This window comes from Nodularia harveyana UHCC-0300, assembly GCF_034931085.1.
Lineage (GTDB): Bacteria > Cyanobacteriota > Cyanobacteriia > Cyanobacteriales > Nostocaceae > Nodularia > Nodularia harveyana.
Map to the genome: position 1 here is coordinate 57,672 of NZ_JAYGHG010000005.1, position 57,671 is coordinate 115,342.

Sequence of the window (57,671 nt, forward strand, 5' to 3'; positions counted from 1 at the left end):
AAAACCACTGATGCAATTAGCACGGACACATTTAAATTTATTTGGTGTGAGGAAGACCGTTTTTTCTGAAATAGTTAAACAACTGGGAAATATTACAGCGCCAACCCTAATTATTTGGGGTAAACAAGATCCTATCCTTCCCGTTTCTCATGCTGAGGTTGCGGCTAAAGGTTTACCTAATAATCAGTTACACATTTTCGATAGCTGTGGTCATTATCCCCATTTGGAATTTCCCGACAAATTTAATTCTCTGGTTTTAAATTTCCTCGCTGAATAATTAATTCTATTTATCCCCTATGATTCCTTTATTATCTCGCAAAACGCCCCTAGCATGGCGACAGTTAATGAAAGAAAAAACTCGGCTATTAATTGCTGTAGCTGGGATTGCATTTGCTGATATGCTAATGTTTATTCAGCTTGGTTTTGAAAGTGCGCTTTTTGATGCAGCTATCCAACCTCATCGCAATTTAGAAGCAGATTTAATTTTAATTAATCCCCAATTTCAAACTCTGTTTTCAGTCAAAAGTTTTTCTAGGGAGAGACTATATCAAACATTGGGTTATGAGGCGGTAAAATCAGTCAATTCTGTTTATATTGGTACTGGACAATGGCGAAATCCTCAAACCCGCTTTGATCGTGCTATTTTAGTTTGGGGTATCGATCCGGTAGAACCTGCATTTAAATTTCCCGAAGTCCAAGAAAATCAGAAATCTTTAAAACAATTACACCAGGTGTTGTTTGATGAAGCGGGTCGTCCAGAATATGGCGCTGTGGGTGATATTTTTCAGGAAACAGGTAAGTTTGAAACGGAATTGAATAATAAAGTCATCCGTGTGAGTGGTGTATTTAGTAATGGTGCTTCTTTTGCGGCTGATGGTAATGTGATTACTAGTGATTCTACTTTTTTGCAGTTGTTTCCTGAACGTCAAAGAGACCGGATTGAGGTAGGATTAATTACATTACATCCGGGTGTAGATGTAGAAAAACTGCGATCGCAATTAACCGCAGACTTACCCAATGATGTCATTGTTTTGACTCCAGAAGGTTTTGCTCAAATAGAAAAAAAATACTGGGCTGAGGGTACTGGGATTGGTTTTATTTTTGGTTTAGGTGTGGTGGTGGGTTTTATTGTCGGGATCGTGATTGTTTACCAGATTCTCTACTCTGATGTTTCTGAACATTTACCAGAATACGCCACCCTGAAAGCAATGGGTTATGGCGATCGCTATTTGTTGGGAGTCTTGTTACAAGAGGCTTTATTTCTAGCCATCTTAGGTTACATCCCCGCATTTTTCCTTTCCTTTGGATTGTATCAGATTACCTACGCTGCCACCATGTTACCCATCACCATGAAGTTAGAACGGGCAATAACTGTATTTATTTTGACAGTGATTATGTGTAGTTTCTCAGGTGCGATCGCCATGCAAAAATTACGCACAGCCGACCCCGCAGATGTTTTTTAATTTTAACTTATAGCAACCGCCAAGGAGGTTAGGACAAAAATAGATCATAAAACCCTTGTAATTCAGGATTTTTAAGCCTGCTCCCCTGCCCTATTTAACAATCCCCACTCCCCATAAAATCCGATGTTAGAAAATTCTGTGACAACACCAGTAATTGCTGTAGAACATCTGAATCATTACTTCGGTGGAGGTAATCTGCGTAAACAAGTTTTATTTGATATTAATTTGCAGATTAAAGCCGGTGAAATTGTGATTATGACTGGTCCCTCCGGTTCGGGAAAAACTACGTTATTAACCCTTATGGGTGGTTTGCGATCCGCTCAAGCAGGTAGCTTAACAATCTTAGGAAAGGAAATTTGTGGAGCCAGCAAAGGACAATTAACTAAACTGCGCCGCCAAATTGGATATATTTTCCAAGCACATAACCTGATGAGTTTTTTGACAGCAAAAGATAATGTCAGGATGTCCATAGAGTTGCATGATGAGTTATTAAAGGAGGATATCAACGCTAAAGCGATCGCCATGCTGGAAACTGTGGGTTTAGGCGATCGCGTAAATTACTATCCAGAGAACCTCTCAGGGGGACAAAAACAAAGAGTTGCGATCGCCCGCGCATTAGTCAGTCACCCCAAAATTGTTTTAGCCGATGAACCCACAGCAGCATTAGACAAAAAATCTGGGCGTGATGTTGTGGAATTAATGCAAAAGTTAGCTAAAGAACAAAGTTGTACAATCTTGCTAGTTACCCACGACAACCGGATTTTAGATATTGCTGATCGGATTATCTATATGGAAGATGGTCAGCTAAAGTTGGGGACTGGGTAAAAACCCTTTTGGGGTTGAAATTTTATTCCTAACTTCCTTAGTGGTTGCATACATCAGCTTCCACTGCGATCGCCCTCACAAACATTAACAACTATTCAGCTAAAATTAGTTTCAGAATATAGAGTTTTAAAAGCGGAATCCTATGACAATTTGGGTAAATGAGCAAATAGATCCTTCAGGGATGATTTATGCCTGTATTGCTTGTTGTAATGAATCACAAGCCAGAGATTGTCATCAATCCTTTCAAGAAAACTTGACCGCTAACCAAAAATCATCCGGTTGGGTAGCAAAATTACGCATAGTCAATTCCTGGGATGAAGTCCCGGTTAATGCTCTGAAACTGAATTAACTAGATCCCAGTTAAGCCTAGCCCCAAAACTTCTCAAACATATAGGTCATACCTTCGAGGTTTTGACCTCTATTTTTTGGAAGCTAGAAGGGAATATTATTTTCACATCCGACTCGTAAAATTAGCTTGAGTTGGAAATAGAGATTAAAAAAATATAAAAATTCGGTTAAAAAATTACAACTTCTGGGAAAAAACTTATAAATAGCTTCACTAATTAGCACAAGTTAATGACTTTTAGGAACTTTTAAGAGTTATCATCATAACAAGACTTAAATGTAAAACTGACACATAGGAAATTAATCTAGTGATTTCCCAAGTTTACACTTCCGAAAAAGCCTGTCCGATTAATTTAGTTGGCAACACAGGACTAGGTGTTGAAATTTCAATTCATTCACCCAGTGACTATATCTGTGCCAACTGCGAACGGATATTACCAGATTGGAAAAATCAAGGTTGTTTTTGGGTCATCATTGTTTTACAGCAATCACGTTATCAACTCGTCAAAAGTACAACCCAAATAGAACAAGAAAAACAACGTCTGCGGGAAAAATTCATGCGGTTTGGTTGTGACCTCGCCTTTCAATTGCGCGATCGCGGTTATGTCACAGACCTGATTGATCCTCGCACTGGCTACCCCTTACTGTCTCATCCCGGAGAAATTCCCCACAATGACACAGCAGTAGTCAAAGCCTTACTTAACTATCCAGTAATGAAAAACAAATGTCGGGTACTGATTCATCCTCTCTGGGGTGCAGCAGTTTATCCCAGTGTTTTAATATCAGTAGCACCGCCAAAAATGATCAAAACTTTCACCAAAGAGATTGCACCCTTACACGGATGGAATTAACAACTACTTTCCCTGAAGCAGTAGACGCTACTAATTCAGGAAATTTAGTATCAGATTTAATAAATAAAATGTAATATTTCAGAATATCTAGGAAACTAGTAATTGACTATTAAAATTAAAGACTTATCAGGAGGCGCGGTCTTGAGCATACCAAATCTCATTGAGCAAGCTACCATCCCCCCAACATCAGATTCTATGACATCTAGCCCTTTTGACGCTGACAGCTTCAATCAAGCCGTAATGTCAACCTATGGCCGGTTTCCCCTAGCTTTAGACCGGGGTGCTGGCTGTCGGGTTTGGGATACCCAAGGACGAGAATATCTGGACTTTGTAGCCGGAATTGCCACTTGTACCCTGGGACACGCCCATCCAGCTATGGTAGAAGCAGTGACACGCCAAATCCAAAAGCTGCATCATGTTTCTAATCTATACTACATTCCCGAACAAGGTGAATTAGCCCAGTGGATAGTGGAAAATTCCTGTGCAGATCGAGTATTTTTCTGCAACTCTGGGGCTGAGGCGAACGAAGCAGCCATTAAACTGGCGCGAAAATATGCCCACACAGTTCTAGATATTGAGAAACCGATTATTTTAACCGCCAATGCTAGTTTTCACGGTCGGACTTTAGCCACAGTTACGGCTACAGCACAACCGAAGTATCAAAAATATTTTGATCCTTTAGTCCCAGGTTTTGAATATGTTCCCTATAACGATATTCATGCTGTAGAAGCAGCCATTAGTGAGTTAGATGAAGGTGATTACCGTGTAGCAGCGATTCTGATTGAACCGTTGCAAGGAGAAGGCGGCGTGCGTCCTGGTGACGTGGCTTATTTCCAACAGCTGCGGAAAGTTTGTGATGAAACTGACGTTTTGTTGATGTTCGACGAAGTGCAAGTTGGGATGGGACGCAGTGGTAAGTTATGGGGTTATGAACATTTGGGTGTAGAACCAGATATCTTTACCAGTGCCAAAGGTTTGGGTGGCGGTGTCCCCATTGGGGCGATGATGAGTAAGAAGTTCTGCGACGTTTTCCAGCCCGGAGAACACGCCAGTACTTTTGGTGGTAATCCCTTTGTTTGTGGTGTGGCGCTGGCTGTTTGTCAGACTTTGGAAAAAGAAAATATTTTGCAGAATGTGGAAGCACGGGGTATACAGCTACGAAATGGCTTAAAGGCGATCGCCGCTAAATATCCCAATTACATTTCTGAAGTTCGCGGTTGGGGTTTAATCAATGGGATGGAGTTACAAACAGATGTTCCCTTCACCGCAGTCGATGTTGTGAAGGCTGCTATCGACCAGGGTTTATTGCTAGTACCAGCAGGTCCCAAGGTTATCCGATTTGTACCACCGTTAATTGTGACTGAGGCGGAAGTCGATTTAGCCTTGCAAATTGTGGAACGGGCGATCGCTTCTCTCGTAGCTTAAGTTTAATCAGCGAGGATGGGTCTTTACGCCTGTCTCTCGCTGTTTTAGTTTTAGAATTTATCTCACGCAGAGGCGCAGAGGCGCAGAGAAGAGGAGGGGGAGAGAAATATAACTGTTAATTTTCTACAGGATGCTGTCCATAATATGGTAAAGCCTCACACCAATCAGGATGTTTACCTTGTTGCCAATCTAAATAAGCCAATTCCAAAATACTGCTGACCGTTGCCGCTAAACCAGATGTGGCTGTAATTAGTTGGTATTCACTCTGCCAATTTGCTAAAGTTTCTTGCCATGCTTCTGGTGTAAATACTGTATCTGGTAATAAGGCTGTAATCTGTAAGTGATCAGCAGATATTTGGTAAATAGCCCCGAAAACTTTTCCCCGTTGTGCGGGCATTTCTACAGCTATCACGGCTGGGTTTGATTGATTTTGACCTTTTTCCGCCCAAGCCACTGCTGCTAAGGTAGAAATGGCAAATATAGGGAGATTTAACTGTTGTCCCAAGGTGCGGGCAATGACTAGACCAATGCGCGTCCCTGTAAAACCACCAGGACCCCTAGCTACGGCAATAAATTCTATATCTGCCCAGGTGTGGGGTTGAATAAATTCTTTTAAATATTTATGTACGTAACTAGATAAATCACGCCCCAAATCCCAAGTATCAGCGCGAGTTTCACCAGCAAAATTACTGATAGCCAACCCCAGTTCGGGTGTTGTGGTGTGTAGGGCGATGGCGTATTTTTGGGCTGCAAGCTGTTGTAGTTTGGGGGTCAAGGTTAATTAAACTGTTAATAATTTGTGGGTGTTTTATTTATTCAATCATATAATCGTTGCTTTATTTAGCTGGATGGATTATCAAACCGCCAAGTCGCCAAGTACGCCAAGGGGAGATTTTCAAAGTGGTATGTACGACTACTACAGGGGGTAGTAGCCGCAATGTGCAACAATCGGTGATCACGTAGGTACTAATTCACCGGGACGCAATTTCGACCATTTACCCATTTCTTGTTGAAAGCTGAGACAACCGACAACGTCCCATTCCATTTCAATCACATCTTCGCTTGTGCGGATGTTGACGTTAATTGAGGGTTCATTGGGGTCAAAGGTGGGATTTTCGGTTAAATGGGGCTGTTGGTGTTGTGCTTCTACGGCGTGGTAGGTTTCACAACTGTCTACGTAGTGGCAGTTCACGCAAATACACATAATCGAACTGACTCCAAAAACCTGTATTTATTGCTAATGTAACTTAAGCCCAAGTTTTATTCACTATTTATTGGGTTGATTTTGATGACAATCTCCGAAACAAATCTGACTCTACTCCTCGAAAATTGCCCTTTTAACTGGGAATTGTTACCACAACCAGCCTATCTTGTCGGTGGCGCTGTGCGGGATGCGCTTTTGGGTAGAAGTCGTGAATACTTGGATCTAGATTTTGTGATCCCATCTGGCGCGGTACAGGTAGCGGAAAACATCGCCCGTGATTATCAGGCTGGTTTTGTGTTACTTGATGCCCAAAGGCAAATCGCCCGTGTAGTTTTTCCCGATGCTACGGTGGATTTTGCCCAACAAGAAGGGGAAAGTATAGAAACTGATTTAGATAGAAGAGATTTTACAATTAATGCGATCGCCTATAATCCCCATACCCAAGAAATTATCGACCCGTTAAATGGAGAGGCTGACCTCAAACAGGGTATCTTGCGAATGATATCAGCAGCTAACCTGAAAGATGACCCTCTGCGATTAATGCGAGCATATCGTCAAGCCGCCCAGCTTAACTTTACCATTGAGTCAAATACTGAGAAAACTATTGGGAATTTGGCATCACAAATCACAGAAGTCGCCGCCGAACGAGTGCGAGTAGAAATCGGTTATTTATTAGCAAATTCTCAAGGTACACATTGGCTAATCAAAGCCTCAGAAAATGGGTTACTTGCGCCTATATTCCCCAATGCTACTGCCCAAAGCTGGGAAAAACTGGCAAAAATTGACACAGTAGCCGCCTTAGTTAGTCAAAATTACCCACAACTGAGTGCAGAATTACAACAGCCCCTGCGCGACACATTAAAAACCACTTGGTTAGGTATCGCTAAACTGGCTTGTTTGGTTAACCCTGAGCCAGAAGTTGCCAAAATAGAACTGCAAGAACGGACTTACAGCCAGGGGGAAATTAAAGCTGTGATTACTGCACTGAAACTATCACCGCAACTTCAATCAGGTAATATGTGCGTGAGGGAACAGTATCTTTTCTTTCAAGCAGCAGGAAACGTATTTGCGGCTACAATCATCCTAGCCTTAGTAGATAATAATTTGGTATCGGCGATGTCTGGCGACCAGTCGCTATGCGTCTATGCACCATTAATCAACCGTTACCTGAACCCTGATGATCTGGTTGCCCATCCCACTAAACTCGTAAGTGGTGACGATGTCATTCTAGCATTAAATATTTTACCTTCGCCAAAATTAGGGGAATTATTAACAGAAATTGCCATTGCTCAAGCTGAGGGTAAAATTTCCAGTCCCCAAGAGGCGATCGCCTGGGCGCAGAGTTTACTATTAGACTAGAGGTATAACATCTTTCAACTATGTAACATACCGCGATTACCCACTGGGTCACAATCTCAAAGCTTGAGGGTAAGGTATTTCTGTAATTTACAGATATCCCGACTACCTGCTAACATATCTACTAAACAATTGAATAGCGTCAGCAACATTGACATCACCATCCCCGTTGGCATCTAAGAAAGAACTCAATACAGAATTTCCGCTAGTTTGGGGATTTTGGGTATTAGCACCAGATTGCAATAAATTTAATACTATCGGCACAATCACAGGTAATAATTGCATAATTGTACCAGCATCTAATCCTGTATGTTGAGAAGCTACCTGTGCAACCTGTTGTTGGATTTGAGGGGAAAATAGGGAACTGACGGCTTGAGGGTTAGAAGAAGTCCCAGCATATTGATTAACTAATCCTTGGGTTGCTTCATTACCTTCTGAGGCTTGCTTCTCTTGTAAAGCAGAACGTACATAATTACCCACTATACCAACAACCGATTGTATTGTTGAAGGATTAGTACCAGTGGCATTACTCAGCTGATTAACAGTGTTAATAATACCACCGAGTTGACCTAAACTAGCTTGTTGATTGGGATTGCTCACAGCACCGATTATTTGATCAAATAGACCCATAATTATCTTTCTCCTAATGTTCTGATTCCTTGACTGTAGAACAGCTGTTGCTATTATGAAACAATTAACACCGCAAAACCAGAAACTTAAGGATGAAAAATCACTCCTCCTCTCTGCGCCTCTGCGTCTCTGCGTGACACCAATCCATATTTAAACCGTCACCCCTTCCAACTCTTCATCACTCAACTCATACAACTGACGCAACTTATCCAACTTATCTGCATCAGCTTGCCAAATACCCCGCCCATGCGCCTCAATCATGCGGCTTAAAATATTGCGAAAAGCTTCAGGATTCGCCTTGCGTAACTTCTCCGCCATCTCTGCATCCAAAGCATAAGTATCAGCCGCTTGGTCATAAACCCAATCATCTTGAAAATCAGCAGTTCCAGCCCAACCAATTAACGCCGTCATCCGTTGGGAAATCTCAAACACACCGCCAGAACCTTGATTAGCCATTGCTTGCGCCCATTTGGGATTGAGTAACTTACTGCGGTACTCCATTCGGAGTAAATCCTCTAAATTGCGGGGTGTGGTGTCCTTCGAGAAACTTTCCACAAAGCTAGTCGTTACCTTCTTACCGCGTTGCTTTTCTGCCGCCTTTTTCAAACCGCCAGTATTAGCGTAATATTCTTGAATATCAGTTAAACCGTACTCTACAGAATCAATTTCTTGAACAATGCGATCGCTAGTTTTTAATAAAGTATTTAAAATCTCCGGTCTAGCTTGACCCTTATCTTTCCTACCATAGCTAAACACATTCCGACCTTGCCAAGTATCACCCAACTCATCCCCAGATTCCCAATTACCATCAACCACCCGGTCATTTACCAAAGAACCGAAATCACCGGCCGGATTAGAAAACAATCGTGCAGAACTATTCTCTACACCTTGCGCCTGTAAAGCCAAAGCGTGCTTTCTGATAAAATTCTGGTCTTCCGGTTCATCAGCATCAGCCGCCCGTTGAAACAAATCATCCAATAATTCAATAATATTTACAAAACTATCTCTAAAAATCCCCGACAAATTACCCAAAATATCAATTCTAGGATGTCCCACCTCAGACAAAGGCTGCAACTCATAACGCACAATGCGCCCAGTCCCCTCCTTCACAGGTTCAGCCCCCACCAACTCCAAAAGAATCCCCAAAGACTCACCCTTAGTCTTAATCGCATCCAAACCCCATAACATCACCGCCACAGTTTCCGGATAACTCCCATGTTCAGCCAAATGCTGGGCGATAACTTTCCGACCAACTTCCCGACCCCGTGCAAAAGCTGCCGGAGAAGGCATTCTATAAGGGTCTAAAGCGTGAATATTCCTCCCCGTAGGAAGCACCCCAGCCCCATCCCGCAACAAATCACCACCGGGCGCAGGTAAAATATACTCACCATTCAAACCCCGCAACAAACTCGCCAACTCATCAGTACACTGCATCAACAAACCAGTAACTAACTCCTCCTCCTCTCTGCGTTCTCTGCGCCTCTGCGGTTCGTTCTCTTCTCCAAAATAAGCATCCAAATACCCAGCCAACTCCTCCTCATTCGGCGCTGACCCCAAAATATGCAAACCCGAAGAAAACAACCGACTCTCCAACACCTGCAAATATTGCGACAACTTCACCAAATAATCATCAAAAGCGCGATCGCTAAACATTTTCACATTTTCAGGACTAAAAGCAATCCCCAAACCTTTAGCATCATCAAAAGGACAATCAGCATCCAAACCAGAATCAACAATCTGCTTGCAAATAACCTCCTTCAACAGATAATTCTTTTGCGGGTCTTCTCGATACTCCGAAATCAAATCCCGCAAAGACAGCAACTGCTTATATAAACCAGCGCGACCATAGGGCGGGACATTGTGAGAAATTAACACCCCATAACCGCGACGCTTCGCCAAAATCGACTCAGAAGGATTATTTGCTGCATATATATATAGATTAGGTAAATCCCCCAATAAAATATCCGACCAAGAATAACCAGTATTACCTAAAGGCGAACCCGGCAACCATTCTACAGTTCCGTGCATCCCAAAGTGAACCACAGCATCAGCCGCAAAATCATTTTGCAACCATTTATAAAAAGCTGCATATTGGGGATGAGGTGTTAAATCTCGTTCAAACATTAACCGCATCGGGTCGCCTTGTATCCCCAAAGGTGGTTGGACACCAATCCAAACATTACCTAACTGGACACCGCCGAGATGTAATTCCTCACCATAGGTTTTAATTCCAGTTCCCGTTAAAGATTTCCATTGTTTGACGATGCGGGAAGTTAGCAGATATCCCAACCATTTTTCTAACTTCCGGAAATGTACACTGGAACCCCCCCTACCTGCGTGAACGAGGGGGGACATGATTTGATTTTTGATGGTGGGTTCTTCATCTGCTGCTTTCACTTGACGAATCAACTCTTCCCCATCTTCAGGAATATCACCAACCTCATATCCTTGGTCTTTGAGGGCGTGGAGGAATTTAATTAGACTCCGGGGAACATTCAATAAAGCCGCAGTCCCTACAGCCCCATATCCTGGGGGAAATCCATATAAAATAATTGCTATTTTGCGTTCTGATGCTGACTTTTGCCGTAAAGTAGTCCAATTTTTGACTCTCCCAATTAAGCGCTGGACTCGTTCGGGAATTAGATAAATCTGTTCACCCACTAAACCGCCGAGGGGAATGGTGTCAATTGCGCCATCGAGTTCTGGTAAAGCATACAATACCACACTTTGCAGTCCGCCTACACCTTGACGTGTCCAGGAGTGAATATCTTGAATTAGCAGGGGTGCAGCCACAATATAAGGTACATTCTTAGCAGCGAGGATGCGTTTTGCTACTTCGACTTGTCGCCCCGCTTCCATTGAACCTGCGGGACCACCCACTAGGGGAAAGCCAATTGTAGAAATAATTGCATCTACTTGGACGGCTTGATCTGAAAGTGAGAGAGTTTCCTTATTCCCTTTTTGGCGTTGCTGGGTTTCGTAGTCGGTGGTCATCCAATCTCGGACTGCGACGTGTCCTTCTACACCGTTGATAAAAATGGGTAGGGGAATTAACCCGGCTTGTTCAAAACTGTGAATCAGTTGGGGAATATATGGTTGTTTGGTAATGACGTGTTTGCGGTAGAGTAGAATCCCGATGATTGGGGAGTGGGGAGTTACTTCGACTCCGCTCAGTAACCGGGGGAGTGGGCTTGCCCTGAGCGCAGTCGTTTGCGTAGCATCCCGCAGGGTAGGGGAGTGGGAAATTTTGCTGATTCTCTGATTTTTATACCACTCTAGATATGCTTTGGGGGATGTAAAAAAGCCTTGATAGTCGGGATGTAGTAAACCCATGTCGGGGGTTTCAATGGGTGGGGGAATATCGCCGACTTTTAATTCTAAGTATTTTTCGGCTAATATCCAGAATAATGCGGCTACGTTTTCGGAACCACCGGCGTTCCAGTATCCATAGATAATTAACCAGTTGCGTAAGTCTTGGACTTTTTGGACGGGGACGAATTTGAGGAGTTTGGGACCGATTTTTAAGAAGCTAATATAACCGGCGAGTTTGTCTTCTTCCCGACCATTGCTGAATTTATCGAGGATGAATTTAACTGGTTTGGGCATTCCTTTGGGTTTGTCGCCAATGGCAAAAATGCCGAGTTTGGTGAAACTCATCAGTTCTAAGGCTGACTCGAAGATGAGACGGATGGGAATTTGGTTAATGCGATCGCGCAACCACAAAACTTGGTCATAATCAAATAGTAAGCTACCGAAAAACACATCAGCACCATCTAGTGCGGCTTCTACTTCGCTACGTTGACTGGTAATATTGCGATAGCCTTGCTCGCCGAAGGCATCGCTAAATACCCGAATATCCAAATCTGGACAGCGTGACTTAGCTAACTCGGCTGCTTTTCTGTACAAGTCAGCGTTAAACGATTCAAATCCAGCAATTAAGACAATGCGTTTCATGGGTCAGCTACTAAAGATCCCGTTACTTATGATCTTAAACATGGATTCGGTGGAATGAACCATTCCTGAAAATGAATACTCAAGAAAAAAAGATTTTGGCAAATTGGCACATTTCCTGATTGCAGGTTTGGTATTGTGAGGCTCATGTATATCTTTGTGCAACAATACGGACTTGCAGAATCCCTCAGTTAGCTGGCTATCTACTGGGGGTCTTTTTTTTAACAACTCATGCTAGTTTAAACAGGACAACTGATAATCATAAATTAGTCATGGAAAACTTTGTTTTTTACAACCCAGTTAAACTTCTGTTTGGTAAAGGTCAAATCGCCAATATTGCTGCCGAAATTCCTACCGATGCTAAGATTTTAATGCTTTATGGCGGCGGTAGCATCAAAAGTAATGGTGTTTATGACCAAGTGAAGTCTGCGTTAGCTGGACGTAATATTACTGAATTTGGCGGAATCGAACCTAATCCTCACCTGGAAACTCTCCTCAAAGCAGTTGAACTGATACGGAAAGAAGGGATTGATTTTTTACTGGCTGTGGGTGGAGGTTCGGTACTTGATGGGACAAAATTTATTGCAGCTGCGGTTCCCTTTGCAGGTGATCCTTGGGATATCCTCGCTAAGGCGGCCCCTGTGACTGCGGCTATGCCCTTTGGTGCAGTTTTAACTTTACCAGCAACCGGTTCAGAAATGAATACCAACTCGGTGGTGACGAAATGGGAAACCCAAGAAAAACTCTTCTTCAGCAGTCCTTTAGTGTTTCCCCGCTTTTCTGTTCTTGACCCCGAAAGCACTTTTTCCCTACCGCCTCGGCAAATTAGCAATGGTATTGTAGATGCATATACCCATGTCATGGAACAATACTTGACCTATGCAGTGAATGCACCTTTGCAAGATCAGATGGCTGAGTCAATTTTGAAAACTTTGATTGCAGAGGGGCCAAAAACCTTAGCTGATCCTCAAGACTACGATGCAAGGGCTAATATTATGTGGTGTGCAACTATGGCATTAAATGGGTTGATTGGGGCTGGAGTACCGCAAGATTGGTCAACCCACATGATTGGACATGAGTTGACAGCACTGCACGGTTTAGATCATGCTCAAACTTTGGCGGTGGTATTACCGAGTAATTTGACGATTAGACGCGATCGCAAATCCCAAAAACTTTTACAATATGCTGAACGAGTCTGGGGTATTATTGAGGGTACAGAAGCAGATCGGATTACGGAGGCGATCGCCAAAACTCGCAACTTCTTCGAGTCCGTTGGTGTCCGCACTCACCTATCTGATTACGGTGTCGGCTTAGATACTATTCCTGTAATTATTGAACGTTTTGAACAGCGCGGGTTTACTGCTTTAGGCGAACACAAAGATGTTAACCCAGAAATTGTTACGAAAATTTTAACTCTCTGTGCCTAAAATCTCATCGATTCAAGATCACACATATAGCAACCGCCAAGGAAGTTAGGACAGAAACAGATCATGAAACCCTGTTCCCTGTTCCCTGTTCCCTATTCCCTGATCAAAGTTTGCGTCTCTGGATAACTGGAGCGCAAAATTTTTCTAGACCATAAATACAGATAAACGCTAATAATTCTGTATGTCACTAGACCAGGAAACCTGATAGTATTCCATCCCTCAAAAAATCATGACTAAATAATATTTTCAGGGGAAACTTTCCGCCAAGAAATAGTTATAAATATTACGAAATAAATATACAAAGATTGCCTTAATGAAGGATTTTTGAATAGCGATGTACAATAAAACTAACTGCCAAGGTTTCACCCTTACTTCTCGCATCACAGGACAGCTTGCACTCAAGTTATGACATTCTGCGATCAACCGATATACATGAGAAGTGAGTCGGTAACAGCATACCTTGAAGACAAAGAAAGATTGCGTAAAACCCGCCAACACAAGAGTTAACAAGCTCCTTAGGGCGTTAGATTTGGGAATCTCTAGAATTACGACAATTTGAGTTTATTTGCGGCTATTAGCCCTTAGCAAAAATCAACAGCCTTTAACTAGGACATTTTGAGCTTTTGTAAATAGGGTCTATATTTATGCCGTGAAAAACTACTTATTGACAATTTACCCAAAAGCGTTGCCAGATTTAAAATCCAAAGGAGTCCATGAGTACCACTAATTTTACCAAACCAGAAAATGTCTACCAACGCCCAGAGGAAGGACCTCATCTACCAAGAAAAAACTCGATAAAACATGGTACAAAACATCAAAATATTCAAAAACGGGAGCCTGTATCTGATAGTTACTTGTTAAAAGAGCAAAATCGTGGTCGAGTAGCAATCTTTATTGATGGAGTCAGTCTATTTCATACAGCCTTACAACTGGGAATTGAAATCGACTATCTGAAATTGCTTTGTCATTTAACCGGGGGTTCACGGTTATTGCGGGCTTTCTTTTACACTGCTGTCGATACCTCAAGGCCAAATTCCCCACGTCCACGCCCCAATGAAAAGCAACAAGGTTTTCTGTTTTGGATGCGTCGCAATGGTTATCGTGTATTTACCAAAGAAGTTCAACTAGCAGACCATACCAAAAAACACAATTTGAATGTAGAAATTGCTGTGGATATGATTACCTTAGCGCCCTATTATGATACGGCAATTTTAGTCAGTGGAGATGGTGATTTATCCTATGCCGTCAATGCTGTCACAGCTACAGGTTCTCGTGTAGAAGTGGTGAGTTTACGGGCGCTGACTAGTGATAGTTTGATTGATGTGGCTGATGAATTTATTGATCTCGACAGGATTAAACAATATATCCAGAAGGATTCTCATGTTGGTTATAGCTATCGGGTGCTGTCTAATTCCAAGGTCTAAATCTCCATATCTCATTGATTGCTGTCTAGCTCCCAATATCAGGTAAAATGGCAAATTAGGGAATAACTCTGCGTATTTTTTTCTCAAATCCCACCGCCAATGGATATTTTAATTGTTGAGGATGAACTAGAAATTTCTCAGTTAATCCAACATTCCTTAGATAAAGAAGGATTTTCCTGTCGGGTCAGCCGCGATGGTATCAACGCCTTGCAGATGTTTCAGGAAAAACCACCAGATTTAATCATCCTCGACTTAATGATTCCGGGGTTGGATGGACTAGAAGTGTGTGCCAGGATTCGCCAACAACCAGGAACCAAAGATCCTTATATTTTAATGCTGACAGCTAGGGGTGAGGAAATTGATCGGGTAATTGGTTTATCAACTGGTGCTGATGACTATATGGTTAAACCCTTTAGTCCCAGAGAGTTAGTGGCGAGGGTGAGGGCTTTATTACGGCGTAGTCTCCGTCAAGGGGGACAGCATCAGGTAAATAAGACTCGACATTTTGTGATTGATTTAGATCAACACACTGCAACTCGGCAGATAGATTCTCAACCGGCAGCAACTTTAGATTTAACTACATTAGAATTTAATCTATTAAATACCTTTGTGAGTAATCCGGGGCGAGTTTGGAACCGGACTCAATTAATTGATAAACTTTGGGGTAATGATTTTTTCGGTGATGAACGGGTTGTGGATACTCATGTCGCCCGATTAAGAAAAAAAGTTGAGCCGGACTCGGCTAATCCTACTTTTATTAAAACTGTGGTCGGAATAGGATATAAGTTTGAAGATACCCTATAGTATCAGGAGAATAGCATGGGCTGGCGTTGGGCAAAGTCTTTGCCTTTAGCATCGCGTCTGTTTTTATCTCACCTGGTAGTGATGATTGTGGGATTAGTTAGTCTTGTGATTATCAGTGGAATCTCCTCTCCTCGCTTTTTTTTCCTGTATTTGGAAAGGTTAGAAAGTCGCGGGATGAGATTAATTAATATTCGCACGGAATTGGTACAGGGATTTGAAACTGCTTGGCGGCGTAGTACGGTTTGGTCTGTGATTGTGGGTGGTACTGCTGCGGGAGGTTTGAGTTATTGGGTATCGAGACGAATTATGCTGCGGTTGACAGAGATGGAACAAATCACTCAAAAGTTTGCTTCTGGTCAATTAGAAGCGCGATTACCTTTATCTGACATTCCCGAATTACATCGCCTGGGGGCGAGTTTTAATCGGATGGCGGCTAGTTTAGAAGGGGTGGAAGCAAGGCGGCGAGAATTGATTGGCGATATGACTCATGAGTTACGGACACCATTAACTGTGGTGCGGGGTTATTTGGAGGAACTCGCTGACGGAGAAATAGAACCATCTCCGGAGATTTATCGGCTGTTGGCGAAGGAAACTAAGCGTTTAGAACGATTGGTCAATGATTTGCAAGAACTTTCTAAGGCTGAGGCTGGTTATCTGCCTATTAATATCCAAGCTGTGAATTTATGGCCTTTATTAGAGTCTTTAGTAGCAAAGTTTAGCGACCAGTTGCTAGAAGATGGCCCGGTTTTAGGCTGGGAATGTCCTGACCCATTACCCCTTGTATTGGCAGATATTGACCGCACAGAACAGGTTTTAGTCAATTTGTTGGGTAATGCTATCCGTCATACTGTCACAGGTGCAATTACTATTCGGGTTTGGGTGGAAGAGTCTCAACTGTGGATTGCTGTAATTGATACGGGTGTGGGGATTTCTGCGGAGGATTTACCCCATGTTTTTGAACGGTTTTGGCGGGCTGACCAATCACGCGATCGCAATTCTGGTGGTACTGGTATTGGTTTGACTATCACCAGGCGGTTAGTGGAACTACAAAATGGTCGAATTTACGTAGACAGCACTCTGGGGGTTGGTAGCACTTTTCGTTTTTTCTTACCCTTGGCTTGAGTGGTGAAGACAACATATTGTCATCAGGTGGTGATACTGGCTTCACATCTAATTGGTAGGTTGAAAACTAAGGGTTTTCTATTTACCATTATGCCAATATTTAACGTACTTTTAGCTACATTCCTAGTAAGTGTATTAACTGTATCCGGGGTGGCGGCGATCGCCTATTTATTTCCTCCCAGTCATTCCCCAGACTAACTTATAATAGCGGCATGAATAATCAGGAGTATTGAACATGAATCAGATGCAATTAACTTTACTGATTACTTATTTACTGATGACCTGCTATTTTTTCACCAATTGGCTCAAGTTTTCTTTAGCTCATCCTACTTCTACACCAGAAGAAAAATTCTTATCTTTCGTGATGTTTCTGATCACAACTATCTTCTGGCCTTTAACTATCATTATGTCTTTGTGGCAAATATGCAATCAACGAAAACTGGAGTTTAATACCATGCTTCCAGTGATTTTTGCCATGTTTGCCTTTAGTGTTTCCTATTATGTAACTTATCTCTATGAGCGCGGTTTTTGCTACAATGAATTATTCTGCTCATTTCCCTCTTAATTTTGCGTAATTTTCGATTTTTACCCTAAAATTTCCCATGTCTCATATATAAGACTTTAATCATACCTGACCACAACTAGAGAATTTATATTCTCTGGAAAAATATCCATCAATATATATGAAATTATTTGCTGATAAATTAGTTTCTTCCTATTACTATAAATCGCTGATAGTAGCGGGTATGAACCTATAAAAACTTTCCCTCACTGGTAATGTTACTACATAGCGGCCATTTTCTACGGTAATCAAGGAGGCGATCGCTATAATTTTTTCTTTTTTACATCTCTCATATATTGAATATAGTAACTAGACACTCGCACTATAAATAATTGTCATTGAGTTATCTTATAATCTACATATCAGAGCTAAAATTGGTAAAAGTGTGCTATACCATCAAGACCATTCATTCTGCTAAAAATTCCAGAATCAATTCTTCACCCTTACATAGACAGCGTAATTGCCATATGTTAGGATAAGCTCAAAATCCTTATCATAGGTGGTATTGAGTTTACATAAACACTAAAAACCATTAAGCCTAGTAATTAAGGGTATAGAGACACTCTTAGATTAATAACAAATGACTAAGCTTTCAGAAGTTTTTGGCATAGCAACATCCATACCAAAATATACTTATGTGGATAGAGCTAAATTAGATACAACATTTGAATACTTGCTCAAGCGTGATCAACATATAGTAATTCATGGTGCATCAAAGCAAGGAAAAACAATTCTTCGTAAAAAGAATTTACCGGAACAAGATTGTCTTACTGTTCAATGTCGGTCTAATTCAACTCTTGAGCAAATATATATTGAAATTTTAAGGTTATTGGGTACTAATATTCCTACAGAATTTACAAGAAGTCATACTTTAGGTGCTGAAGGTAAAAGCAAAGCTTCAGCCGGAATTAAATTTGTAGTGTCAGGAACAGGTGAAATAGAAGGTGGTGGTAGTTTTGAAAAAAGTTCAGAGGCTGTATATGAACCAGTAGGAATGAGTCCAGAGAGCCTGGGATATATTGCTGAACAAATTAAAAAATCAAATAAAAGGGTTGTTGTTGAAGATTTTCACTACTTACCTGACGACGAAAAAAAAAGATTGTCTTTTGACTTAAAAGCATTATGGGATAATGAGGTATTTTTTATAATTATTGGTGTTTGGGCAGACCAAAATAGGCTTATTTATTACAATGGAGATTTAAGTGGCAGGGTTAGTGAAATTGATGTTCAGTGGACTCGACCAGAGCTAGAAGAAGTTTTGAGTAAAGGAGAAAAAGCATTAAGGTTTTCTTTTGTGGACAACCTTAAACAAGGAATTATAAATGATGCAAATCAAAATGTAGGTTTATTACAAAGAATAGCTGAAAAATATTGTTTTGAAGCAAAAATATTAGAATGTTTGCCGCAGCCAAAAGTTATAGGAGACTTAGACTCACTGCATAGATGTCGAATAGCTATTTGTTCTGAAGAATCGGTTCGTTATCGTCAGTTTAGCGAAGCAGTTAGTCATGGTTTTAGAAGTTCAGATTCAAGTGTCACTTTATATCAACATATTGTTCGTGTTTGTATTGAAGCCTCAGACTCCGAACTTATCAGTGGATTACACCATAACGAGTTACTAACTCGTATGAATCAATCAGAGAACAGGGTTAGAGGCTCAGATTTAACAAAGGCTTTAGAGAGGATCGACAGACTACAAGCAGACCGCAACATTTCACCGTTAATTCTCTCTTACAATCGTGATTCTCGGACAGTACAACTGGTAGACCGGGAACTCCTATTTTACCGCAAATACGGCCACCCTATATGGTCATGGCAAGAAGCAGACGAAGAATAAATTTATGATAAATATTCTTTGCAATAGGGTTGTGAAATAAATAAACTAATATTTGACACAACAGGTACTAAATAAAGGAAATTTTTCAAAGTTATAGAGAGTATGCCAAGTTCATTCTGAGGCTAATAAACAGATTTTAACCCCTGATAATTCAAGGGTTTTACACTCATTCCCTACGCCCTATCCACCATTTCAAACTCAAGTTGATGACTGTGGATAAAATTATGGGTAAAATGATCCACCACGTTAGTATCAGCCAGTTCTAAATTATAAAAATCTACAGTTTCATGGTCAAAATATGGCCCGGCGTGCCAAGTACCCTGATTTAATTTGATAAAGCAATTTCCCGGTATGCGGAAAGCAGCCATTTCTGCTAACACTGGTTGATTTAAATCGTTATGAGGCGGACAAACTGCAATTAACCAGTCTTTCCCGGCTAAGGAACCTAAACACTGGGTACATTGCAAATGACGAGTAATTTTATTAAACTTGCGCCCGCGTTGCTCTAGCCTCATAATATAAAATCGTGGTGTGCCATTTTGCAGATTTAATTGGGCATCTTCGAGATCAAAATTCTTACCATCTTCACTAGCAAAAATTACCTGTCCATAAGGGTGAAAATTTTCTGGTGTGATCCATTCGGCGGGTAATTGTTGTACTGTTTTTGATGTATTCATAAATTTAACTTTTTATCTGACTATCGGCATAGTTCTAGGATATTATCTTTTTCTGTCCACTTTGACCGGCATCTGCTCTGAGGTGAATCTATGCCAATGTGTATATACTGGGGTGAGGATGATTTCGCTATGGAAAAGGCTGTTGCAACATTGCGCGATCGCATCCTTGATCCTTTATGGATAAGTTTTAACTATACATCCCTATCGCCAGATCAACCTGATGCGGTAATTACGGCTTTAAATGAAGCTATGACACCAGCTTTTGGCGCAGGTAGCAGGTTAGTTTGGTTAATTAATACTACCCTGTGTCAGCATTGTCCAGAAAATGTGTTAGCGGAACTGACGCGCACTCTCTCCGTCATTCCTGAAAACTCCTGGTTATTACTTACCACCCGTAACAAACCCGATGAACGCCTCAAATCTACCAATTTGTTACCACTATATTTTTTGAGGAGGGTTTCGTAGGGTTTTTGATTGAGTTCTGTGGTGGAGATAAAGGTTTCTAAGTCTTCTTATATAATTAGGGAGTTGCTGACCGTGTTGGCTTTAACTTCTTGATAGTTAAGAATATCCCGAAAGAATGGGATGATAAATTTTTCTTGCAGTTGGGTTTCGCTCATGGTTTTAATGGATAATGGATGTAGTTATGCCCAATTAGGAACATAGGTTTTACGGGTTACGAAAATGACCATCCTAGAAACCATTATACGCGAATTGTCATCAGCACCAGAAGCTTTGCTATTGCAGGTGTTCAATTTAATCCAGTCTGCTAAGGAAGATACTACGTTAGTATCTAATTTATCTAATTCACCACGAATTCCGGGGCTGCATCAAGGGGAAATCTGGATGAGTGATGATTTTAACGATCCTTTACCTGATGAGTTTTGGTTGGGTGAAGATCAATGAGAATTTTGATTGATACTCATGTGTTTATTTGGTGGACTAGCGATTCTCAAAAACTCTCTTTTGCTGTTTACAATCTTCTTACCAATCCCAAGACTCAAGTAATTTTAAGTGTTGTCAGTATTTGGGAAATGCAAATTAAGTTATCTTTGGGTAAGCTTGAGTTGAAAACGGCGTTACCTGAATTGGTTGAGGATGAGGTTAAACAGAATAGAATTGAGTTATTACCCCTTGATTTATCTCATATTTATGCCCTCAGTAATTTGCCTAACCATCATCGAGATCCTTTTGACAGGTTGTTAATAGCTCAAGCTAAGAGTGAAGAATTAGTAATTATCAGTATTGATGAGAAGTTTGATGGTTATGACATAGAAAGATTATGGTGAAAGTTACAATTACACAACTTTAATTTTTCCGGTGAAAACATCGTTAATTAGGGTTTTACGCAGTTCTTTAAGTTTTTCTATTTGGGTGTTGATGGTTTCGATGATTTTATCTATTTGGGTGGTTTTGATGTTGAGGTAATCAGCGATTTCTTTTCCATTCTTTTGTATAGCCAAACAGCACCTTTTTGGCATTGAGTTTTGTAATTACACCTTTAATATCTAAAAATTTCTCTCCGTCTGTTGCATCAACCCCTAACAGGTCTTTTGTTTCGCTGTCAAAGCCCTGTAAATAAGCATCCAAATCATTACCAAAACTTTTATCATTTTTGCAAATATCTTTAAGGGTTTTGCTTTTCTCAAAGATATATTCGTTATAACCTTGACCTTTATCTTGAATTAGGTCGCTTTGGTCTTGTTTATTCATTTCAGCCCAAGATTCTGCGCCGATTTCTGCTCGCTCTTCATCAAGCATTCTTACAAGTCGGCTTTCAATCATCACCAGGGCAAAAAACGGCATCATAAATGATGGCCATTCAGATTCCTTAATTTAACTTTCTATTCTGACTATCGGCATAATTCTAGGATATTATCTTTTTCTGTCCACTTTGACCGGCATCTGCTCTGAGGTGAATCTATGCCAATGTGTATATACTGGGGTGAGGATGATTTCGCTATGGAAAAGGCTGTTGCAACATTGCGCGATCGCATCCTTGATCCTTTATGGATAAGTTTTAACTATACATCCCTATCGCCAGATCAACCTGATGCGGTAATTACGGCTTTAAATGAAGCTATGACACCAGCTTTTGGCGCAGGTAGCAGGTTAGTTTGGTTAATTAATACTACCCTGTGTCAGCATTGTCCAGAAAATGTGTTAGCGGAACTGACGCGCACGCTCTCAGTCATTCCTGAAAACTCCTGGTTATTACTCACCACCCGCAACAAACCCGATGAACGCCTCAAATCTACCAAATTGCTCAAAAAATCCGCCACTGAGTTTCGAGAATTTCCCCTCATCCCACCTTGGAAGACAGAACTACTAGTAAAGTCAGTGAATCAAGTTGCTCAAACTGTGGGAGTAAAACTGACTTCCCGAACTGCGGAAATATTAGCAGAAGCTGTAGGTAATGATACAAGATTGTTGTATAATGAAATGGAAAAACTACGACTTTATACAATAGATAGTGGTAAACCTTTAGACGTAGATAGCATTACACAATTAGTCAGAAATACTACACAAAACAGTTTACAATTGGCAGCAGCAATTAGAATAGGAAACACAGGTAAAGCCTTGACTATTTTAGCCGATCTGATCAATGCTGCTGAACCAGGATTACGAGTAGTTGCTACATTGATCGGTCAATTTCGTACCTGGTTATTAGTAAAAATTGCTATGGAAAGTGGGGAACGCAATTCCCAAGCGATCGCCAAAATAGCCGAAGTTGGTAATCCCAAACGTATTTACTTTTTACAAGAAGAAGTTAAAAAACTTTCCATGCAGCAATTAATCTCCTGTTTACCAATACTATTAGAGTTAGAAGTAAGTCTCAAACAAGGATCTAACGAAGTATCCACACTCCAAACTAAAGTAATTGAACTTTGTCAAGTATGCCAAGGTCTGTAAAATTAAATATAAAAGTTTAATTGATATTCCGTTCTGTGGAACTTATCACTCCTAAAATAATTCAAAGCCACTAACACATATCCCAACTATAATTTTGTGCGATGCACTTTATGAAAAGAATCTCTAATTTATTGTTTCAACCTAGTCTGCAAAATCTATTTCCCCGCAGTTTATTCTTCGGTTTTCTCACCACTGCTAGTTTAGTTACCACCAGCCTGGCCTTTGGTTCCCAGGTTCATGCTCAAACACCTGCTGTTAATAATACTGATATTACCAGCTACGCCCAAGCTGTTTTGGCAATGGAAACACCTCGTCAACAAGCTTTTGATCAGATTAAAAAAATAATTGGCGGTGGAGAAATTCCCAAAATTATTTGTCATGATTCTAACAGCATTAACGGTCTACCACGGAGGGTTCAAAATATTGCTGTTAATTACTGTGAAGATTCTAAAAAAATAGTCGAACAGAATGGACTGACTATTGATAGGTTCAACAAAATTACTGTAGACCTACAAAATGACAATAACTTAAAACGCCAAGTTTACAATACATTGATCCGTCTGCAAAAGTCTCCATAATATCGGGAAAATACACAGATTTCCGAGTATTTCCCCAAGTGCGATCGCAGTTAAGAAATTGAGGATGAGAAAGTGATCACTATTTCTGCTGACTCTGGACAAGAACCGCCCTTTTGGGTACGGATACCACAACTATATCCAAAAGTAAAACTTTTTAACATTACGTTACAATGAATCCATAGAGAACAGCAAAAGCAAATCTCTAACGATGTATTCAAAGGTGTACGGCATGAATGGCACAATTCGCGTTGGTAATCTCTTCGGGATTCCCTTCTATATCCATCCGTCATGGTTTCTAGTTCTCGGCTTGGTAACTTGGAGTTATAGCAGTGGACTGACGGCGCAGTTTCCCGGTTTATCCGGGGGATTAGCTTTTTCATTGGGATTGATGACAGCGTTGTTATTGTTTGCCTCTGTCGTCGCCCATGAATTAGGACACAGCTTTGTGGCGATTCGTCAAGGTATTGATGTCAAATCCATCACTCTATTTATATTTGGTGGCTTGGCTAGCTTAGAAAAAGAGTCGGAAACCCCAGGGGAAGCATTTTGGGTGGCGATCGCTGGTCCGCTAGTCAGCCTGATTCTCTCTGGTATCTTTACAATTATTGGTATCACCACAGCCGCCACAGGTGCAGCAGCAGCAATACTAGGTGTTCTAGCTTATGTAAACTTGGCATTAGGATTATTTAACTTAATTCCTGGCTTGCCCTTGGATGGTGGTAATATCCTCAAGGCTGCTGTGTGGAAGATTACAGGCAACCCCTACAAAGGTGTAACTTTTGCTAGTCGAGTGGGACAAGTATTTGGTTGGGTGGCGATCGCCTCTGGTTTAATTCCCCTAGTATTCTTTGGTAGCTTCGCCAACTTCTGGAACTTATTAATCGGTTTCTTCTTACTGCAAAATGCCGGAAGAACAGCGCAATTTGCTAAAGTTAAAGAACAATTCACAGGCTTAACAGCAGCAGATGCTGTGAATGAATATAGCCCCATTGTAGCTGCCAATCTCACTATCAGAGACTTTGCCGACCAACGAATTTTTAACAATCAAGACTGGAAAAAATTCTTAGTCACTGATGAAGACGGAAAATTAATCGGCGCAATTAACCTGGATGATTTGCGAACTATTCCCACAACACAATGGGCGGAAACTCCAGTCAGCGCCGTGATGAAATCCATTCCAGAATCTACCACAGTTAAATCAGACCAACCCCTGTGGGAAGTAGTACAATTACTCGAACAACAAAAGGTATCTGCAATTTCTGTGATTCGGGAAAATGGTGTACTGGTGGGAATTTTAGAAAAAGCCGCGATTATTCAGCTATTGCAAAATAAAACTCAACCTAATCCTGTATAGTTGTCTGGCAAAATTGAATAGCTTCCGAACTCCCTCAGAACTTCTGGGGGAGTTTTAAAATTAATTATTTCACGCAGAGGCGCAGAGGCGCAGAGAGTTAAAGATGTTTGAGAAGCAACCAGAAGGTTTACAGCAACGGGTGAAGGAGTTAGCGAACCAAGCTATAGAAGAGGCTAATCCTACTGCATGGTTTGATGTTTTGTATAGTCAGTCTCAGGGTGATGTGACTCAAATTCCTTGGGCGAAGTTAACTGTTCATCCCTATTTACAAGATTGGCTGATTAATAGTCAGATTCAAGGTGAAGGAAATTCAGCGCTGGTAATTGGCTGTGGTTTGGGAGATGATGCGGAAGCTTTAGCAAATAGGGGATTTAAAGTCACTGCTTTTGATATTTCCCCCACCGCTATTGATTGGTGTCAGCAAAGATTTCCTGATTCTGTTGTTAATTATGTAGTTGCAGATTTGTTAAATTTACCTGCACAATGGGAAGCTGCTTTTGACTTAGTTGTAGAAATCAGGAATATCCAAGCTTTACCTTTAAATATCCGTTCAACTGTGATGACATCAGTAGGTTCTGTAGTTGCAGTTACAGGGACTTTATTAGTCATTAATCGGTTTCGAGAAACAGACATAGAACCCGATGGACCTCCCTGGCCTTTATCTAATTCTGAACTATCTCTGTTTGCAGAATTGGGTTTGCAAGAAGTTAGCCGGCTTCTATTCTATGAGGGTGAACGGGTTGATGTTCCACAACTACGGTTAGAATTTCAGAAATCAGCCCCATCGTCAAGAGAATCCTAAAAAATGTTACCTCAGAAAGAACTGCTGTAGAAATTTTTAAGTCACAATCAAGGTAGAGGAATCTACAGTTGGAGGTTGTGATGATTTACAACTTAACGTTATCTGACCCTACTAATTACCTAATTGCTAAACTCACTATTCTGTTTTTGGCACTGCTAGTATTTTTGATAATTTCCGCCGCACCAGCTATTTAATCTCCCTTTGTGTCGACTAATTCCACGTTGAAAACTTTTGCAAAGGATGCAGCTATGTGAAGGCGTACTTCTTCGCAGGTGATACCGGGAATCCATTCGGCTAAACTGGCTACGGGTTTGTCAGCAATACCGCAGGGGATAATCTGTTTAAAACCTGTCATATCTGGACAAACATTTAATGCGAAGCCATGCATGGTAATCCAACGGCTGACTTTGATACCAATGGCGGCAACTTTGCGCCCTTCTACCCAAACACCAGTAAAACCCGGTAGGCGATCGCCCGTCAATCCATAAACTGCCAATACCCGAATTAATACCTCTTCTAGTTGGCGGAGATACCAATGCAAGTCTTTACAATAGTATTGCAGATTTAAAATCGGATACCCCACAAGTTGACCAGGGCAATGGTAGGTAACTTCCCCACCTCGTTCAACTCTGTGAACATCAAATTTATTTCTATCCAAATCTTTGAAAAATTCGGGGTTGCTACCTTGTCCCCAAGTATAGACAGGCGGATGCTCTAGCAAGATTAACACATCATCCAGACCAGGGTGATTAATCCGTTCAGTCAAGAGCGATCGCTGCCATAAAAGCGCATCTCCATATAGTATCAATCCTGAGTTAAATAATAAACAACGTCTGCTATGTGTTTCAATACTACGGATCATGCCAAAAATCAACAGGTTTATTGACTAAATATATTGCAATTTACAGATAAGAAGTCAAGAAATGTCAAGCTATGCAAAGGATTTTAACGGTTCATCTTAAGCAATTGCATTACAGAATACAAAGTGCTAGTTTGAATATATAACCTCAAAGGTTTTAGGAGGAAATCTCTGCAACAAGCATCACGCCAAATCAATCAGAACGAATGCACTGGCTGGTGAGTATCATAAGTCGTTTGTATCTTCAACGGATCAAATGCGAAGGCAGTACGTTAAAATTGTTCCAAATTTGTTTTGGCGGTAGTGAAAGACCTTACCGCGACTTCTTTTCATACAAAACAAATTCACATTAAATATACTCAGTGGGAGAGTTTACATGAAGCTTGTCATCCACGGCAAAAATATTGAAATCACCGATGCCATTCGGGAGTATGTACATCAAAAAATTGAAAAAGCCGTAAGTCATTTTCAAAATATTACTAATGAAGTAGATGTACACCTGAGTGTCGCCCGCAATCCTCGAATTACCACCAAGCAAGCGGCGGAAGTCACTATATATGCAAATGGTAGTGTTATTCGTGCAGAGGAAAGCAGCGAAAACTTATACGCCAGCATTGATTTAGTAGCAGATAAAATTGCCCGTCAACTGCGTAAATATAAAGAAAAACTGCAAGATAAGAAAACTAATGCCCTACCCACAAATAAAGTATTAGTTCCCGAACCAGTAGCCGCCGATTTAATTGGCGATCGCACCCCTGAATTACCGAATGAGGTCGTCCGTACAAAATATTTTTCCATGCCACCGATGACTGTTGCAGAAGCCTCAGAACAACTGCAACTAGTGGGACATGACTTTTATATGTTCCACAATTCTGAAACAGGGGAAATCAACGTGATTTACGAACGAAACCACGGCGGTTACGGCGTAATTCAACCTCGTAATAACAACGGACACACCAACGGACACAATGGTAATGGTAATCATGCTGTGTCTGAGAAAGCCCACGCCCATAAGTGAGGGATGAAGAGGTAGGGTGTGGGGAGTGTGGGGAGTGTGGGGAGTGTGGGGGGAAAGATTGTTAAATATCCAGTCCCCAGTCCCCAGCCCCTCTGCCTCTTCCCCCAATCCCTACTTCACAGCCAACTTTTGCAGAGTTTTCAGCGCTTCCTCAACGTGACCTTTAAAATTCAACATTGAATCAAACACGTACTGCACAACGCCTTCCTTGTCAATCACATAAGTCACACGACCGGGTACAAACCCAAAAACTGCGGTTGCGCCATATTGCTTCCGCACCTTGTCACCTTGGTCACTCAAAAGCGTAAAAGGTAAATTGTACTTAGCTGCAAACTTTTGGTGAGACTCATTAGAATCACCGCTAACGCCAATCACTTCAGCGCCAGTAGTTTTAAATACCTCGTATTGATCCCGAAAAGCACAAGATTCGGCTGTACATCCCGGTGTATCATCCTTGGGATAAAAGTATAAAACAACCGCTTTTTGACCACGGAAATCACTAAGACTAACTGTAGAACCATTTTGAGCGCTGAGAGTAAAATCAGGCGCAGCATCACCAACTTTAACTGACATATTATTTGTTACCGATTTTATTGTGAATCCATCTCAGCTAATTCTAACCAGCGTTCCGTAGCGACATCAATCGATTGCTTGAGGTTTTCCACCTGTTCGTAGAGATTCTGCACTTGGGTATAATTCCCAGGAGAGACATTTACCAAGGCTTTTTCCGCTTCAGCTTTGTCTGATTCCAACTTGGCAATTTTACCTTCTAACTCCTCAAACTCACGCTTTTCCCAGTTTGATAGTCGGCGACGTTGTTTATTTTCGCTGTCTGAAGCTGAAGTTGCAACTTTTGTCTCTGCTGGTGGTTTTTCTGGGGTATTGCTAGCTTGTTGTTGCTTTTCCGCTTCCTCTTCTGCTTTCTTGTAATCAATATAAATTGAGTAATTACCTGGATATTTTCGCAGATTACCGCCCTCTTCCAAAGCAAAAATAGTATCTACAGTCCGATCTAAAAAGTAGCGATCGTGAGAAACTGCAATTACACACCCAGCAAAATCTTCTAGATAATCCTCTAATACCGCCAATGTCTGCACATCTAAATCATTGGTAGGTTCATCTAAAATTAATACATTGGGCGCACCAATGAGAATCCGCAGCAAAAATAAACGGCGTTTTTCTCCCCCAGATAATTTATTAATTGGTGCATACTGTTGGTTTCCAGGAAACAGAAACCGTTCTAACATTTGAGAAGCAGAAATTTGAGTTCCATCAGACACCTTGACAAATTCTCCTTCCTCCTTGATGTAATCAATCACGCGCTGATTTTCGTCCACAGCTGAGAGTAACTCTTCCGAATGCTGGTCAAAATAGCCAATGTGAATCGTAGTCCCAACTTCCACACTACCGGAATCTGGTTGAATGCGTCTGGTAATCATATCCATTAAAGTAGATTTACCCGTACCATTCCCGCCAATAATCCCAATACGATCTTCTGGACTAAATTCGTAGGTAAAATCTTTAATTAAAGTGCGTCCATCGTAGCCCTTAGAGATATTATTTAACTCAATAACTTTTTTACCAATGCGACGGCTAACTGTGGAAATATCTACTTTACCCTGAGCTTGTTTAAACTCAGTTTCTCGCATAGCTTCAACCCGTTGAATACGGGCTTTTTGTTTGGTACTTCTAGCCTTTGGTCCCCGGCTTAACCATTCTAATTCCCGGCGTAAGACACCTTTATGTTTGCGTTGGCTACTAATTGCCGATTCTTCTGCTAAGGCTTTCTTTTCGAGGTAATATGAGTAATTACCTGAATAACTGTAAATATCACCTCTATCGATTTCAATAATCCGGTTAGTGACTTGATCAAGAAAGTAGCGATCGTGAGTGATTAGTAAAAGTGCGCCGCGAAAGCGATTTAAATAACTTTGCAACCATTCCACAGAAAAAGCATCCAGATGGTTAGTAGGCTCATCCATGAGTAAAACATCTGGTTCTGATAACAAAGCTGTGGCTAAGGCGATGCGCTTGCGATAACCTCCTGATAAAGTCCCGATGACAGCATCAAAGTCAGAAATTCCTAACTTAGTTAAAATAATTTTAGCGTTGGTTTCCAGTTCCCACGCCCCTGCGGTTTCCATCCGTTGCATTACCCCAGACAAGCGGGACATCAATTGACTATCTTCTGGATGATGAACCAATTTGTGAGATAGTTCTTCATATTCACGCACCAAAGCCAGATGTTCGCCACTATCAGCGAAAATTTGCTCTAAAACTGTGTGACTTTCATCCAAGTCAGGCTGCTGGGGTAAATAAATTACTTTTGCACCAGAACTAAAGGTAATCTGTCCACTATCAATTGATTCTAGCCCGGCAATCATTTTTAATAAAGTTGATTTACCAGAACCGTTAGTGCCAATTAACCCAACTTTATCAGTAGCATCTAGGCTAAAGCTGGCATCTTGTAAAATTTCTTTGATGCCAAAATCTTTTTTAACTGATTGTAGTGTAATAATACTCATAAAAATTAAAACTTAGTTATTAGTCGCTATCTTGAGAAAATTTGATAGTAATTGTGATATGAATGAAGTACAGAATTATTTCTGTAACCTGGGAAAAAATCTGTGGTTACTGATGTTTTGCCATACTTCATTTAACCCCAAAATCTGGTCTATTATCCTCCTGTGTCAGTCACAATACTATCAGGAAATTCTTACACATTTGGAATAGTTCCATTGACACTGAGAAATTTTATGCAAATAAATCCAAGGGTAAATGTCCATACATTTCGTTGATTCCCCCTTCATTATAAGATTGACAAGAAATTAATACGCCCCGATGATGTCCTGAATATGAATCGAGGTAACATAAACCATTTTTGCCATTTAATTTGATATAAACTGGCCCTTCTGGTGTGTCTAAATCAGTAGGTACTTCATAACCAAAGGCATAAGAGTAAGTCCTCATGGCTAATATCCCTTCTGCTGCGGTATCAGCACAAATTCCTAATATTTGGTAATCAGAAATACTAGTCACTAAAACTAAAGCCCGACGCACTAAAGCTTGTTCGGAGGGTTTGAGAATAGGGGCGATGTCTAAACAGTTAAATTTGTGTAGAATTTTAGTCGCTTCGGAGATGGTGAGATTTTGATGATTTGGTGTCGTCATAAATCAGTGGATGATTTTCTGGGTTTGGCTTTGTGTTTGTGAGGTGGGTTAGTCCCACCCCGTTTATATAATTATTTACTCAAATTACGATTGATTTTGCACATTTCCTAAGTTAAAAATGAATGGCAGACTGCCTTTGGCATCACCACCCATAACCAGGACTTTTGGCATTTGAGAGCCACCATTTCGCCAAGCTTCAATTGCTTCTTTTTGCAGAACTAACTGTCCACCTTGGGCTTTGAGGGTTTCTGCTAAGAGTCTTTGAGCTTCTGCTCTACCTTTGGCACGGTTAACATCTGCTTGTGCTTGTTGTTCAGCTTCCCGCGCTATATAAACGGCTCTTTGCGCCCGTTGTTCAGCTATTTGTTTTTCTTCTACAGCTTTGGCAAATTCTGGTGAAAAATTTAAGTCAACTACACTAGTATCTAGCACAATTATCCCATATTTAGCCAAGCGATTGCCCAAAGCTAAATCAAAGTCTTCTTTTAATTCACTCCTTTTGGTAATTGCTTCTTCTACTGTTCTTCTAGCAGCAGCGATTTTAAATGCTTCCTGTGTCTGAGGAGCGATGATTTTTGAAACAATATTTGCTAAAGTACCTTGTTTTCTTCTCACCTCAACTACCTGGGTGGGGTCAAGGCGAAAGTTAATGGCAAATCGTGCTGATAAATTTTGCAGATCCTTGGTAGAACTTTCTGCTGGTACTTCAAACTTTTGTACTGTCAAATCATACACATCAACGATTGATACCAGGGGTGGTTTAATGTGAATCCCTTCTAGTAGCGCACCATCTCTAGCTTTACCTAAGATGCTGATGACTCCGGCTTGTCCTGGGTTAAGAATAACAAAGGAATTTAGTCCGACGAGGACAATTAGTGCTAACACAATTCCAAAAACTGTGGTTTGCCAATTCCCAAATTGTTGACTTTTCAAGGTTATATCTCCTTTTGCATCTTTCGGCAACTCCTGTACTATGGTGACACGTCCTTGGTAAAAAGAGGCAGGGGAGAAGAGTGCAGGGGGCAGGGGAGAAGAGGCAGGGGGAGGGAATTAGCGTTTTAACAGCCAAGGTATTGGGTTGTTGATAATAGTTACTAGAATGCTTAAGATGCTATTGTAGGCTCCATAAAGTTCTCTGCCTGTTTCTACATCTAAATAATTACATTTAACCGCGAACTTAAGCCAAGTTTGTGTTTCTGCTGCCTCAGCCTCGGAATCACTGAGTTTAGCGACAAAAGCTGCTTCATAACGACGCTTTCTCCATGCTTCTGCAAGATTTGCACAAACAGAACGAGATGAACGACGAATTTGATCTGTCAGTGAATACTTCTCCTCTATAGGAAACTTCTTTGATAATTCAAAAATTTTCATGGCAACATCAAATGCCATTTTGTAAACTTCCAAGTCTTCATGACTTTTAATTGGTTCTTTTTTCATGTTCCCTGCTACTTTTTTTACCTATCTTACCCCCGCTCTCTGCCTCTTATCCCCCCTGCTCCCCGCTCCCTGCCCCCCTGCCTCTTATTGTGGTAATATCGGTGTCACGCAAATTTAAATAATTGTGGCTATAGCATCTAAATCTGATCAGGCATCAAGAAGAAGTCAGCATTCAGTACATCCCCTTCAGCGATTACTGGAATACGGACATGAGTATCGGCAACAAATTTGGCTGGCTATTGGCTGTTCTGTTCTGAATAAACTTTTTGATTTAGCACCACCGGCATTAATTGGGATCGCAGTGGATGTGGTGGTGAAGCAGCAGGATTCTATCATTGCTCAGTTCGGTGTTCAAGATGTCTTGGGGCAATTTTTGATTCTGTCTCTGCTGACGGTGATTACTTGGATTTTAGAATCATTTTTTGAGTATCGTTACAAGCTATTGTGGCGCAACTTGGCGCAGAGGATTCAGCATAATTTGCGTTTAGATGCATATAAACACCTGCAAGGGTTGGAATTGGCTTATTTTGAGGAACGCAGCACTGGGGGGTTAATGTCTATCCTGAGTGATGATGTGAATCAATTAGAGCGGTTTTTGGATGTGGGTGCAAATGACATTGTTCAGGTAGCCACGACTATTGTAATTATTGGCGGGGCTTTTTTGGTTTTGGCTCCTAGTATAGCGTGGATGGCAATTCTGCCGATGCCTTTTATTCTCTGGGGTTCGGTAGCTTTTCAGAAGTTGCTAGCACCGCGTTATGCTGATGTGCGGGAAAAGGTGGGTTTACTGAATGGACGTTTATCTAATAATTTGAGTGGAATCACGACGATTAAGAGTTTTACGGCTGAGGATTATGAAGCTGGACGTTTAGAGGCTGAAAGTATAGCTTATAAACAAAGTAACTCGAAAGCGATCGCACTTTCTGCGGCCTTTATACCGTTGATTCGGATGTTGATTTTAATCAGTTTTACCGCTTTACTCCTGTTTGGGGGAATGGAAGCGGTGGCTGGAAGGATGACTGTCGGGACTTACAGTGTTTTAATATTTTTGGTACAGCGTTTACTTTGGCCTTTAACTCGGTTAGGCGATACCTTTGATTTATATCAACGGGCGATGGCTTCTACTTATCGGGTGATGAATCTGTTGGATACTCCTTTTGCTATTCATCCAGGGAAGATGGCTTTACCTGTGGATGGGGTGCGGGGAGAAGTGATATTTGATCATGTGAGTTTTGCTTATCAAGATAGATTATCTGTGATGGAGAATCTATGTTTGCGTGTTCCCGCAGGTCAGACAATTGCCATTGTTGGTTCCACGGGTTCGGGTAAAAGCACTTTAGTGAAACTTTTATTGCGGCTGTATGAGGTGACATCTGGCACAATTACTGTGGATGGGATACCTTTACCAGATTTAAATGTGCGTGATTTGCGGCGCTGTATTGGTTTGGTGAGTCAGGATGTGTTTTTGTTTCATGGTACGGTGGCGGAAAATATTGCTTATGGCAGTTTTGAGGCTACGGAAGCCCAGATAATTGAGGCGGCTAAGGTGGCTGAGGCTGATAAATTTATTATGGAACTGCCCCAAGGTTATGAGACAATTGTGGGGGAACGTGGTCAAAAGTTATCTGGTGGTCAACGTCAAAGGATTGCGATCGCTCGTGCAGTTTTAAAGAATCCACCGATTTTAATTTTAGATGAAGCTACCTCGGCGGTGGATAATGAAACAGAAGCGGCTATTCAGCGATCGCTCGAACGGATTACTGTAGATAGAACTACTATTGCGATCGCTCATCGTCTTTCTACTATCCGCAATGCTGATTGTATTTATGTGATGGAACATGGGAAGTTGATAGAGTCAGGGACTCATGAGCAATTACTAGATAAAGATGCTATTTATACAAGCCTCTGGCGTGTGCAAAGTGGGGTAAGATAAATCTCACCCATTCAATTACGAATTACGAATTACGAATTACGAATTATTTATGATGTTTGGAAGTAGTCCGCAGGTTTCGCAGAATAGTAAGTGGCGTACCCAGTTAGATAGGTTTGTTAAGGAAAATCAGCGCGATTTGGCGGCGTTGTTTTGGGGTTTGTGGTTAGAAAATGAGAAGAGTCAGGGTACTGTGGGGATTGATTTACAGCCTAGTCCTCATTTTATTTATTGTCCCCAAGAAGCGATTGAGGTTTTAAATGAGAAGGTGGACAATCGCCTTCAGGAAATTTTGGGTATTGTTGATCATCATAAACCGGAAGAGGAGGTGGTGATGATTGGGATTGGGAAGGGTGAACTTAAGTTGATTCAGTTTGCGCCAGAACCTCTTCCTCCGGTTTGTTTTGAGGAGGTGGGAAAGGATGTGAATGAGTTGTTGGATTTGTTGGAGGAGAGAATGAATAAGGTGGAGTTTTTTTAACGCCAAGGTTCGCCGAGGGGTTTTATTGTGAGTAAAAGAAGTTATTTATGTTTGCAGGGGTAAGATATTAATTAATTTAGAAAATCGGGTAAAGTCACTTGTGTTGTGGGTGAGTAATTGAGGGATATTGTAAACTAGCATGGTGGCGACAATATTCGCATCATGAATTTGTTTACCACCGCTAGGAATTTGCTCTATGAGTGTCAGTAATCTTTCTGTAACTTCTAAATTATCCTCAAGCAAGTGAAAATAAGTAGCAAAATTCCGCACGTCTACCACTAAGGATGCAATAGGAATTCCTTCGGTTAAGTCGCTTCGCCTTGTCATTGCTGCTAAATATTCTCTTAGAGTTTGGCGACTAATACATAAATTAATATCTTGTTGTGAAAGCGCTTGTAGTCTTTCTGTAGCTTGTACATGAAATGGCGATAAAGCTAAATTTGCATAAACTAAAATATTCGTATCGATGAAAACAGAGTTGTTAGTCGTTTGCATAAAGGTCTTCTCTACGGAAAGTCAGATTTTCAGAAACTAATCCTACAGGATATGCAGAAAATTTGAGAGGTGCTTTCTTTTCCTGACTCTCTACTTTCTCAATGGGAGATTTTTCTTCAATTACTATCACCACATGATGCTCACCGGCTGGGATATCCAGTGGTAATTGCACTGTTATTTTACCGTCTTTTGTGACTGTAGCAATTGTTTCTATACTTTTCATACATCTTCCTCGATTACTGCTAAGACGGCTTTTGGTAAGAGTTTATCTTTGAACCAGACGATTTTGGCGGGGACGTTATCTAATTTTACTCCGGCTTTTTCTAAATTCAATCTTTCGGAAATAGCTAAAATTAGGTTTTGACATCCGGAGGTTCGGACTTGATAAAATTTCTTTTGTAAGTATTCTGGTCGCCAATAACCGACTATTTCTAAGAGGAAGTCTCGCCCATCAGGATGGACTAACCGAAAATCGGGTATCATTACACTACCAGGAACTGGTAATAAATCTACTTCTCTTTCTAATACCCATTCGGTTTTCAGTGCATCCCATTTATCGGCAAAGGATGACTCTAACATACTATCGTAGGGTTTACCCTTGGAATAGTGAGAGACTAAACCACATTCGGAATTGAGGGTAAATCGTCCAGTTTTCCAAGCTTTAGTATAAGTATCACGAGTTTGTAACGTCGCGGAAAGACTCCATTTGGTGACATGAAGTAAAGCCGGAATTAATTTAGCGATCGCCAGTCCATATCTTGTACTAGGATTAAATAAACTCGTCGGACCATCCACCGTAATTGTAAACCCGTGGTCAGCATCACCTTCAATATAAGCCATTAACTGAAATAACTTCAAATAACGAAATAACAACTTATATTCTCCGGGAACATTGCGATGAGCATTTAAAATTAACTTACTGGCTTTATAAAAAATTCCCTGTACCTGAGACAAATTATATCTATTTAATAAATCCACCGCAGTGGGCGCATCAAAATTAGTTAAAATCTTATTTTCATTCAAATCTGCATACAAACCATCCCGCACCTGTTCTAATAAAATCTCCCGTTGCAATTCCTGACTCAACTCATCAGCAATCTTAGTTAAAGTCAACTGAGTAGACTCCCCACAAGGAACCGACTTCGCCGCCAAAGCAAACACCCGTTCCCTTAACATAGGAGGTTCCAGAGGACTCACCACTTCAAAAGTACAGAAACTGCTTTTGAGAATATAAGCCAAACCCCGCTTCAACCGATAATCAGTCGCATCACCCTCCAAATCCAAAAGTTGAGATTCCAGAACCCCCTGAGACTTACCCAAAGACTCATGAAAACAAGCAATTAACTCATTCCCCAACGCCAAACTTTGGTTATCAATCTTCAACCTCTTCGGAATAATTTCCTCGCCGTTTTGACGATGACTCAGTAAATCCGTCGGTAACATTTTTCTTATCCGTAGAATACTTAATCTCTACCTGTTCCGCAGCCTTCGGAACACTACCCTTCCCACCCCCATAAACAACCTGTAAACTCCCCCTCTTCCCTTGGCGACCTTGGCGACTTGGCGGTTCGTTCCTCCTCTCTTCCCCCCTACGTCGCGCCGAAGTCCCCTCCTCACTAGTATCCTCCGCGACCACCTCATATAAAATCGCCCGCTTATTAGCCACATTCCCCTTACGTAATACCCGACCCAAACGTTGTATATATTCCCTAGTAGAACCAGTACCCGACAAAATCACCGCCACAGAAGCCGCAGGAACATCAACCCCCTCATTCAACACATGAGAAGCCACCAAAGTATTGTATTCTCCCTCCCGAAACTTACTTAAAATTTCATGGCGTTCCTTCACAGGAGTTTGATGAGTAATCGCCGGAATTAATAACTGTTGAGAAATCTTGTAAACCGTCGCATTATCAGCCGTAAAAATCAAAATCCTTTCCGGGAAATGTTCCGCCAACAAATTCGCCAAAATTCTTAACTTACCATCAGTACCCAAAGCGATATTTTTCGCTTCTCGGTGTGCTAACATAGCCCTACGTCCAGAAGGCGATCGCGCACTCATTTTCACAAACATTTGCCAACCTTGAATACTTCCCAAAGCAATTTTAGATTGGCGTAAAAAATCATTGCGAGTTTGAATTAATTGATTGTATTTTTCCCGTTCATTTTGGGATAACTTCACCTTAATTTGGACAATTTCGTGTTTAGCTAAAGCACCCCCCGCTAAATCCTCAGCCCGTTTGCGATAGACTTCCGGTCCAATGAGAATATTTAAATCAGCGTGTTTACCATCAGTGCGTTCTGGTGTTGCTGACAATCCTAAACGATAAGGTGCGATCGCATATTCCGCAATTACCCGACCAAAATCCGTCGGTAAATGATGACATTCATCAAACACCAGCAAAGCATACTTATTTCCCAAGGTTTCCGCGTGAATAGCTGCACTATCATAAGTCGCCACTAATATTGCAGTGCGATCGCGTGAACCACCACCCAACAAACCCACCTCAGCATCAGGAAACGCCGCTACCAAATGAGCATACCACTGGTGCATCAAATCCAAAGTTGGAACCACAATTAAAGTCGTGCGGGGTGTAGCTTCCATAGCCATTTGCGCCAAATAAGTCTTTCCCGCCGCCGTTGGTAGCACCACAACCCCCTGTCTTCCCCCCAGCTTCCAAGCTGCTAAAGCCTCACTTTGGTGGGGATATGGCTGCATTTCCATACTCGGAATTAAATCCACCGGATAAAATTCCTTAGCCTCATCCACAAAATCAACATCTTCCCCTTGTAAAGCCTCCACCAAAGCCCGATATCTAATCGCCGGAATACGAAACCTTTCCACCCGGTCATCCCACGTCGCATAATCCATCCAATCCTTACCCCGTGGCGGTGGATGTAAAATTAACGTACCTCGGTCAAATTTTAACGTAGGGATGCGAGCCATTTAGGAATTTTCCAGAGAGATAACGAACCACAGAGGCGCAGAGGACACAGAGAAATTAGGAGGGGAGAGGTTTATTTACTCATAACGCAAAGTGCTGTAATTCCTTAAGTTTCTCCTATTCTTTGCGCCTTTGCGCCTTTGCGTGACACTCATCCATATTTCACTCAGCAAATAGCCTCTGCAAAACTTGCTTAAACACCATCGCAGTCCAATCAACATCAGCTTCGGTAGTATCACGCCCCAAAGTCAAACGCACACCTCCGAAAGCGGCTGATTTGGGATAACCCATTGCTAACAGAATCGGACTAGGGCTAAGTTTACCACTGTGACAAGCAGAACCGGCACTAATACCAATACCAGCTAGATTCATTTGTCGGACTAAGGCTTTACCACTGAGTTTTTTTCCATCAGCTTTTTCGAGACAGAAGCTGACGTGGTGGGGTAAACGCTGATCTAAATCGCCTGTGGGGATTAAACCGGGAATATTTCCTAATTTAGCAAATAGGCGATCGCGTAACTTAATTAATCTGGGTGTTTCACTTGCTAATTCTACCGTGGCTAATGCAGCAGCAATTCCAAACCCTCCAATTGCAGGTACTGCTTGGGTTCCAGAACGTAAGCCCATTTCTTGACCACCACCACTGAACAACGGGACTAATTCTACCCCAGGACGCACATACAGCGCCCCCGCCCCTTGGGGTCCATATATTTTATGACTAGAAATGCTCAGTAAATCTACAGATAAACTCTCTACATCTATAGGTAAACGTCCCGCAGCTTGGACTGCATCTGTGTGAAATAAAACCCCATGCTGCTTGGTAATCTTGGCTAATTCTGCAATTGGTTGGACTGTCCCGATTTCACTTTGTCCATAAATTATCGAAACTAAAGCTGTGTTATCTTGCAATGCTGCTGTTAAATCCTGGGGGTTAACTCTACCTTTGCTATCTACAGCCAAGCGGGTGACTTCCCAACCCCACATTTCTAACAACCGCGCCGGTTCAGAAACAGCAGAATGCTCAACCTGAGAAATAATTAAATGTTGGGGTATGGCATACAATTGAGCAATGCCCATAATTGCTAAATTATTCGACTCAGTACCACCCGCAGTAAAAATCAGAGATTCTGGATCAGTCGCATTAATTAATCCTGCAACTTGGATTCTCGCTTGTTCCACAATTGTGGCGGCGCGTTGTCCCCACTCATGTAAACTGGAAGGATTGCCCCATTGTTGAGTTAAGACTCCTTGCATGGTGGCGATCGCTTCTGGGCGAGTAGGAGTAGTAGCACTATAATCTAGATATATTTGCATATTAGCAATCAATTCATGCCATTTTGGGAAAGGTGACATGACTCCGACCTTTAGGTACGGAGCTTCTAAGAATCACTTCTTAGTTTTCCTAGTTGCTTCCTTTAGACTGCGTTTAATGCGAGTCTTACGGGTTTTCGACTTTGACCTAGACTGAATTTCTTCAGTCCCCGGCAAACCGTCTGCATAGGCGTTTTGGATTCCCGACTGCCCATCGGTACTAATTAATTTAATTCCTCTGTTTCTAATTACTTGACCACTAGCAACATCTCTATCAGTCGTGTAATTGCAACTAGGACAATGATGCACTCTAACGCTCAAGTCTTTTCTAACTTCTGCACCACATTCAGGACACTCGATAGAAGTTCCCCTAGCGCTAACTTCAGCAAAGAATTTACCCCGTTTCCAACACACGTACTTGGTGATGGTTCGGAATTGTCCAAACCCAGCATCAAGCATCTGTAACCCAAGCATCCCTTTCGCCAAAGTCCGGTAATTCAAATCTTCCATGAAGACCATATCACCAGCATCACAAAGAGCATGAGCTTGTTTGAAATGGTAATCTTTGCGGGTGTTATCAATCCTGTGGTGAAGTCTAGCAACCTTGATGCGTTGTTTCTCGTAATTTTTAGAACGCTTCTTTTTCCGAGACAGCCTGCGTTGCAGCAATTTCAGCTGGCTTTGCATCACTTTCAGGAACTTGGGCGACTTGACAAGAACACCATCACTGGTGGCTAAAAACTTTTCCAGTCCTACATCTACCCCAATGGGATGACCATGCGGCATTGGATTAGGAACATTAACATCACATTGGATGTTGACACAAGCGTACCAAACATTGGCTTTATTAATTATCCGAACTTGCTTCACCACAAATCCACTTGGAATTGGGCGATGCAATTTAATCTGAATCAATCCCAGTTTAGGTAGTGCAATATGTATTCCTTGCACTGGGTTCTGTTTAAACTGAGGGAACAGCAAAGATTTGAACTGCCCAAACTTTTTAAATCTGGGAAACCCATGCCCAACTTTCTGAAATCCCTCCCATGCTCGCTGCAATTGTTTGAGTGCTTGCTGCAAAACCTGACTTGGTACTTCGCTTAATCGGGGAAATACTTTTTTAGCTTTTGGCAAAGCATTAAGCTGGCGCACTTCGCTAGGGAAAGGAACGTCCGCAGCTATGATATATTCATGACTAATCGAACATCTATCAACCATGCACTTACGACTATTGCACCAGTCCTTAATTTCTCGCAACCCATAATTGTAGGCAACGCGACAAATATCCATCCACTCAAGAAGTGTCTGTTCTTGGGTGATATTCGGGTAGATTCGATAGCGGTAATTCATGGTTAGCATTTCACTATTCTACAACATATTTACTAGCACTACTTTCTCTAGTAAATTAATGCCGTGCTGCAAGCACGGGGTTTTGAACCCAATTATTCGATAAATCTATTGAATCCCAATTCACTTTTAGCAAATTACCGTGCCGTTTTTTCCACCCCGCCGATATTTTCTGATATTTTTACTGGTTTTGGCTTTAGTGGCTTGTCAAAAAGTCGCATCTGAAAATCAGCTGTTATTACCAGCTTTACCGCAAGATCCTTTAGTTCAAGTTTACTTTAACCATTCCCAATCAGCACAATACCCAGAACCTTACCGCCAACAATCTCGCCTGGGGGATAACTTAGAGCAAAAAATTATTGATACTATTAATCAAGCTACCTCTACAGTAGATGTGGCTATTCAAGAGTTACGGTTACCAAAAATTGCCCAAGCCTTAGTAGAAAGACAAAAGGCTGGTGTGCAGGTGAGGGTAATTTTAGAAGATAATTACAGTCGCCCTTGGAGTAGTTTAACACCTGGGGAAGTGCAGCAGTTAACGCCCAGAGAACAAACCCGATATCAAGAATTTGCTGATTTTGTCGATTTAAACGGAGATGATAAACTCAGTCAGTCGGAAATTAATCAACGAGATGCCTTAATCATTTTATACAATGGCAATATCCCTTGGATAGATGACACTGCTGATGGTTCCGCCGGTAGTGATTTGATGCATCATAAATTTGTGGTGGTGGATAATCGTTGGGTAATTCAAACTTCGGCGAATTTTACTCTCAGTGATATCCACGGGGATTATAGTAATCTCAGCAGTTTAGGGAATGCGAATAATTTTTTACGCATTGATAGCCCAGAGTTAGCTGGTTTATTTACCGAAGAGTTTAATATTATGTGGGGTGATGGTCCGGGAGGTCAGCCAGATAGCCGATTTGGTGTACAAAAACCGATGCGATCGCCTAAAACTATAACATTAGGTAATACCAAAATTACTGTCTATTTTTCTCCTACTTCCCCTAGTCAACCTTGGAATAAATCTAGTAATGGTTTAATTGGGGAAACTTTAAAATCGGCGACGAAATCTATTGATATGGCGTTGTTTGTCTTTTCAGAACAGCGTTTAGCTAACATTCTCGAAACCCGTCATCAACAAAATGTCTCTATCCGCGCTTTGATTGATTCCCAATTCGCCCATCGTGACTACAGCGACGCTATGGATATGATGGGAGTAGCGCTGAGTAATAATTGTAAATATGAAACAGATAATAATCCTTGGGGAAATCCCTTAACTACTGTCGGTGTACCGACTTTACCCAGAGGTGATTTACTCCACCATAAATTTGGCGTAATTGATGCACAAACAGTAATTACAGGTTCTCACAACTGGTCAAAAGCTGCCAATCATGGTAACGATGAAGCACTGTTAATAGTGGAAAATCCCACCATTGCCGCCCATTATGTGCGAGAATTTCAACGTCTGTATGCTGATGTGAGGCTGGGTGTACCTACCTCAGTGCAAAGAAAAATTACCGCAGAAATCAAGGAATGTCCCCAGATTGTCGCTCCTACTAGTAGTGTAGAAAGTCAACCAGTCAATATTAATACGGCGACTTTAGAAGAATTAGTTACCCTTCCCGGCATAGGTGAAAAATTAGCAGAGAAAATTATTCTAGCTCGTCAGCAGCAAAAATTTACATCTCTAGATGATTTAGCCCAGGTTTCCGGCATTAGTACCAGGATGACACAACAATGGGGCGATCGCATAATTTGGTAACCCAAACACCAGTTTCAGTTTGACTGGAAAAAATCCCACTCTCACCCTTCCGTGAAAAAACTATGAGGGTAAGAATATAACTGATTATACTTTTTCAGTATATATACGATTGTCGAAAGTTAGATAAATCTGATCTTTCTCTCCCGCAATTGAGGTACTGACCCATACCCAAATCAACACACAAACTTCACAAAAGATATCTGTTTTTTCATAAAAATCACAGACATAAAATCTCCATAGTCTTTACTCTTAATATAATTGAGCTACTATATGAACTCTCCCTGATTATATATTTTTTAGATAAAGTTTCCGGATCATACTGACAAAAATCACACATTGACAAGTAGAGTGATACACTGATGATAATTTTAAATTAATAAAAAAAAGTCACCAAGTAAAATTTCATCAAGTTAAAATATATCTGCTGTTACCAAAAGTTGGGATAATAATTTAAATTATTGAGGAATTTACCTGGAACATGGAGATTCCCTAGTTCCCCTCCTTCACAGCAAAGCAGTTTAGATATTGCTCCATTGTTAAAGTTCACAGTTATCGGGAGAAAATCACAATGAAATCATTGACAAAACTTTTGTCACACAGCGCATTCACATTGGTCGGTTTAGGTCTAGCCACAGTTCCGGCTCAAGCTTTTGTTATCACCACAAATACTGACGCTGCTGTTTTAGCAGGTGGAATTTTTGATACCGATACCGAAGCTCAAATTACTACTCCTAATTACATCGGCGCACCTAATGCTGCTGGTACTTTCACCGATGGCTTGGCTATTTTTGGTATAAATTCCGGTATCATTTTGAGTACGGGGAACGCTGATTTGGCAGTCAATCCAGCGCTTCAAGGGCAGATACCGCCAGGAGAAAACAACGGATTAGCAGGAGATCCAGCCTTAACAGCCTTGATTCCTGGGGGGACATTTGATGCCACTTCTCTACAATTCGAGTTTGTCCCCACAACAGATACAGTAGATTTTAGATATGTTCTGGCATCAGAAGAATATCCTGCGGCTGGCGGTGCTTTCGGTGATATATTTGGTTTCTTTGTGAATGGTAACGAGGCACAAAACAATATCGCCTTAATTCCTGGCACTCAAACACCAGTTTCCGTAAGAACTATCAATGCTAACACTAATTCTGATTTGTTCAGACTCACAGATGGTTTGAATATTGGATACACTGGTTTCACTCAAGTATTAACTGCTACAGCTACAGGATTAACTCCCAATACTACCAATACACTGAGACTGGTAATTGCAGATACAGGTGATGGGTTGGGTGATACTGCTGTGTTTATTGAGGCTGCTGATTTAGGAGATCCAGGAAACGGAGGAAACGGAGGAAACGGAGGAAATGGAGGAGGCCCAGTAACCAGCGTTCCTGAACCTACTACTACTTTAGGTCTTTTAGCATTAGGTGCTTTTGGTGCTAGTTCAGCGTTGAAGCGCAAACAACAGAAAAAAGCTGTTAGTCAAGCATAGTCCATCACAATTTAATTTATTAAGTATTTTGACTGCCATTAAAAGACATGGCAGTTTTTTTCTGGGAAGATTCAAAAAATGTTATTTAGGCGCAGAGAAAACCACCTATGACTCCATCAATTCAAGACATCTTGGCTGTGGGAAACCTGAAGAAATTTAGTTGATTTTCAGTATGTGCGATCGCAGCTTGACACTAATATTACTCTAGTAATAAACAGATTTTGTGCTAAATTTGGCTGAAAGCTACACTAAAAGCATTTTAGATGTACGTCTATTTTCCAAGTTCACAGTTATTGGGGAGAAAATCACAATGAACTCATTGACGAAATTTTTGTCACACAGTGCATTCACATTACTAGGATTAAGTATAGCCACAGTTCCCGCTCACGCCCTGACAGTCGAGACAAATAATGACCCGAACGCTTTAATTAACAACATTTTGGGTGGAGGTATAAATTTTTCCAATCCTACATACACAGGCGCAGCCAATGCATCTGGAATTTTCACCAATGGCTTATCTTCAGGAATTGGGATAGATAGCGGTATTATTCTGACCACTGGTGACGCTGAACAAGCACAGAGACCAGTGATACCGCTTCCCATTGAACCAGGACAAAATGTTCCGTCATTAGGAGTAAATAACTTTGTATCAGGGGATGACGACTTAAGCAGCTTGCTTAATAATGCGGATACTTTTGATTCCAGTGTTCTGGAATTTGATTTTATCTCACAAACTGGTGATCTCTTTTTCAACTACGCTTTTGCATCACAAGAATATCCTGTGTATGTGAATAGTCAGTTTAATGATGTATTTGCTTTCTTTGTCAACGGCCAAAATGTTGCCTTAATCCCTGGAACTACCACCCCAGTTTCCATTAATACTGTTAATGGTGGGAACCCAAATCCACAATCCCCCAATACTAATACTGCGGCTACCAACTCTGAGTTTTTCAACGACAATAACTCAGGGAATTTCAATAATGGATTTAATGGTTTTACCACAGTATTCACGGCTCAAGCTACTGGATTAGTTCCCGGCGCGACAAATAGTATTAAACTGGCGATCGCAGATACAGTTGATGGGATATTTGATTCAGCAGTATTTATTGAAAGCGGTACTTTTTCTTCTACTCCAGTTCCTCCAGTTACTCCAGTTGATCCAAGACCAACTTCTGTTCCTGAACCCACAACGATGTTGGGTTTGTTGGTATTCGGTGCTTTTGGTGCTAGTTCAGCGTTAAAGCGGAAACAACAATCCAAAGCTGCTTATTAATTAGCATCTATCACTGATTTAATTGAAAAAAGTTCTAACTGCCAACAAACAAGGCAGTTTTTTATTTGCAACTTTCACAGACTAGCTGCAAGAGAAATCTGCATCTCCAATTTTATCAATGGCAAAAAGATTATGAAATATGGCGATCGCACCATCTACATCTGAACTTGCTAGATTCTACTTAATCTCATCATCAGCTAATGAACACAAGTATTTTTAACCTTAACCATATCAACACAAAATCTTCACAAACAAAAAATTGTCTATAGGAGCTATTTAGCCAAACAATTACAGTTTAATCCTTAGATAACCTAAATTATAGTGATTTGTAAATTTGACTTTGTTATATATTTATTATGTAAATATACATTATAATTGTATCAAAAAAAGATATCCAGCAGTAATCTATGATTAAAGACAGGTAAAAAATATGATTGAGTAGAACAAAACACTACATCTCATGTTTCTATCCTGTTGGTATTTGGTACTACTGGTTGAGAAAACCGGAGTTTTATCATTGTGTCTACAGTTGTAAAAAAATCATGAACAATTGCACGAAAGCTAAATATAAAGGCAGCCTCAGCAAAATTCTAGGACTAGCCACAATGGTAAGTGTCCTGAGTCTTAGCTCTCTTCAAACTGCTTATGGAGCCGCAGTCAGACCAGGTTTATTCGATGCGAACACACTACCGCGTAACGATGATGGCTCCACTGGCATTGTGGATCTCGGATTTACCGCCAACTTCTTTGGTCTACAATTTGACCAAGCTTACGTTAACAATAACGGTAACATTACTTTTGATCAACCGTTAGGCACATACACTCCCTTTGACCTAACCAGCACGGGAAGGCAAATTATTGCACCATTCTTCGCTGATGTGGACACTCGTAATCCTCTTTCCAATGAAGTGACTTATGGTACAGGGATTGTCGATGGTCGTAATGCCTTTGGAGTTAACTATGTTGACGTGGGCTATTTCCCCTCAGCAGCAGACAAACTGAACAGTTTTCAGCTAGTCTTGATTGATCGTTCTGATATTGGCGTAGGCGAGTTTGATATAGAATTCAACTACGACCAGATTGAATGGGAAACTGGCGACGCTTCTGACGGTAGCGGTGGCTTAGGCGGTAACTCTGCTCGCGTTGGCTTTTCTAATGGTACTGGTGATCCTGGTAGTTTCTTCGAGTTACCTGGGTCAGCCATTAATGGTGCTTTCCTGGATGGAGGCCCTAATAGTTTGATTGCCAACAGAAGAAACACTGACGTAGATAGTCGCTATCTCTTCAGAGCTAGGGGAGGTACAATCATCGTTGAGAATGAAAACCCTGAAAACCCCGAAAACCCCGAAAACCCAGTTGAGCCAAGACCCACTTCTGTTCCTGAACCTACCACTATATTAGGTTTGTTAGCATTCGGTGCTTTTGGTGCCAGCGCAGGGTTGAAGCGCAAACAACAATACAAAGCTGCTGCTAAAGCATAATCCATTACCCATGTAATTAAAAAAGACTTTGACTGCCATTAACAGACATGGCAGTTTTTTGTTTTCCCCACACCTCCCACACCTCCCACACTTCCCACACTTCCCACACCTCCCACACCTCCCACACTTCCCACACTTCCCACACCTCCCACACTTCCCACACCTCCCACACCTCCCACACCTCCCACACTTCCCACACCTCCCACACCTCCCACACCCCATTCCCTTTTTTAAGGAATTACTAAGGGAGTTGTGTACCCGTCCGGTGCTAGAGTGAAAGATGACATTGCATAATCTTATGTCTTCCAAGACCCTATCAAAAAACTATGGAAGAGTGAGAACCCCCGTTTTTAAAGCAGGGGATGAAACTCGACGCAACAGATTAAAGCCTGTTGTTTCTCCTGGAGAGACACTCTCTACAAACTAGAATATGATTTTGTAGGGGGTGAGCCAACAGTGCTAACTTTAACTTACGAGTAGAAAGCTATGCCCACAAAAAAGCAGAGCCAGCTAATTGAACACACTTTAGACCCGTGTCCCCAAATCTGGAGTTGTGCTTTGGGTAAGCACAAAGACTAGATCAACATCGTAAGTTGATAGTTAACGCTTGTTCTCTAAAAGGTGATCCGTAACAGAGGGACCTTGGCGCTGGGACGCAGCGTAGACAAAATTGCCTGTGGAGACGGTCTGACAAACACTGGTAACAGTCTAGTTAAGAGTCAAAGAAACAGGAACAAGGGTGGAAAGGTGAGGCTTTAGCCTACCGAACAACATCCTCTAAAAATCCCTTTGTTGCTCACAAGGGGAGTATGTCAACTGAAATATAGCTTCAATTATTAGGCGCAGTATGGTCACCACAGCAGAAAAAACAAACATTGGCTACATTACCCAAATTATCGGTCCAGTTGTAGACGTTAAATTTCCTGGCGGTAAATTACCCCAAATCTACAATGCTTTGACCATCAAAGGTAGCAACGAAGCGGGACAGGAAATCAACCTAACTGTGGAAGTTCAACAACTTCTCGGCGACAACCAAGTGCGTGGTGTTGCGATGAGTTCCACTGATGGTTTAGTGCGTGGTCTCGAAGTTGTGGATACAGGGGCTGCAATCAGCGTTCCAGTTGGGAAAGTGACCTTGGGACGGATTTTTAACGTTCTGGGTGAACCTGTAGACAATCGAGGACCTGTGAATTCTGATGAAACCTTACCTATTCACCGTCCTTCTCCTAAATTCACTGAACTGGAAACCAAACCTTCGGTGTTTGAAACTGGGATTAAGGTTGTTGACCTACTGACCCCCTATCGACGTGGTGGTAAAATTGGTTTGTTCGGCGGTGCGGGTGTTGGTAAGACCGTCATCATGATGGAATTGATTAACAACATTGCTACCCAGCACGGCGGTGTATCTGTGTTTGCTGGCGTGGGTGAGCGGACTCGTGAAGGTAATGACCTTTACAACGAAATGATGGAATCTGGGGTAATTAACAAAGATAACCTGAATGAATCGAAAATTGCCCTAGTTTACGGTCAGATGAACGAACCACCCGGAGCGAGAATGCGGGTAGGTCTGTCGGGTTTAACTATGGCCGAATACTTCCGGGATGTGAACAAGCAAGACGTGTTGCTGTTTATTGATAATATCTTCCGGTTTGTGCAAGCAGGTTCAGAAGTATCGGCGCTGTTGGGTCGGATGCCTTCTGCGGTGGGATATCAGCCAACACTAGGAACTGACGTAGGCGCACTCCAAGAACGGATTACCTCGACTACAGAAGGTTCCATTACTTCGATTCAAGCTGTATATGTACCTGCGGATGACTTAACTGACCCCGCACCTGCAACTACCTTTGCTCACTTGGATGGAACTACGGTACTATCTCGTGGTTTGGCTTCTAAGGGTATTTATCCGGCGGTTGATCCTTTAGGTTCTACTTCCACCATGTTGCAGCCGGAAATTGTCGGTGACGAACACTACAATACTGCCCGTGCTGTACAGTCAACCCTGCAACGTTATAAAGAACTTCAGGACATTATCGCTATTCTTGGTTTAGATGAATTGTCGGAAGAAGACCGTCTGATCGTAGCACGGGCGCGGAAGGTAGAGCGGTTCTTGTCTCAGCCGTTCTTTGTAGCTGAAGTATTTACTGGTTCTCCTGGTAAGTATGTGAAGTTGGAAGACACTATCAAGGGCTTCAAAATGATTTTGTCTGGTGAGTTGGATGCTTTACCAGAGCAAGCTTTCTACTTGGTGGGCGACATTAACGAAGCGATCGCTAAAGCTGAGAAGATGAAGGGTTAGTCATTAGTCATTAGTCATGGGTCATTAGTCATTGGTGTAATTACTGGTGGCTAGTGACAAATTATGAAAGATAACAGATAAAGGACAAAGGACAAATGACTTTAACCGTTCGTGTAGTTTCCCCAGATAAAACAGTATGGGATGCTGTGGCTGAAGAAGTAGTTCTACCTAGTACTACTGGTCAGTTGGGTATCCTGACTGGACACGCGCCGATGTTGACGGCTTTGGATACAGGTGTGATGCGTGTCCGTGCTAGCAAAAACGCAGATTGGCAAGCGATCGCCCTTATGGGTGGTTTTGCTGAAATCGAAGAAGATGAAGTGACAATTTTGGTCAATGGTGCTGAACGTGGCGATGCAATTAAATTGGAAGATGCTCGTGCAGCATTCAACCAAGCTCAAACACTTCTAAATCAAGTGTCAGCAGATGATCGTCAAGCCGTAATTCAGGCAAATCAAGCTTTTAAACGCGCCCGCGCTCGCTTCCAAGCGGCTGGTGGTTCGGTCTAAATTTAGACATAGATACTTTTTTGTGGGGTGGGTTAAAATGCCCGCCCCTTGGTGTTTTTAAAGGCAAAGGTTCGCAGAGTTGTATAGCAACCGCCAAGGAAGTTAGGACAGAAACAGATCATGAAACCCTTACAATTAGCGAGTTTCCTGTTCCCTGTTCCCTGCTATACTATTTTTTCTGCACAAGTTGCCAACATTGTTTGGCGATCGCCCAGTCTTCTTGAGTCCGAATTACTAACACTCGTACAGCTGAGTTAGCTGTGGCTATATCTTGATCAACCGGCTGTTGCTGATTCTTTGACGGGTCAACTTTCAAGCCTAAAAATCCTAAACTTTCGCAAGCGGCTTGGCGAATTCCTGCCGATTTTTCCCCTATCCCTGCGGTGAATACTAAAGCATCTAATCCCCCTAAACTGGTCAGCATAGAACCAATTCCAGAGCGTAAGTGATGCACATACATATCCCAAGCTAGTTGGGCGCGGTAGTTGCCGGCGGCGATCGCCTCTATCACCTGGGGTAAATCACTGGATACACCCGAAATTCCTCGTAAACCAGAAGCTTTATTTAATACATAATCTAATCTTTCGGCAGAGTAATTCGATTCCCGTAACAGATAAATCAAAATCCCTGGATCAACCGCACCGGAACGACTACCCATCATCAACCCATCCAGGGGAGTAAAGCCCATAGTAGTATCAATACTGCGTCCGTTTTTAATTGCTGCCAAAGAGCAACCATTCCCCAAATGACAGGTAATTAAACGCAGGGATGCTAAATCTCGGTTGAGAATTTGAGCTGCACGATGTGAGCAATATTGATGACTGATACCATGAAAACCGTAACGGCGAATACCTTGCTCTACCCACTCATAGGGTCCAGGATAAATCGCGGCTGCATCCGGCAAAGTCGCGTGAAATCCCGTATCAAAAACTGCCACTTGGGTGACATCTCCCAAGCTTTGCTCAATAGCTTCTATACCTTCTAAAGCGGCGGGATTATGTGCAGGAGCTAAACTAGACAGATTGCCAATGGTCTCTTTCACCTTTTCAGTGATTACCACACTTTTTCTGTATTCCTGACCACCATGCACTACACGATGTCCCACTACATCAATTTCAGAAATATCATCAATTACCTTGGTAGCACCGCGACTAAGAGTGTAGAGCATATAGGCAACGTGCGCCCGTCGTGAATCGCCATAGATTGACTCTTGTAGCACCGCACCCGTAGCCGTTTTCACCTCAATTTCTGCTACACTCCGGTCTTGAGTCCAGTTAACTTTTCCTGACCACAGAGGTTCGGGTACTTCCTGGGGAAGAAAATGATCTGCAATCTCATATAGGCAACTCTTTTGGCTGCTCGATCCAGCATTTAATACTAATATTTTCATTAGCTTTTCTTGTAACTCAGGTCTGTGGGCTTTGATTGATCAAAAGTTGGCGTTGCTGATCTCAAAAATATTTTGATTACCTGAAGTAAAAGTAATTCCGGGCATAATTCTTTGAATAGTCGAGAGGTGGTAATTTGTTAGTGGTTGTCTATTCCCAACTAACCACTAACTAATGTTTAAACCTTAATGGCTGGCAATTGCTTCTCCTTCAAGTTTAGCTAGTCGCTCTGCTAAGAGTTTTTCTAGAGAAACTAATGCTTTGGTAAAGCCATCGATACCCTCTGCTAATTTGTCAGATGCCATGCGGTCAGCAGCGTGCATCTTGTCATAGCTAGCTTTATCCAGGGATATCTTTTCGATTTTCATGTTTGTTACCTTAGCCGGATCAAGTTTCCGTGGTAATTCCCCAGTTGTTGCTTGCAATTCCCCCAATAGTCCTGGAGAAATGGTCAGCAGGTCACAACCAGCTAATTCGGTAATCTCACCAATGTTGCGGAAGCTAGCTCCCATAACTTCGGTTTTATAGCCGAATTTTTTGTAGTAGTTGTAAACTTGGGTAACTGAAAGAACTCCTGGATCTTCAGCTGCTGGATAGCTATCCCGTCCAGTATCTTTTTTGTACCAGTCGAGAATCCGACCGACGAAGGGAGAAATTAAGGTGACACCAGCTTCCGCACAGGCGATCGCTTGATGTAAACCAAATAACAAAGTTAAGTTACAGTGAATACCTTCTTTCTCCAGAATTTCCGCAGCCCGAATCCCTTCCCAAGTGGAGGCAATTTTAATTAACACGCGATCGCGGTCAACGCCAGCCGCCTTGTACTGAGCAATCAATTCTCTAGCCTTAGTTAGAGTCGCTTCAGTATCAAAAGACAAGCGAGCATCTACCTCTGTGGAAACACGACCAGGAATAATTTGTAAAATCTTCAGCCCGAAAGCCACTGCTAAACGGTCGAAAGCTAGAGTCACAACATCTGCTTGGCTAGCACTAGAACCAGCATCTTGTTTGGCTTGGAGTAAAGTTTGATCCACAACTTCTTGATATTCCGGCATTTGTGCCGCCGCCGTAATCAGAGAAGGATTGGTAGTGGCATCTTGGGGTGTAAACTTCTCAATTGCCTTGATATCCCCTGTATCCGCAACCACAACGGTCATTTGGCGTAATTGTTCTAGTAAATTTTTAGACATAATTTTCTCCGTGAGTTGTGCTGGTTTTGGACTTAATTAATTCCTTACTTGTTTACACTCTCGACTATTCCTCAGAATTTCAATTTTGGCAATTTTTCGGAAACATTGCCGACATTGGCCAGCTAAAATTAGCCACAGCCCTATTTTAGGTGCGTTATGCCGAAATTGGCTGTCCAATGGAATGCACTTTGATTAAATTGGTTGTTCCTAACTTAGCCATTTCTTTTGTAGAGACGCGATCGCAAATTGATAAATCGCGTCTCTAATCAAGTACCAGCAACAGTGAATTATTCTTTCTCTGACATCGACAACATTAAATCAACCACTCGATTAGAGTAGCCCCACTCGTTGTCATACCACGCCACCACCTTAAAGAAATTAGAATTTAACTCAATCCCAGCACCTGCATCAAAAATACTGGAATGAGTATCACCCTGAAAATCGGTGGAAACTACAGCTTCATCGGTATAGCCTAATATACCCGCTAGCGGACCTTCAGCAGCTTGTTTCATCGCCGCACAAATTTCCTGGTAACTAGTAGCCTTGGCAGTTCTAAACGTTAAATCAACCACAGAAACATCAGGAGTGGGAACCCGAAAAGCCATACCAGTTAACTTACCTTTTAATTCTGGTAAAACTAATGCTACCGCTTTTGCTGCACCAGTAGAAGAAGGAATAATATTTTGGGCTGCACCTCGACCACCACGCCAGTCTTTTTTACTGGGACCATCTACAGTTGGCTGAGTCGCAGTCATGGCGTGAACTGTAGTCATCAACCCTTCGGTCAGACCAAAGTTATCATTGATGACTTTAGCTATGGGAGCTAGACAGTTTGTTGTACAACTAGCATTAGAAACAATCACATCTTTAGCTGGGTTAAAGAGGTGATGATTCACACCCATTAACAGTGTATGCACTTTATCTGGCTCTTTCGTGGGGGCAGAAATTATGACTCGTTTTGCCCCAGCTTGCAGGTGTTTTGCCGCCCCATCATAATCGGTAAAGAGTCCCGTAGATTCGACAACATAATCTACACCTAATTTGCCCCAAGGTAACTCAGCCGGATTTCTCACTGACATACAAGGGATAAAATGCCCATCAATGAGAATACCATCAGGCTTCGCTTCTACTTTACTTCTCAGCTGACCGTGAGTGGAATCGTATTTGAAGAGATAAGCGAGGTTATCCGGTGGTACTAAGTCATTAATCCCCACAAACTCGATATTGGGGTTATTGATGCCAGCACGCAGCACAAGTCGCCCAATCCGACCAAAGCCATTGATACCAACTTTTAGTCTAGTCAAGATTAAACCTCCTGTTGTGGGAGTTGAAGAAAAGGCGAAAAGTAAAAGAACATGACTTTTAGTCTTTACCTTTTGATCCTGACAGTCTTAACTAGCTAAGGCATATTTACTTGGCTTATTTTAAGGTTTGTCCTAGCTATTTATGTTGGCTGGTATAGCCTATACTGAGAATGGAATGATTAATTTATATTTTCTAAACAAGCTATCGCCTGTTAAATTCATAACGTTAAATCCGTTTTCATCTGCGTTCAATTATTCTATGCAGCTTGATCTTAATTTAGTCAGTTTATCATTAGGCGATCGCCCGTCAGAGTTTTCCCTGCAAACATCAACCATGAAGATTAACTTGTTCTTGTAACCACGGGTCTACAGGCTGTCCATCTTGGCGACGGAGTTCAATTTCTATGGCTATAACCTCCTGAGAGCCAGGGGGCGCGGGTTTTTGGTGAAAAATAATCTCATAATCTAAAGGGTTATGTTTGCGTTCTTTTAACCAATCCTGCACCTTGGTGATGGCAAAAAAAGATTGACCTTGCTCAAACATCCGGGTAATCTGCATTTGTAATGTGTAGGGATTAATGCGACCCATATTTTCTTACCTTTTCTAAGTAGACCTTAGATCATAGTTTATCTTAAGGAGACTCTAAAAAGCTGCCAAAGTACGGTAAACAGTAATACTCAATAGAGTATGCCTTGGTTAAAATAAGAGTTGTAAACCTAATTGAGAAAACACCAAAATGTCAGTTAGTTATGATCCCGATAAGCGTAAATTACTTTCATCTCTGTGTCACGGGGCGATTTTCTTTAGTACAACATTATTCTCTATTGGCGTTCCCATTGTCATTACCTTCATTTCCGACGACCCAGTGGTGAAAAGTAACGCTAAAGAATCAATTAATTTTCACTTCAATGTCTGGTTTTGGGCAACTATAATCGGAGTTCCAATTGGGATTCTATCTTTTCTCACCTTTGGACTGGGGGGAATTTTATTCTTTCCTGTAGTTGCATTGGGTTTTGCTATACACTGGGGATTGACAATTGTAGCGCTACTGCACTGTTTCAGTCAGCCCAATGAACCATTCCGGTATCCGTTGATTTTTCGAGTTTTTTAATTTTTTGATCAAGCGAAAAGCGCAAGCATAATATCCCTTTTCTATTTCGCTATGTGTATAGGCTAATAGTAGAGGGAATTATATTCTTTAAGTATTTTTATTTTATTACTTTCAGATCAGGATTATTATCTACATATTGACTCACAATTTTACTAGAATTGCTATATCAAGCTCACATAAGTTTGAATGCAGATGAATCTACTGCAACATCAATAGCAGAAGTGTTTTAATCGTTATTCTCAAGGTTAATCATATTAAAGAGATGAAAAAACTGGGGCAATCTCTAACTATAGGAATACTATCTATTTTGGCGACTGCTACTCCCGGATTAGGGGCTGAACGGATTAGCTTTTTTTATCCCCCCTATGGTGAGTTTTCTCTAACTGTTGAGGCTTTAGAAATATTCGCGCAACAAGGCAAAATTACCAATGAATTTTCCTTTTACGCTAATCGCGCTAATCCTCTGCAACTTGCACAATTACGAGAATTACTCCAGGAGAAGTTTAAGGTGACTCCTACCCTTGTATCTCAAGTGACCTACTCACCCATAGGGGAAGACCTTGTACAACGGTTAGGAAGCTTACTCCGCACTGAATCTGGGCAAAATGGCTTTTATGCTCTCCGCAGTGCTTTGATATTGGCTGCTGACAATCCTGAAGGGTTAACGGTGCTGAATTTGCTACGTCAGTTTCCCTCTCCGACAGTGCGATTAAATTTTACAGAGGGACTAAAGTTAGTTGATGAGTTATCGCAAGTATTAGAGACAAGGGATAAAGTCGTGACTTGGATTCAACAAGAAGCGATCGCCATCGCCCAAACTGCACCACTTACTCCCTTAAATGCAACAGCTACCAATCCTATAGTTAATTTTACTCAACAGCCAGATTTAAGATCCCCTGGTAAATTTACTTGGCAGAGAAAAGAATTTATACTCCGAGATCAGTCACGCGATCGCACCATACCGACCTATCTTTATTTACCAACAGCAACATCCAGCCCAGAACAGCCCTCACCGCCCTTTCCACTGATTGTCATTTCTCATGGTGTGGCTTCAGATCGTTCTTCCTTTGCTTATTTAGCTGAACATCTAGTATCCTACGGTTTTGCTGTGGCTGTATTAGAACATCCTGGTAGTAATGCGGAACGGGTGGAACGTTATTTGACAGGTTTAGCAGGACCGTTAGAAGCAAAAGAATTTATCAACCGACCTTTAGATATTAAGTTTCTACTAGATCAATTAGAAATTCAGCAAAAATTAAATCCTGACTTAAAAGGAAAACTCAATCTCCAGCAAGTTGGGGCTATTGGTCAATCTTTTGGTGGTTACACTGTATTAAGTTTAGCAGGAGCAAAAATTAATTTCCCCCAACTAGAAAAAGACTGTAATCCTAAAATTTCCTCTTTTAATTTGTCCCTGTTTTTGCAGTGTCAAGTCACGGAATTACCAGTTCAAGATTACCAACTGCAAGATGATCGCATTCAAGCAGTATTGGCTATTAATCCTTTATCTAGCTCAATTTTTGGGGCTAGTGAACTCAGCCAAATTAAAATTCCAGTGATGATAGTTGCAGCTAGTCAGGATATTGCTGCTCCAATAGTTTCCGAACAGGTGCGCCCTTTTACTTGGCTGACTACCAGTAATAAGTATTTGGTATTAATCGAAAATGCTACTCACTTTAGTGCGATCGCCCCAGCAACTCCAGAAAATGACGTGTTACCCATCCCACCAGCTTTACTAGGGCCAAACCCAGCGCCTGTTTATTCTTATCTTAAAGCTTTGAATGTGGCTTTTTGGGAACAACATTTGCTCAATCGTCCTGAATATAGCTTGTATTTGCAACCCGCCTATGGTGAATATCTTAGTCAACCTCCTTTAAATCTCAGTCTATTAAACTCATTTTCAGCAGACCAATTAAGTCATAAATTACAGGAGTTAAATCCCTAATAATTTAATTGTCAACAGTAACATCAGAAAGTTTCTATCGGCAGACTCAACCTTTCAATGGTAAGAATCATCAGAGGGACAAGCCTGTTATCTGTTATGCAATCAGTGTCTGGGAGTGGGGTGATTGTGACGGTTTAATTATCTGCTTTTATCCTCATCTCCTGGGTGGTGGAGATAATTCCTATTTTTACCAAAAGATCAATGCTAAAATCCTGTCGTAAACAGTGAGGAGAGATCAATGCCAGTTGCCGCTAACTCGGTTAAATTTGGTACAGACGGCTGGCGAGGCTTAATTGGTGATGACTTCACCTTTGAACGTCTAGCCCTAGTTGCCCCAGCCGCAGCACAAGTATTATATAATACCTATAATTCTACAGTTGATAGTAAAACAATTATTGTCGGCTACGATCGCCGATTTATGGCAGAAGAATTTGCCCAGACAGTGGCGGATACAGTCAGCGCTGTGGGTTTTGATGTTTTACTCAGTGAAAGTTATGCCCCAACTCCCGCCTTTAGTTGGGCGGCTAAAGACTTAAATGCTTTGGGGGCGCTAGTGATTACAGCCAGTCATAACCCTGGATCATATTTAGGGTTAAAAGTCAAGGGTGCATTTGGAGGTTCAGTACCGCAGGAAGTCACCAAAGAGATAGAAGCTTTATTATTAGAGGGTGTACCGGCTGCGGAGAAACCTGGGAAAAAGAAACTGTTTAATCCCTGGCTGAGTTACATCACAGCCCTGAAAGCTAAGGTTAATATCAGCAAAATTCAAAGCGCGATCGCCTCTGGGAAACTCACATTATTCGCAGACGTGATGCACGGCGCAGCAGCTGGAGGTCTAGCGGAATTACTGGGGGATGGTGTCCGAGAAATTAACAGCGATCGTGATCCTTTATTTGCTGGTGGTGCGCCAGAACCTTTACCGAAATACTTGGCTGGCTTATTCTCAGTCATGAAAAACTATCGTCAAACTAGTCCATCCGGTTTAGCCGTAGGGTTAGTATTTGATGGTGACTGCGATCGCATCGCCGCAGTAGATGGTAACGCCAACTTTTTAAGTTCTCAAATTTTAATCCCCATCTTAATTGACCACTTAACCCAACGGCGGAACTTTAGCGGTGAAATCGTTAAAACTGTCAGTGGTTCTGATTTAATTCCCCGTGTCGCCGCACTGCATAACTTGCCACTTTTTGAAACACCCGTAGGATATAAATACATCGCCGACAGAATGTTAACCGCAGATGTATTATTAGGTGGGGAAGAATCCGGCGGAATCGGTTATGGGAGTCATATTCCCGAACGTGATGCTTTACTCTCAGCCTTGTATATCCTGGAAGCCATTGTGGAATCTGACTTAGATTTAAGCGCTTAT

General features: G+C 41.6%; 56 protein-coding genes and 1 pseudogene (2 of these 57 cut by a window edge). 33 read left to right on the top strand and 24 right to left on the bottom strand.

Annotated elements, in window-relative coordinates; translation table 11 throughout:
* The 6 genes from VB620_RS04995 to VB620_RS05020 all read left to right on the top strand — a co-directional run.
* Window positions 1-277 carry the 3' end of an alpha/beta fold hydrolase gene (locus VB620_RS04995; protein ID WP_323195041.1) on the top strand. The gene continues 569 nt to the left of window position 1, outside the view, so only the last 277 of its 846 coding nucleotides appear in the window; its start codon lies beyond the left edge, outside the window; it ends in the stop codon at window positions 275-277.
* A gap of 19 nt (window positions 278-296) precedes the next feature.
* Window positions 297-1,463 carry an ABC transporter permease DevC gene (devC, locus tag VB620_RS05000; RefSeq protein ID WP_323195042.1) on the top strand — a complete coding sequence of 389 codons (1,167 nt, stop codon included), beginning with the start codon at window positions 297-299 and terminating at the stop codon, window positions 1,461-1,463.
* 123 nt (window positions 1,464-1,586) lie between these two features.
* Entirely contained in the window at window positions 1,587-2,288 is a 702-nt protein-coding gene (locus VB620_RS05005) for a DevA family ABC transporter ATP-binding protein (protein ID WP_323195043.1), read from the top strand.
* Window positions 2,289-2,430: 142 nt separating this feature from the next.
* On the top strand, window positions 2,431-2,637 hold the full coding sequence (locus VB620_RS05010; RefSeq protein WP_323195044.1) for a glycogen debranching protein: 207 nt from the start codon (window positions 2,431-2,433) through the stop codon (window positions 2,635-2,637).
* 304 nt (window positions 2,638-2,941) lie between these two features.
* On the top strand, window positions 2,942-3,484 hold the full coding sequence (locus VB620_RS05015; RefSeq protein WP_323195045.1) for a methylmalonic aciduria and homocystinuria type D protein: 543 nt from the start codon (window positions 2,942-2,944) through the stop codon (window positions 3,482-3,484).
* 141 nt (window positions 3,485-3,625) lie between these two features.
* Window positions 3,626-4,909: an aspartate aminotransferase family protein gene (locus VB620_RS05020; protein WP_323195176.1), complete on the top strand. Its 1,284-nt coding sequence runs from the start codon at window positions 3,626-3,628 to the stop codon at window positions 4,907-4,909.
* A gap of 115 nt (window positions 4,910-5,024) precedes the next feature.
* Here the strand turns inward: VB620_RS05020 and tsaB are convergent, their stop codons facing one another.
* Window positions 5,025-5,684, bottom strand: a complete 660-nt coding sequence (gene tsaB / locus VB620_RS05025; protein ID WP_323195046.1) for a tRNA (adenosine(37)-N6)-threonylcarbamoyltransferase complex dimerization subunit type 1 TsaB — start codon at window positions 5,682-5,684, stop codon at window positions 5,025-5,027.
* A gap of 180 nt (window positions 5,685-5,864) precedes the next feature.
* Window positions 5,865-6,113 (bottom strand): Ycf34 family protein, encoded by a 249-nt coding sequence (locus VB620_RS05030; RefSeq protein ID WP_323195047.1) that lies wholly within the window; start codon window positions 6,111-6,113, stop codon window positions 5,865-5,867.
* 84 nt (window positions 6,114-6,197) lie between these two features.
* On the opposite strand from VB620_RS05030, the gene VB620_RS05035 reads away from it, so the two are divergent.
* Window positions 6,198-7,472: a CCA tRNA nucleotidyltransferase gene (locus VB620_RS05035; RefSeq protein WP_323195048.1), complete on the top strand. Its 1,275-nt coding sequence runs from the start codon at window positions 6,198-6,200 to the stop codon at window positions 7,470-7,472.
* 102 nt (window positions 7,473-7,574) lie between these two features.
* Here VB620_RS05035 and VB620_RS05040 read toward each other — a convergent pair whose 3' ends face one another.
* Window positions 7,575-8,099 carry a DUF937 domain-containing protein gene (locus tag VB620_RS05040; protein WP_323195049.1) on the bottom strand — a complete coding sequence of 175 codons (525 nt, stop codon included), beginning with the start codon at window positions 8,097-8,099 and terminating at the stop codon, window positions 7,575-7,577.
* Between the two features lie 150 nt (window positions 8,100-8,249).
* Complete coding sequence (gene bchH / locus VB620_RS05045) at window positions 8,250-12,053, bottom strand: magnesium chelatase subunit H (protein ID WP_323195050.1); 3,804 nt, start codon at window positions 12,051-12,053, stop codon at window positions 8,250-8,252.
* Between the two features lie 269 nt (window positions 12,054-12,322).
* Between bchH and VB620_RS05050 the strand changes: the two genes are divergently transcribed.
* From VB620_RS05050 to VB620_RS05075, 6 genes are all read left to right on the top strand, one after another.
* Window positions 12,323-13,477: an iron-containing alcohol dehydrogenase gene (locus VB620_RS05050; protein WP_323195051.1), complete on the top strand. Its 1,155-nt coding sequence runs from the start codon at window positions 12,323-12,325 to the stop codon at window positions 13,475-13,477.
* Window positions 13,478-14,190: 713 nt separating this feature from the next.
* Window positions 14,191-14,901, top strand: a complete 711-nt coding sequence (locus tag VB620_RS05055; protein WP_323195052.1) for a LabA-like NYN domain-containing protein — start codon at window positions 14,191-14,193, stop codon at window positions 14,899-14,901.
* A gap of 99 nt (window positions 14,902-15,000) precedes the next feature.
* Window positions 15,001-15,705, top strand: coding sequence for a response regulator transcription factor (locus tag VB620_RS05060; RefSeq protein ID WP_323195053.1), 705 nt, complete (start codon window positions 15,001-15,003; stop codon window positions 15,703-15,705).
* A 15-nt stretch (window positions 15,706-15,720) separates the two neighbouring features.
* Complete coding sequence (locus VB620_RS05065) at window positions 15,721-16,827, top strand: sensor histidine kinase (RefSeq protein WP_323195054.1); 1,107 nt, start codon at window positions 15,721-15,723, stop codon at window positions 16,825-16,827.
* Window positions 16,828-17,062: 235 nt separating this feature from the next.
* Window positions 17,063-17,392 (top strand): hypothetical protein, encoded by a 330-nt coding sequence (locus tag VB620_RS05070; protein ID WP_323195055.1) that lies wholly within the window; start codon window positions 17,063-17,065, stop codon window positions 17,390-17,392.
* A 577-nt stretch (window positions 17,393-17,969) separates the two neighbouring features.
* Window positions 17,970-19,226: a P-loop NTPase family protein gene (locus VB620_RS05075; protein ID WP_323195056.1), complete on the top strand. Its 1,257-nt coding sequence runs from the start codon at window positions 17,970-17,972 to the stop codon at window positions 19,224-19,226.
* A gap of 173 nt (window positions 19,227-19,399) precedes the next feature.
* Here VB620_RS05075 and VB620_RS05080 read toward each other — a convergent pair whose 3' ends face one another.
* Window positions 19,400-19,903, bottom strand: a complete 504-nt coding sequence (locus tag VB620_RS05080; protein WP_323195057.1) for an ureidoglycolate lyase — start codon at window positions 19,901-19,903, stop codon at window positions 19,400-19,402.
* 90 nt (window positions 19,904-19,993) lie between these two features.
* Between VB620_RS05080 and VB620_RS05085 the strand changes: the two are divergent.
* The 3 genes and pseudogenes from VB620_RS05085 to VB620_RS05095 form a co-directional block, all read left to right on the top strand.
* A pseudogene (locus tag VB620_RS05085) lies at window positions 19,994-20,338 on the top strand (DNA polymerase III subunit delta); the annotation flags it as partial.
* A gap of 249 nt (window positions 20,339-20,587) precedes the next feature.
* Window positions 20,588-20,809 (top strand): DUF2281 domain-containing protein, encoded by a 222-nt coding sequence (locus VB620_RS05090; protein WP_323195058.1) that lies wholly within the window; start codon window positions 20,588-20,590, stop codon window positions 20,807-20,809.
* Window positions 20,806-21,192 (top strand): type II toxin-antitoxin system VapC family toxin, encoded by a 387-nt coding sequence (locus VB620_RS05095; RefSeq protein ID WP_323195059.1) that lies wholly within the window; start codon window positions 20,806-20,808, stop codon window positions 21,190-21,192. The genes VB620_RS05090 and VB620_RS05095 overlap by 4 nt, the downstream gene beginning before the upstream one ends.
* 9 nt (window positions 21,193-21,201) lie before the next feature.
* Here VB620_RS05095 and VB620_RS05100 read toward each other — a convergent pair whose 3' ends face one another.
* Together VB620_RS05100 and VB620_RS05105 are read right to left on the bottom strand one after the other, a co-directional pair.
* Window positions 21,202-21,366 (bottom strand): restriction endonuclease subunit S domain-containing protein, encoded by a 165-nt coding sequence (locus VB620_RS05100; RefSeq protein ID WP_323195060.1) that lies wholly within the window; start codon window positions 21,364-21,366, stop codon window positions 21,202-21,204.
* A complete protein-coding gene (locus tag VB620_RS05105) occupies window positions 21,332-21,712 on the bottom strand; it encodes a hypothetical protein (protein ID WP_323195061.1) in 381 nt (126 codons plus the stop codon). Before VB620_RS05105 ends, VB620_RS05100 begins: the two co-directional genes overlap by 35 nt.
* A gap of 114 nt (window positions 21,713-21,826) precedes the next feature.
* Here VB620_RS05105 and holA point away from each other — a divergent pair, with 114 nt between their 5' ends.
* The 4 genes from holA to VB620_RS05125 all read left to right on the top strand — a co-directional run bounded on the left by holA (window position 21,827) and on the right by VB620_RS05125 (window position 25,550).
* Window positions 21,827-22,816: a DNA polymerase III subunit delta gene (gene holA, locus VB620_RS05110; protein WP_323195062.1), complete on the top strand. Its 990-nt coding sequence runs from the start codon at window positions 21,827-21,829 to the stop codon at window positions 22,814-22,816.
* Window positions 22,817-22,926: 110 nt separating this feature from the next.
* Window positions 22,927-23,394: a DUF4168 domain-containing protein gene (locus tag VB620_RS05115; RefSeq protein WP_323195063.1), complete on the top strand. Its 468-nt coding sequence runs from the start codon at window positions 22,927-22,929 to the stop codon at window positions 23,392-23,394.
* Between the two features lie 229 nt (window positions 23,395-23,623).
* Window positions 23,624-24,748, top strand: coding sequence for a site-2 protease family protein (locus VB620_RS05120; protein WP_323195064.1), 1,125 nt, complete (start codon window positions 23,624-23,626; stop codon window positions 24,746-24,748).
* A 103-nt stretch (window positions 24,749-24,851) separates the two neighbouring features.
* Complete coding sequence (locus tag VB620_RS05125) at window positions 24,852-25,550, top strand: class I SAM-dependent methyltransferase (RefSeq protein WP_323195065.1); 699 nt, start codon at window positions 24,852-24,854, stop codon at window positions 25,548-25,550.
* A gap of 190 nt (window positions 25,551-25,740) precedes the next feature.
* Here VB620_RS05125 and lipB read toward each other — a convergent pair whose 3' ends face one another.
* Entirely contained in the window at window positions 25,741-26,412 is a 672-nt protein-coding gene (gene lipB, locus VB620_RS05130; RefSeq protein WP_323195066.1) for a lipoyl(octanoyl) transferase LipB, read from the bottom strand.
* 373 nt (window positions 26,413-26,785) lie between these two features.
* Between lipB and hpf the strand changes: the two genes are divergently transcribed.
* Window positions 26,786-27,427, top strand: coding sequence for a ribosome hibernation-promoting factor, HPF/YfiA family (gene hpf, locus VB620_RS05135; protein ID WP_323195067.1), 642 nt, complete (start codon window positions 26,786-26,788; stop codon window positions 27,425-27,427).
* 111 nt (window positions 27,428-27,538) lie between these two features.
* Here hpf and VB620_RS05140 read toward each other — a convergent pair whose 3' ends face one another.
* The 5 genes from VB620_RS05140 to VB620_RS05160 form a co-directional block, all read right to left on the bottom strand.
* Window positions 27,539-28,000: a peroxiredoxin gene (locus VB620_RS05140; protein ID WP_323195068.1), complete on the bottom strand. Its 462-nt coding sequence runs from the start codon at window positions 27,998-28,000 to the stop codon at window positions 27,539-27,541.
* Between the two features lie 17 nt (window positions 28,001-28,017).
* Window positions 28,018-29,952, bottom strand: coding sequence for an ABC-F family ATP-binding cassette domain-containing protein (locus VB620_RS05145; RefSeq protein WP_323195069.1), 1,935 nt, complete (start codon window positions 29,950-29,952; stop codon window positions 28,018-28,020).
* A gap of 229 nt (window positions 29,953-30,181) precedes the next feature.
* A complete protein-coding gene (locus VB620_RS05150; RefSeq protein ID WP_323195070.1) occupies window positions 30,182-30,598 on the bottom strand; it encodes a DUF1824 family protein in 417 nt (138 codons plus the stop codon).
* Between the two features lie 84 nt (window positions 30,599-30,682).
* Window positions 30,683-31,531, bottom strand: a complete 849-nt coding sequence (locus VB620_RS05155; RefSeq protein ID WP_323195071.1) for a prohibitin family protein — start codon at window positions 31,529-31,531, stop codon at window positions 30,683-30,685.
* Between the two features lie 117 nt (window positions 31,532-31,648).
* Window positions 31,649-32,035, bottom strand: a complete 387-nt coding sequence (locus tag VB620_RS05160) for a four helix bundle protein (RefSeq protein WP_323195072.1) — start codon at window positions 32,033-32,035, stop codon at window positions 31,649-31,651.
* Window positions 32,036-32,159: 124 nt separating this feature from the next.
* Between VB620_RS05160 and VB620_RS05165 the strand changes: the two genes are divergently transcribed.
* Window positions 32,160-33,968, top strand: a complete 1,809-nt coding sequence (locus VB620_RS05165) for an ABC transporter ATP-binding protein (RefSeq protein ID WP_323195073.1) — start codon at window positions 32,160-32,162, stop codon at window positions 33,966-33,968.
* Between the two features lie 49 nt (window positions 33,969-34,017).
* A complete protein-coding gene (gene ccmS / locus VB620_RS05170; RefSeq protein WP_323195074.1) occupies window positions 34,018-34,446 on the top strand; it encodes a beta-carboxysome assembly chaperone CcmS in 429 nt (142 codons plus the stop codon).
* Between the two features lie 45 nt (window positions 34,447-34,491).
* Here ccmS and VB620_RS05175 read toward each other — a convergent pair whose 3' ends face one another.
* From VB620_RS05175 to VB620_RS05200, 6 genes are all read right to left on the bottom strand, one after another.
* Window positions 34,492-34,941: a type II toxin-antitoxin system VapC family toxin gene (locus tag VB620_RS05175; protein ID WP_323195075.1), complete on the bottom strand. Its 450-nt coding sequence runs from the start codon at window positions 34,939-34,941 to the stop codon at window positions 34,492-34,494.
* Window positions 34,928-35,164, bottom strand: a complete 237-nt coding sequence (locus VB620_RS05180) for a hypothetical protein (protein WP_323195076.1) — start codon at window positions 35,162-35,164, stop codon at window positions 34,928-34,930. Before VB620_RS05180 ends, VB620_RS05175 begins: the two co-directional genes overlap by 14 nt.
* A complete protein-coding gene (locus VB620_RS05185; protein WP_323195077.1) occupies window positions 35,161-36,384 on the bottom strand; it encodes a DUF790 family protein in 1,224 nt (407 codons plus the stop codon). Before VB620_RS05185 ends, VB620_RS05180 begins: the two co-directional genes overlap by 4 nt.
* Window positions 36,314-37,888, bottom strand: a complete 1,575-nt coding sequence (locus tag VB620_RS05190) for a DEAD/DEAH box helicase family protein (protein ID WP_323195078.1) — start codon at window positions 37,886-37,888, stop codon at window positions 36,314-36,316. Before VB620_RS05190 ends, VB620_RS05185 begins: the two co-directional genes overlap by 71 nt.
* Before the next feature lie 160 nt (window positions 37,889-38,048).
* Window positions 38,049-39,200: a cysteine desulfurase family protein gene (locus VB620_RS05195; protein WP_323195177.1), complete on the bottom strand. Its 1,152-nt coding sequence runs from the start codon at window positions 39,198-39,200 to the stop codon at window positions 38,049-38,051.
* Between the two features lie 72 nt (window positions 39,201-39,272).
* On the bottom strand, window positions 39,273-40,547 hold the full coding sequence (locus VB620_RS05200; RefSeq protein ID WP_323195079.1) for an RNA-guided endonuclease InsQ/TnpB family protein: 1,275 nt from the start codon (window positions 40,545-40,547) through the stop codon (window positions 39,273-39,275).
* 139 nt (window positions 40,548-40,686) lie between these two features.
* On the opposite strand from VB620_RS05200, the gene VB620_RS05205 reads away from it, so the two are divergent.
* From VB620_RS05205 to VB620_RS05220, 4 genes are all read left to right on the top strand, one after another.
* Window positions 40,687-42,312, top strand: a complete 1,626-nt coding sequence (locus tag VB620_RS05205; RefSeq protein WP_323195080.1) for a DUF655 domain-containing protein — start codon at window positions 40,687-40,689, stop codon at window positions 42,310-42,312.
* Window positions 42,313-42,880: 568 nt separating this feature from the next.
* A complete protein-coding gene (locus VB620_RS05210) occupies window positions 42,881-43,804 on the top strand; it encodes a choice-of-anchor L family PEP-CTERM protein (RefSeq protein ID WP_323195081.1) in 924 nt (307 codons plus the stop codon).
* 310 nt (window positions 43,805-44,114) lie between these two features.
* Window positions 44,115-45,077, top strand: a complete 963-nt coding sequence (locus VB620_RS05215) for a choice-of-anchor L family PEP-CTERM protein (protein WP_323195082.1) — start codon at window positions 44,115-44,117, stop codon at window positions 45,075-45,077.
* A 542-nt stretch (window positions 45,078-45,619) separates the two neighbouring features.
* Window positions 45,620-46,558, top strand: coding sequence for a PEP-CTERM sorting domain-containing protein (locus tag VB620_RS05220; protein ID WP_323195083.1), 939 nt, complete (start codon window positions 45,620-45,622; stop codon window positions 46,556-46,558).
* 38 nt (window positions 46,559-46,596) lie between these two features.
* Here VB620_RS05220 and VB620_RS05225 read toward each other — a convergent pair whose 3' ends face one another.
* A complete protein-coding gene (locus VB620_RS05225; protein ID WP_323195084.1) occupies window positions 46,597-46,773 on the bottom strand; it encodes a hypothetical protein in 177 nt (58 codons plus the stop codon).
* Window positions 46,774-47,405: 632 nt separating this feature from the next.
* On the opposite strand from VB620_RS05225, the gene atpD reads away from it, so the two are divergent.
* Both atpD and atpC read left to right on the top strand, forming a co-directional pair.
* Window positions 47,406-48,854 (top strand): F0F1 ATP synthase subunit beta, encoded by a 1,449-nt coding sequence (gene atpD / locus VB620_RS05230; RefSeq protein ID WP_323195085.1) that lies wholly within the window; start codon window positions 47,406-47,408, stop codon window positions 48,852-48,854.
* 95 nt (window positions 48,855-48,949) lie between these two features.
* Entirely contained in the window at window positions 48,950-49,363 is a 414-nt protein-coding gene (gene atpC / locus VB620_RS05235; RefSeq protein WP_323195086.1) for an ATP synthase F1 subunit epsilon, read from the top strand.
* 169 nt (window positions 49,364-49,532) lie between these two features.
* Here the strand turns inward: atpC and VB620_RS05240 are convergent, their stop codons facing one another.
* Together VB620_RS05240 and VB620_RS05245 are read right to left on the bottom strand one after the other, a co-directional pair.
* A complete protein-coding gene (locus VB620_RS05240; RefSeq protein WP_323195087.1) occupies window positions 49,533-50,753 on the bottom strand; it encodes an acetate kinase in 1,221 nt (406 codons plus the stop codon).
* Between the two features lie 183 nt (window positions 50,754-50,936).
* Window positions 50,937-51,941: a transaldolase gene (locus VB620_RS05245; protein WP_323195088.1), complete on the bottom strand. Its 1,005-nt coding sequence runs from the start codon at window positions 51,939-51,941 to the stop codon at window positions 50,937-50,939.
* Window positions 51,942-51,958: 17 nt separating this feature from the next.
* Here VB620_RS05245 and VB620_RS05250 point away from each other — a divergent pair, with 17 nt between their 5' ends.
* The gene (locus VB620_RS05250; protein WP_323195089.1) at window positions 51,959-52,090 is read left to right on the top strand and encodes a hypothetical protein; all 132 of its coding nucleotides are present in this window, start codon (window positions 51,959-51,961) and stop codon (window positions 52,088-52,090) included.
* A gap of 138 nt (window positions 52,091-52,228) precedes the next feature.
* Here VB620_RS05250 and gap read toward each other — a convergent pair whose 3' ends face one another.
* Both gap and VB620_RS05260 read right to left on the bottom strand, forming a co-directional pair.
* Window positions 52,229-53,245, bottom strand: a complete 1,017-nt coding sequence (gene gap / locus VB620_RS05255) for a type I glyceraldehyde-3-phosphate dehydrogenase (RefSeq protein ID WP_323195090.1) — start codon at window positions 53,243-53,245, stop codon at window positions 52,229-52,231.
* Window positions 53,246-53,573: 328 nt separating this feature from the next.
* Window positions 53,574-53,834 (bottom strand): hypothetical protein, encoded by a 261-nt coding sequence (locus VB620_RS05260; protein WP_323195091.1) that lies wholly within the window; start codon window positions 53,832-53,834, stop codon window positions 53,574-53,576.
* Window positions 53,835-53,982: 148 nt separating this feature from the next.
* Between VB620_RS05260 and VB620_RS05265 the strand changes: the two genes are divergently transcribed.
* The 3 genes from VB620_RS05265 to VB620_RS05275 all read left to right on the top strand — a co-directional run.
* Complete coding sequence (locus VB620_RS05265; protein WP_323195092.1) at window positions 53,983-54,357, top strand: DUF4870 domain-containing protein; 375 nt, start codon at window positions 53,983-53,985, stop codon at window positions 54,355-54,357.
* A gap of 262 nt (window positions 54,358-54,619) precedes the next feature.
* Window positions 54,620-56,302 (top strand): alpha/beta hydrolase, encoded by a 1,683-nt coding sequence (locus VB620_RS05270; protein ID WP_323195093.1) that lies wholly within the window; start codon window positions 54,620-54,622, stop codon window positions 56,300-56,302.
* Window positions 56,303-56,540: 238 nt separating this feature from the next.
* Window positions 56,541-57,671 carry the 5' portion of a phosphoglucomutase/phosphomannomutase family protein gene (locus tag VB620_RS05275; RefSeq protein ID WP_323195094.1) on the top strand. It continues 306 nt past the right edge of the window, so only the first 1,131 of its 1,437 coding nucleotides appear in the window; the start codon lies at window positions 56,541-56,543; its stop codon lies beyond the right edge, outside the window.

Excerpts from the sequence above, each read along its gene's own strand:
- devC (WP_323195042.1), top strand. The coding sequence starts at position 297 with ATGATTCCTTTATTATCTCGCAAAACGCCCCTAGCATGGCGACAGTTA.
- VB620_RS05005 (WP_323195043.1), top strand. The coding sequence starts at position 1,587 with ATGTTAGAAAATTCTGTGACAACACCAGTAATTGCTGTAGAACATCTG.
- VB620_RS05010 (WP_323195044.1), top strand. The coding sequence starts at position 2,431 with ATGACAATTTGGGTAAATGAGCAAATAGATCCTTCAGGGATGATTTAT.
- VB620_RS05030 (WP_323195047.1), bottom strand. The coding sequence starts at position 6,113 with ATGTGTATTTGCGTGAACTGCCACTACGTAGACAGTTGTGAAACCTAC.
- VB620_RS05035 (WP_323195048.1), top strand. The coding sequence starts at position 6,198 with ATGACAATCTCCGAAACAAATCTGACTCTACTCCTCGAAAATTGCCCT.
- VB620_RS05040 (WP_323195049.1), bottom strand. The coding sequence starts at position 8,099 with ATGGGTCTATTTGATCAAATAATCGGTGCTGTGAGCAATCCCAATCAA.
- bchH (WP_323195050.1), bottom strand. The coding sequence starts at position 12,053 with ATGAAACGCATTGTCTTAATTGCTGGATTTGAATCGTTTAACGCTGAC.
- VB620_RS05050 (WP_323195051.1), top strand. The coding sequence starts at position 12,323 with ATGGAAAACTTTGTTTTTTACAACCCAGTTAAACTTCTGTTTGGTAAA.
- VB620_RS05055 (WP_323195052.1), top strand. The coding sequence starts at position 14,191 with ATGAGTACCACTAATTTTACCAAACCAGAAAATGTCTACCAACGCCCA.
- VB620_RS05060 (WP_323195053.1), top strand. The coding sequence starts at position 15,001 with ATGGATATTTTAATTGTTGAGGATGAACTAGAAATTTCTCAGTTAATC.
- VB620_RS05065 (WP_323195054.1), top strand. The coding sequence starts at position 15,721 with ATGGGCTGGCGTTGGGCAAAGTCTTTGCCTTTAGCATCGCGTCTGTTT.
- VB620_RS05070 (WP_323195055.1), top strand. The coding sequence starts at position 17,063 with ATGAATCAGATGCAATTAACTTTACTGATTACTTATTTACTGATGACC.
- VB620_RS05075 (WP_323195056.1), top strand. The coding sequence starts at position 17,970 with ATGACTAAGCTTTCAGAAGTTTTTGGCATAGCAACATCCATACCAAAA.
- VB620_RS05080 (WP_323195057.1), bottom strand. The coding sequence starts at position 19,903 with ATGAATACATCAAAAACAGTACAACAATTACCCGCCGAATGGATCACA.
- VB620_RS05090 (WP_323195058.1), top strand. The coding sequence starts at position 20,588 with ATGACCATCCTAGAAACCATTATACGCGAATTGTCATCAGCACCAGAA.
- VB620_RS05095 (WP_323195059.1), top strand. The coding sequence starts at position 20,806 with ATGAGAATTTTGATTGATACTCATGTGTTTATTTGGTGGACTAGCGAT.
- VB620_RS05105 (WP_323195061.1), bottom strand. The coding sequence starts at position 21,712 with ATGATGCCGTTTTTTGCCCTGGTGATGATTGAAAGCCGACTTGTAAGA.
- holA (WP_323195062.1), top strand. The coding sequence starts at position 21,827 with ATGCCAATGTGTATATACTGGGGTGAGGATGATTTCGCTATGGAAAAG.
- VB620_RS05115 (WP_323195063.1), top strand. The coding sequence starts at position 22,927 with ATGAAAAGAATCTCTAATTTATTGTTTCAACCTAGTCTGCAAAATCTA.
- VB620_RS05120 (WP_323195064.1), top strand. The coding sequence starts at position 23,624 with ATGAATGGCACAATTCGCGTTGGTAATCTCTTCGGGATTCCCTTCTAT.
- VB620_RS05125 (WP_323195065.1), top strand. The coding sequence starts at position 24,852 with ATGTTTGAGAAGCAACCAGAAGGTTTACAGCAACGGGTGAAGGAGTTA.
- lipB (WP_323195066.1), bottom strand. The coding sequence starts at position 26,412 with ATGATCCGTAGTATTGAAACACATAGCAGACGTTGTTTATTATTTAAC.
- hpf (WP_323195067.1), top strand. The coding sequence starts at position 26,786 with ATGAAGCTTGTCATCCACGGCAAAAATATTGAAATCACCGATGCCATT.
- VB620_RS05140 (WP_323195068.1), bottom strand. The coding sequence starts at position 28,000 with ATGTCAGTTAAAGTTGGTGATGCTGCGCCTGATTTTACTCTCAGCGCT.
- VB620_RS05145 (WP_323195069.1), bottom strand. The coding sequence starts at position 29,952 with ATGAGTATTATTACACTACAATCAGTTAAAAAAGATTTTGGCATCAAA.
- VB620_RS05150 (WP_323195070.1), bottom strand. The coding sequence starts at position 30,598 with ATGACGACACCAAATCATCAAAATCTCACCATCTCCGAAGCGACTAAA.
- VB620_RS05160 (WP_323195072.1), bottom strand. The coding sequence starts at position 32,035 with ATGAAAAAAGAACCAATTAAAAGTCATGAAGACTTGGAAGTTTACAAA.
- ccmS (WP_323195074.1), top strand. The coding sequence starts at position 34,018 with ATGATGTTTGGAAGTAGTCCGCAGGTTTCGCAGAATAGTAAGTGGCGT.
- VB620_RS05175 (WP_323195075.1), bottom strand. The coding sequence starts at position 34,941 with ATGCAAACGACTAACAACTCTGTTTTCATCGATACGAATATTTTAGTT.
- VB620_RS05180 (WP_323195076.1), bottom strand. The coding sequence starts at position 35,164 with ATGAAAAGTATAGAAACAATTGCTACAGTCACAAAAGACGGTAAAATA.
- VB620_RS05185 (WP_323195077.1), bottom strand. The coding sequence starts at position 36,384 with ATGTTACCGACGGATTTACTGAGTCATCGTCAAAACGGCGAGGAAATT.
- VB620_RS05190 (WP_323195078.1), bottom strand. The coding sequence starts at position 37,888 with ATGGCTCGCATCCCTACGTTAAAATTTGACCGAGGTACGTTAATTTTA.
- VB620_RS05195 (WP_323195177.1), bottom strand. The coding sequence starts at position 39,200 with ATGCAAATATATCTAGATTATAGTGCTACTACTCCTACTCGCCCAGAA.
- VB620_RS05200 (WP_323195079.1), bottom strand. The coding sequence starts at position 40,547 with ATGAATTACCGCTATCGAATCTACCCGAATATCACCCAAGAACAGACA.
- VB620_RS05210 (WP_323195081.1), top strand. The coding sequence starts at position 42,881 with ATGAAATCATTGACAAAACTTTTGTCACACAGCGCATTCACATTGGTC.
- VB620_RS05215 (WP_323195082.1), top strand. The coding sequence starts at position 44,115 with ATGAACTCATTGACGAAATTTTTGTCACACAGTGCATTCACATTACTA.
- VB620_RS05220 (WP_323195083.1), top strand. The coding sequence starts at position 45,620 with ATGAACAATTGCACGAAAGCTAAATATAAAGGCAGCCTCAGCAAAATT.
- atpD (WP_323195085.1), top strand. The coding sequence starts at position 47,406 with ATGGTCACCACAGCAGAAAAAACAAACATTGGCTACATTACCCAAATT.
- atpC (WP_323195086.1), top strand. The coding sequence starts at position 48,950 with ATGACTTTAACCGTTCGTGTAGTTTCCCCAGATAAAACAGTATGGGAT.
- VB620_RS05240 (WP_323195087.1), bottom strand. The coding sequence starts at position 50,753 with ATGAAAATATTAGTATTAAATGCTGGATCGAGCAGCCAAAAGAGTTGC.
- VB620_RS05245 (WP_323195088.1), bottom strand. The coding sequence starts at position 51,941 with ATGTCTAAAAATTTACTAGAACAATTACGCCAAATGACCGTTGTGGTT.
- VB620_RS05260 (WP_323195091.1), bottom strand. The coding sequence starts at position 53,834 with ATGGGTCGCATTAATCCCTACACATTACAAATGCAGATTACCCGGATG.
- VB620_RS05265 (WP_323195092.1), top strand. The coding sequence starts at position 53,983 with ATGTCAGTTAGTTATGATCCCGATAAGCGTAAATTACTTTCATCTCTG.
- VB620_RS05270 (WP_323195093.1), top strand. The coding sequence starts at position 54,620 with ATGAAAAAACTGGGGCAATCTCTAACTATAGGAATACTATCTATTTTG.